Source organism: Burkholderia sp. MSMB1072 (assembly GCF_001524725.1).
In the GTDB taxonomy this organism is placed as follows: Bacteria; Pseudomonadota; Gammaproteobacteria; order Burkholderiales; family Burkholderiaceae; genus Burkholderia.
This window is the reverse complement of record NZ_LOYC01000066.1, coordinates 1-56753: the sequence shown is the minus strand read 5'-3', so window position 1 is coordinate 56753 and position 56753 is coordinate 1. Positions and strand designations below refer to the sequence as shown.

The window sequence follows — 56753 nt, the reverse complement described above, 5'->3', positions numbered from 1 at the left end:
ATCGATACGGTCGCACCCCTCCTCCACGGCAACGATGGAGTTTGCTACGCCCAGACTGAGATTGTGGTGCGCATGTATGCCGGTTTGCGTTTCCGGCTTCAGCACATCCTTGAACGCGCGGAAACGATCGCGGACATCGTTCATGCTCAGCGCTCCGCCTGAATCGACCACATACACGCACGAAGCGCCATAGCTCTCCATGAGCTTCGCCTGCTCTGCGAGCTTTTGCGGTGTGTTCATGTGACTCATCATCAGGAACCCGACCGCGTCCATCCCCAGATTGCGGGCAAATTCGATGTGCTGCTTCGACACGTCGGCTTCGGTACAGTGCGTGGCGACGCGTACCACCCGAGCGCCGGCGTCATAGGCATTGCGCAAGTCGTGCACGGTGCCGACACCGGGAATCAGCAACGTCGCGACCTTCGCGTGCTTGACCGTATCGGCCACGGCTTCGATCCACTCGACGTCGGTGTGCGCACCAAACCCATAGTTGAAACTGGAACCGGACAAGCCGTCGCCGTGGGCAACTTCGAGACTATCGACGCGGGCCTCGTCCAACGCCTGCGCAATTTCTCGAACATTCTTGATGCTGTACTGATGACGAATGGCATGGCTGCCATCGCGCAGCGTGACGTCGGAAATGTAAAGCTTCTTGCTCATGATGCGGTCCTCAGGTGGCTTCTACCAGGCGCGTCTGCGCGAAACGCTCGGCACACGCAAGCGCGGCGGAGGTCATGATGTCGAGATTGCCCGCATAAGCAGGAAGGTAGTGCGCAGCCCCTTCGACTTCCAGAAAGACAGTGGTCTTCAAGCCCGACAGCTTTCCGAGGCCCGGCACGTTCAACGGGTTCGCCGCGGAGATTTCCTCGAACTGGACACGTTGCTTCAGCCGGTATCCGGGCACATAGCCCTGGACGGACTCCACCATCTCGGCGATGCTTTTCTCGATGGCCTTCGTATCCGCCATTTCCGATAGCGTGAACACGGTGTCGCGCATGATGAGCGGCGGCTCGGCCGGGTTGAGGATGATGATGGCCTTGCCGCGCGCGGCGCCGCCGATCACCTCGATCGCCTTCGACGTGGTCTCGGTGAACTCGTCGATGTTCGCCCGCGTACCGGGGCCGGCCGACTTGCTCGAGATCGAGGCAATGATTTCGCCGTAATGCACCTTCGCCACGCGCGAGACAGCCTTGACCATCGGAATGGTGGCCTGCCCGCCACACGTCACCATGTTGATGTTCGGCGAATCGAGATGCTCGTCGATATTGATCGCCGGAATCACGTACGGGCCGATCGCGGCCGGCGTGAGGTCGATCACTTGAACGCCCTTTGCCTGGAGCAGTTCGTTGTGGCGTTTGTGCGCGCCTGCCGACGTCGCGTCGAACACGATGCGGATGTCGCCGAAATTGGGCATTGCGAGGAGGCCGTCGATGCCGCCGGCCGTCACCGGTACATCAAGGCGCGCCGCGCGCGCCAGGCCATCCGATTGTGGATCGATGCCGACCATGGCGCCCATTTTCAGGGACTTGCCATGACGCAGGATCTTGATCATCAAGTCGGTGCCGATGTTGCCCGACCCGATGATCGCCGCTAGAACGCGATTCTCTGACACGATATTCTTCCTTTCGCTTGCGGGACCTACCGCGGACGCGGCGCCATGCCGGCCGCCACGAACGCCGTGGAGGACCCCTTCACTTCAACTGATTGGCTTGTATGCCACGACCTTCATTTCGATGACGAGATGAGGATGCGGCAGCTGATGCACAGCCACGGTCGTGCGCGTCGGCCCTTCCACATCGAAGAATTCCGAGTAGACCTGGTTGTACAGCGGGAAGTCGTTCATGTTGACCAGATAGCTGCACGCCTCGACCACATCCTTCAGGTCGGCGCCGGCGCTGCGGAGGATGTCGCGAATGTTCTGGATGACCTCTCGCGTCTGTACCTCGATATCCGGCCGTGCTCTGCCCGACGAATCGAGTTCCGCGCCGGCAATGGTGTTGTCCGCGCGCCGGGAACTCGTGCCCGATACGAACAGGAAATCCCCTGCACGCTTGATGTGCGGATACGCGCCGAGCGGCCGGGCTTTGCCCTCCACGACCGCCGCGTGATTTTGGACTGCATCTGTCATACCGTTCACTCCTCACGCCGGACGTTGAACGCCACCTTGCCCAGGTTCTGAAACTCGCAGCTCACCGCCACGCCGGGGCGCAACGCGACCGCCGCGGTTGCCGCTCCTGCCAGAATGAGACTGCCTGCTTCGAGCGCCTCGCCTTGCTGCGCCGCCAGGCGCGCGGCAGCGACCAACCCGCGAATCGGCGCGCCGAGGATGGCAGCGGTAGTCCCCATTTCCACGGGGCGACCATCGAAGGACATCACCAGCCCCAGGTTGCCCACATCGGTGTCCCGTGCGTGCCACTGACCCACCACGAAGCCAGACGACGACGCGTTGTCGGCCACGACATCGGGCAGCGAGAACTTGAAGTCGCGGTAGCGCGAATCGATCACTTCGAGCGCGGGCGCCACCGCCTCGACTGCGGCGAGAGCCTGCAGCGGCGTAACCTTGCCTTCGAGCCGCTTGCCCAGCAGAAAGCACACTTCCGGCTCGACTCGCGGATGAACGTAGTCCGACAGTGCGATGCTGCCGCCTTCCTCGACCCACATGTCGGATGTGAGCCGGCCCCAAATCAGATCGGAGACGCCCATCTGCGCCATCTTGGCCCGGCTCGTGAAACCCATCTTCATGCCGATCTGGTTCGCCCCACGCGCCAGACGATGACCTGTCAGTGCCCGCTGCACGGCATAGGCTTCTTCAAGCGTCACGGCATCGTCACCGGTCAATTGCGGCGTGGCCTGTCCGCTCACTGCAGCATCGTCGAGACGCTTGGCAATACGTTGAATTTTCATGAAATCTCCTCAACCGGCGTCGGCAAAGCGCGCACGTACGCTACCGAGACCCTGGATGCGCGCCTCGATGACGTCACCGGGGGAAACCGTGACAAGCGGCCCGAGGGCGCCGGTCAGCACCACGTCGCCAGCGCGCAGCGGCGTCCCCATGTCGACGAGGGTCCGCGCAAGCCAGAGCGCTGCGTTCAGCGGATGACCGAGACACGCGGCACCCACGCCGAGCGACACGGCGTCCCCCTTGCGCTCCATGATCATGCCGGCCAGCCGCAGGTCCAGATCGGCAAGCTTGACCGGACGCTGTCCCAGCACGTAGAGGCCCGCGGATGCATTGTCCGCAATGGTATCGAGAATATTGATGTCCCAGTTCGCGATGCGGCTTCCAACCACTTCGATGGCCGGCAGCACGTAAGCGGTCGCCGCCAGCAGATCGGTCATGACGATGTGTTCGCCGTCGAGGTCGCGCTCGAGCACCAGCGCCACCTCGGCCTCGCACTTCGGCTGCATCAACCGGGACCAGGCCATCTCCTCGTTGTCGTTGACCGCCATCGAGTCGAACAGCGTTCCGAAGTCGGGCTGATCGACGCCCAGTTGCTTCTGCACGGCGAGCGAAGTCAGTCCGATCTTGCGGCCGGTCACCCGGCGCCCTTCGCGTACCTGACGCTGCGTATTCAGGTCTTGTGCCGCGTACGCCTCCGCGACGCCGCCGGTGAAGTGCTCACGCACCGGCGCAATCGGCTGCCCCGCTCTCGCCGCCCGGTCGAGCAGGTCGGCCACGTGTTGGACTCGTTCAGACATGCTCGATCTCCTCGTCAACGCGCACGCAAACGTTGGTCAACTCCGAATAGAAATTGAGCGAATGCATCCCGCCCTCGCGTCCGATACCGGACAGGCCCGCCCCGCCAAACGGCGTGCGCAGGTCGCGCAGGAACCAGGTATTGACCCAGCTGATACCCACGCGCATCGACTCGCTCACACGATGCGCACGGCTCAGGTTCGACGTCCAGATCGTCGCGGCCAGGCCGTACCGCGTATCGTTAGCGCGGGCGATCACTTCGCGCTCGCTGTCGAACGGTGCAACATGGCAGATCGGCCCGAAGATTTCCTCGCGCACCGATCGCGCATCGTCCGGCAGGCCGGTGATCACCGTCGGCTCCACCCACGCGCCATCGTCACGCTCATCGCCGAAACGTAGCGCTTTGCCGCCGGTCAGGAAGGTTGCCCCTTCGTCGCGCGCCAGGCCGAAGTAGCTCATCACCTTGTCGCGATGCTTGGCCGAAATGAGCGGCCCCATGTGCGTATTCGGGTCGTTGGGCCAGTCGATCTTCATCGCTTTGATCCGCTCGACCAACGCCGCGCAGAATCGATCGAAGAGCGGCCGCTCGACATACACGCGTTCCGAACACAGGCACACTTGGCCGCTATTGAGGAATAGCGCACGCATCATGCCGTCGAGCATCTTGTCGAAATCGCAGTCCGCGAAAATGATCGCGGCATTCTTGCCGCCCAGCTCGAACGAAACCGGCTTAACCCCCTCCGCCGCTGCGCGCATGATCGTCGTACCCGTGCGCGACTCCCCGGTAAACGTGATGGCGCTGATGTCCGCATGACGCGAGATGAACTCGCCGGCGGAGTCCGGCCCAAAACCGTGGACCAGGTTGAACACACCGGGCGGTACACCGGCCGCTTCCATGACCTCGGCGAGCAACGTCGCGCTGCCCGGCGTTTCCTCGGAAGGCTTCACCACCACCGCGTTACCGCATGCCAGCGCCGGCGCGACCTTCCAGGTCAGCAACAGCAGCGGCAAGTTCCATGGGGAAATCACGCCCACGACGCCCAATGGTTTACGTGCAGCGTAGTTGAGCGCGTAGCCGCCATCGGCGAGATCCAGCCGATGACTGTCGAGCGGCGCGGTGGCGAGCATGTCGGCGAACGCGCGAAAGTTTGCGATGCCCCGCGGGATATCGATGCTGGACGCCATCGCAAGGGGCTTGCCGGTATCCGCCATCTCGGCGGCAAGGAAATCGTCCTGGCGGCGCTCCATCTCATCGGCAATACGGCGCAGCATGGCGACCCGCTCCACCGTTCCGGTGCGCCCCCACTCGCCCGCGACTGCCCGGTGCCCGGCCTTGACCGCCTGATCCACCAGATCCCGGCTTGCCTCATGGACTATCGCAACCAGAGAACCGTCGACAGGGCTGATATCTTCGAACGTCCGCGTGCTTTCGACCCATCGGCCATCTACGAAATTTCGATAGTGCTTCATCCGTTTTACCTTGATTACGCCGACTCGCGACTTTCGCCGCGCATGTCGAACTGTTTAGCTTCCGGTTCGAACTGTGACCGAACGGGCAGCCCCGTTCGGCCCCGGCATCAAATCCGGAATTCAATGACCGCGGCGCCGCTCCCATACAGCGGGCCGTAGTGGTGAACCTTGGCGCCTGCGAAACTGCCGCCGAGCGCACCGAGCACCCAACTGAAGTGCTTGCCGCCCATGTCGACACGCGCACCCTTTGCGTAGGCGGGGAACAGCTCCCGAATCGAGTCGGAATCGCCTGCTTCAAACAGTGCCAGCATCCGCCGGTTCCACTCGTCTTCCTCCGGCTTGACGATGTGATCGGTACCGGGATCGATATCCTTCGTGAAAACACTCCCGGACAGTCCTCCCACACCCACGACGGCGACCTTCTTCCCCTGCTGCTGCGCACTGGAGACCGCGATAGACGCCAGCTTTGCCGTCGCCTCGCCGTTGTCGTAGAGATTGTTGGACGCCACCACCAGCGGCAGATCCTCCCCTCCGATCCCCAAGCCGCTGCTGGCGACGATCGTGCCGGTGTCGATCGGGAAGTTCTGATAATCCGCGCCGCGCGCGTTGATACCCTGGTTCTGGCAAGACTGAATGCACAGCGTCGCGAGATCCACGTCGCTATAGAGGTCGTACTGCAACTCGCCGAACTCGTGCCAGTTCTCGTCGACGTGTACGTCCTGGCTGCGCCGTCGGGTCAGCCAGATTTCGTCGAGCACGGCAAACCATTGTGTCGAGTACACCAGCACGACATCGGGTTTGGACGCTTTCAATGCCGTGCCGGCCTGTTGCATGGCCAGCTTGAATTGATGCCATCCCGGCACGTCGGAACGAAGCTCGGGCAGCGGACTACCGGGAACAATGAACGCGGAAACAATAGACATGATGTTCACACTCTAGAAAGGGACCAGGGAAGCTCGTTTGCGCGCCTGCTATCAGGACACCGTAGCTTCGTGCGCAAGACCGGCTTTGACGAGGTTCCACTCCATCACGGCATTGCCCGTGCCGATGACGGTGCCGTAACCATGCAACTCCGCAGCCAGTTCCGGGTATTGCATCGCCGCATGCATCCAGGTAAACGCCCCGGACTTGACTTCGGCGAACGCCTCGTCGATAAATTGCGGCAGCAGGCGGAACACCTCCTTCATTTCCCCGCGACGCATCAGGTCGATCATGCGCATGTCCCATTGATAGCCGGCGTGGCTGAACGGGTGCTCTTGGCTCATGTCTTCCGGCGGAACCGGCTCTTGGTGAAAATGCCAGTGCGACAGCGTATTCGACGCCAGCAGGACCGCGCGCTTGCCCGACTTGATGATCGCTTCACGCGTCGCCTGCCCCAGCAAATCCATCTCGGCCAAACCTTCCTTCATGCTCAGGTAGTACGGCGTGTTGTTTGCCGAGATACCGACCACCGGAATGTCCCATTGGGGGCGGATCATGTGGAGCGTGGTGATGGTTCCATAGTCCACACGGAAGCGCGGATTGCGCATCATCTTCGTTTCGAGGCCGAGCTTGCGACCTTCTTCGCAACACGCCTCGGCCAGCTCGACGTCGACGTCCAGCGAATATTCGAAGCGGAACAGATTCGGAAAGATCGGATCGACCGATCGTCCCGACAGGTGCTCGACGCCGAGAAAATGGTGCCCCACCGATGTGATCCAGTGCGGCGAGTGAACCAGCAATACGTCAGGCTTCAGCTCGTCCAGACTCTTGCGCGCCCGCTCGTATGCCCAGCGCAGTTGCTCCCAGCCGCCCGACGATTTGGGTTCGTTCTGGGGAGGGTTCTCCGCATAGAGCATGTGCGGAGGATGGGGGGCCAGCAAACCGCTAACGATTTCTCCGGTGGCCATACTTTCTCTCCTACCTTTCTGGAAGTGGAACGTTCACGTTGATCACGGCCGCCGCCCTTCGGCTTCTTTCGTTGACGTCATCCTTCGAATCGGACGCTCGTCCATGACCGGTTTATGGTTTGAAAACCGCTTACCCGTCTTGCACCTTCTCCGCTACCGCCTTTCTCTCGAATCAACAATGTACGTATACGTACTTTGTTGATTCGATGATAGGAGCCGTGTCGCCATGGTGTCAAGGGTTCAAATTTGCATACACTATAGGTACAAACCCTGCCGACGGATCATCAGTTCAGTCGGGGATTACTGCACTTTTAAAGGGCATTTCTCGCACCGTGTGGGCCTGCCCAGGGTCCACGATGAAGCAATGGCCATGATCGCCGTTTTTGCCGCACCACGATGAACCACCGCAACATGCCATTGATTCAATATAATACGTGTACGTAAGTTATGGGCGTGTTCTTGAGCGTCGAAGAACCGCTGACGTGTCGATGAGCGGCGCCGCCGCCATCGAACCGCGCGCAGTCGAACTGGCTCCTGCTGTGCACGGCGGCCAGTCGTGCGCCGGCTCCCGATCGCGGTCCCATGCCAGTTGAACCGCGCAGCCGAACCATCGATAATGGCAACTGTTTCCTTTCACCGTATTCGTGTTCCTTTCACTTCGTCTCACGTCTGGAGCCCGATTACCCGAACGACCTCTTTCTCATTCGACTGTCTTCTTTCCTATGCCTTCACCCAAGAAGAACGACAAACCCGCAAAGAACAAGTCGGCGGACTCCAGCTCGATCGGCCTGTCAAAGGAAGCACAACATGCTCTGGATCACTTCCGCCTGGAAGAGGTCGCCTCTCACCTGCTGAGGCGAGCACACTTCATTGCCGAAGACATATTCAGCCGGGAATTCGCATCCGAATCGCTGACGCCGCGGCAAAAGGCCGCCCTCGTGGTGGTCGCTCAACACCCCGGCCTGAAGCAAAGCGAGTTGGCCGACCAGCTGCACATGGACAGAAACACGATCGCTGAGATGGTGAAAAGGCTCTGCGCGAATGAGATGCTCGTCCGGAGTCCTTCGGAAGACGACCAGCGAGCGTATCGCCTGTACATCGCCAAAAACGGCATCGAGACGCTGAACCGTGTGTTGCCACGAGACGCCGGAGTCGAGAAAAAGCTGCTTGATAAACTACCGGAAGAATACCGACCGCTTTTTGTGAAGTGCCTGAAACTGATCGTCGAATCGGAGCACGAAGCCGGTTTGTAGCCCTCATTCCTTGCACGCATCGGAAATCGGGGCACGCCGGGCGTGCACCCGATGCATCTGCCACACCGCCGGCGTTCAGCTCCGCCGCTCCTCCGACACGAGCTGAAATTCGATCTCCACGGCAGCCCCAAGCGGCAATCCGCTGACGGTCACAAACGTTCTGGCGGGCGGCTCGATATGTTCGAACGCTTCCTCCCACGCCTCATTTACCGCTGCGGCCTCTGCCGTGTTTGCACAGAACACCCGCGCCACGGCGAGGTCCGAAAGAGCCCAGCTCTGTTCATCGCATAGCCGCTTCAGGTTTCGGAGGATTTGTACCGTCTGCCCATATGCCCCGCCGTCAGCGAGGCGACCGGTCGATGGGTCCAGCCCAACGAGACCCGAAACAAAAACGAAGGGGCCGAGCCGCACGACCGGGCTATAGCGAAAGCGTGGCGTTGGCAGAACGTTCGACGAAACAATTTCACGATGCATGGTCACCCCGAGAGTTTGCATGTTGGGATTCGATCATTTATCGAGGCAGCGAGGTAGCACTGCGGGCAGACGGGTTCCGAGTGTCGCCCGGCTGTCCGCGAAACGCACCGCGTTCAAATAGTGATGATCTTCGCCGCGGTTACATCGGGACGCCGTGACGTATCACCTTCTTTCAGATTGACCTCGGCAATCTGATTCCCGTTCGGCGGTGCTTCCCAGGACGAGTGACGATTCCAGACCTCCGGATCGTGACCGGGGATGACTCGCTCCGTCTTCTGCTTGAGTAATTCGCGCATCTGGCGGTACACGAGAATCTGATTGAATGCGTTGCCCTGGTGATAGCCAGGCGGCCACATGCGATCAATATTCGAGTACCAGTAGACAATGTCACCGGCAGCGACGAACGGGCCGTTGCGTGTATTCACTTCGAACCACTGCGAACCGAACGTATGACTGTCCTTGGCGAGGCGAGCCGTGATGCCCGGCAAGACCTCTTCGTCGCCGCGGATAAACTTGATTCGACCTTCCGAAACGCCCTGCGCCGCACGGATCAGATCCATCGGATCGAACGAGGAGAACACCCACGCCTTCTCTTCTTCGGTTTCGTGCTGATGGACCGCACAGACCGCCTGCGACCAGCCCAGATACTCGTCGAGCTGCACATACAGCTTTGCGTTCGGGAAAGCTTCGAAATTGCCCATGTGGTCGAAGTGCATGTGCGTCACCAGGATCGTATCGACGTCCTCCGGCGCAAAACCGATGCGTCCCAATACGTCTCGCGGCTCTTCCCAGCTGGAGAACGGGTAGCGCGTCAGCCAATGATCGTTGCGAAATCCGCAATCGACGAGCGCAACATGCTGCTTTCCGCCGACCTCGCCCCCAACCAGTAATGTGTAGATCATGGGGATTCGGATGGTGCCGGCGTTGCTGTAGATGCCAGCGCCGCCGAAAAAGTCCTGCGGCATATCAGCCTGGCAATATGCGAGCGCCCAGATCGAGTAATCCGTGTCTCGCATAGGTTGGGAGCCGATGATGGATGGGGCGCTCACGTGAGTCTCCTGACATGAATGATGCATGTGAAACTTCGTATACCGAATTAAACCGGCTATTGGACAACGCCCCGCACGAAACCGTATCAACTGACAAGAACCGCTCGCAGAGCAGACGTAGCGCCCCGAAACCTTATGGATACGTATGGGGTCACGGGGACGTCAAGACACTCGGTTCCGTCCATCAGCGGCCGGCAGCTGCGTCGGCATAAAATACGTACACGTACTTTATGTGAACCGATCTTAGTTGCGCCGCCGAACAGCTGTCAAGGAATACAAAAATGCCCGCGTGTAGGTGAAAACCCGCTCGTTCGTTGAACGTAGGGCAAGGATCACTACGGAGCTTCAGGGTCGCGGTTGCGCAGACTGGAGAAATACTGGGTTGGCGACTTGCCCAGCGCCTTTTTGAACATGGTGATAAATGCGGTGACCGAGTCATAGCCGAGAAGGCCTGCAACCCGCTGGACTGACGTCCCGTCGGCCAGTTGTCGAAGGGCGACGATGAGATGCAACTGCTGGCGCCAGCGTCCAAACGTCAAGCCCGTCTCGCGAACCACGAGTCGGGCCAGGGTTCTGTCGCTCATCGCAAGGTGCGCAGCCCACTGGGAAAGCGTTGTGCGGTCAGACGGGTCCGCGGAGAGGGTTTCCAGCATACGCCTGATCGCTGGCGCTTGCGAAATCGGCAGATGCAGTTGCTGGACAGGTGCCTCTGCCAGTTGGTCCAGCAACACGGCCACCACTTTTTCAGTTTTGCTTCCACGCGGGTAAGCCGGTTCCCCGCGGGCCAGGTGGCGAATCAGCTCACGCAACAGCGGCGTGATCGCCAGCGTACAGCAGTAATCCGGCATCCGGACAGCGCCCGGCTCGATGAAGAGGAAATAGAGTTGAGCGTCGGGCGATGCGCGACTGCTATGGGGTATTCCCCCAGGGATCCAGACCGCGTGCTGAGGCGGCACGAACCACAGAGCCTGCGGGACTTCGCAAGTCGCCGAGCCCTGGATCATCAGGATCAACTGTCCCTTGCGATGGCTGTGTTGAGGATGCTCGGATTGTTCCCCTTCCAAGTGCACCCGTATCGCGACTGCGGGCTGCTTGAAATCGTCTGAGTTGAAATGCTTGGGAGAGGTGACTCGCATCCTGGACGACATTGTCATATTTTAGAGATCATTGGTCACTTCTTCTATATTAGTTCGTTCGCAGAATCCGTAAAGTCGGAGGCTCCCTATCAAAGAATCGTTTTCTTCGTGACTTTTTCAACAACCCGCCGGGCACCTTCGGACCTCGCTCTGATTGCCGGTATCCTGCTTCTCGCGTTGAATCTCCAGGCTCCATTTACCGGACTGGCCCCCGTGCTTGCCTTTATTCAGAGAGACTTCAACCTGAGCACGGCGGCAGTGGGTGCCCTCTCGTCGCTGCCATTGCTCGCGTTCGCTGCCTTTTCGCCGGTCAGTTCAGCAATAGCCCGTAAGGTGGGGCTCGAGCGGACCATCGTCGGAGCATTGGCACTCGTCGCGCTGGGTATTGCGCTGCGCTCCTCCGGCGCTATATGGCTGCTGTATTTCGGCACCGCGGTGATTGGTGTCGGCATTGCATTCGGTAACGTGCTACTGCCCAGCCTGATCAAGCGCGACTTCGCGGGCAGCGTTGCCTCGCTCACAGGCGCTTATGCGCTGACAATGGGCGCCAGCGGCGCGCTCGGCTCAGCGCTGGTCACCCCGCTGGCGCAGGCCTACGGCTGGCAAGCCGCTCTTGCCGCATTCATTCTGCTGCCCGGCATCGCGTTGGCCGTGTGGGCGCCTCGGCGTCATGCGCATCGGAACGAGGCCTTGGCCCGAAGCGCTCGGTCGGCGCAACCAACGAACGTCTGGCGGTCCGCCCTGGCATGGCAGGTGACCCTGTTCATGGGCTTCAACGCCATGATCTTCTACATAGCCGTCAGTTGGCTTCCCACCATCCTGATCGACCAGGGCCTGCCGCCTGCGCAAGCCGGCTCCATGCACGGCGTGCTGCAACTCGCGACAGCCATCCCCGGACTGATTCTCGCGCCCGTCATTCGACGCATGCCGGATCAGCGGCCGGCGGCTGTATCGGTCAGCTTAATATCCACAGCGTCGCTGCTCGGGCTGATCTACCTGCCGGGCCTGGCTATGGTTTGGGCTGCGCTGCTGGGCTTCGGAAGTGGGGCAAGCATGATTCTCGGCCTGTCCTTCATCGGCCTGCGCACCCGCTCCGCCGAGGCCGCGGGGGCGCTTTCCGGCATGGCGCAATGCATCGGTTATCTGATGGCGGCGGCTGGTCCGATGGTCGTGGGTGCACTCCACGACTGGCAACGAGGCTGGTCGGTTGCGCTGCTCATGGCAGCAGGTATCGCGCTCCTCGGGGCATGGGCCGGACTACTCGCGGGCAGGAAAATCCACGTCGAGGCCTGACCTCCAGCAAACAAGCCGGTAACGACAAGCGACATATCACACCAATCTCAAAGGAACATCGTGAGCAAAATACTGATCATCAATGGCGCCAAGCGCTTCCCGCCCTCCAAGGGCTCGCTCAACCACAAGTTCGCGCAGGTCGCCGCCGAGCATCTCGTCGGACTCGGCCACTCCGTGAGCACTATCGTTGTCGATGACGGATACGACATCGAACAGGAAGTTCAAAAGATAGCCCAGAGCGACGTAATCATCTACCAGATGCCTGCGTGGTGGATGGGGGCACCCTGGACTATCAAGAAATATTTGGACGAAGTGTTTACCACTGGTTATGGCGTGCTGTACGCGAGCGATGGCAGAACCCGCAGCGACCCTGCAAAGAAGTACGGCTCGGGCGGCTTGCTGCATGGCAAAAGATACATGCTCTCCCTTACGTGGAACGCGCCTCTCGAAGCGTTCAACGATCCCGACCAGTTTTTTGAAGGTGTCGGCGTGGAAGCTGTCTATTTGCCGTTCCACAAGGCAAATCAGTTTTTGGGACTTGAGCCCATTCCGTCATTCATTGCCAACGACGTAGAAAAGAATCCTCAGATCGAAGCCGATCTGGATCGGTTCGCCGCGCACCTGGACGAACATTTCCGCTCCTGAGTTTGAATGGAAGACCTGAGAGCCTGTTTAAGAAATCTCCGCGTGCGTGGGTCCGTCGCCGAGCGGCTGATCGAGCCGCGCTTGGGACTCTATCGGCCTCAGAATCTATCTGATGAGGGTAGCGAGGACAAGGAGATGGCACCTGACTGAGTCCGCTTGAAAAGCGCGCGCTCATGACGGCTGGAGCCGTCGCACTGGTTTGCTCTATCCTGCTTGTCGCGGCGATTGCGTGGTCGGGTAGCCTGATCGCCACGGCACGCCTAGACAGCCTCGATCCCGAAGCGTATCTCGCCCACATGCTCGACGCGCGATCTCGAACATCCGGAAGCGCCGCACACCACCTGCGCGGCCTATCCGACTGCGTCGCGATCCTATCGCCCGACTTCCCGGCCAATGCCCCGGCCAATGAGCAGCGCCTCGACGCGCAGGTCGAATGGTTCGCGCGCGTGTTCGGCGATCGCGCTTGGGTCGCACTCACGCTGGACGCTCGCGCGATGGACGACATCCAATATTCCGCTCATTCGATTTCAAGGGTATCGCGTCAGTGCGAGGCTCTCCGGCAACCATCGAATGATCGCCGGCTGTAACGCTAGACGAACTGCCGGAATTCGACCGGCACGTACTGGAAATGCTGCGCGAGCCGCTCGAAGCCGGCCGCATCACGATCTCGCGCGCGGCGCAGCAGGCCGACTTCCCCGCCGCGTGCCAGCTGATCGCCGCGATGAACCCGTGCCCGTGCGGCTGGCACGGCGATCCGTCCGGGCGCTGCCGCTGCTCGCCGGACGTGGCCGCCCGCTATCTGCGCAAGCTGTCGGGGCCGCTGCTCGACCGCATCGACATCCAGATCGACCTGCCCGCGCTGTCGCCGGCCGAACTCGCGACCCGAGCGACGGCGCCCGGCGAACCGAGCGCGGCGGTGGCGGCCCGGGTCGCGCAGGCGCGTGCGCTGCAGCTCGATCGGCAGGGCAAGACGAATCACATGCTGAGCGGCCGCGAAACCGACGACCTGTGCCGGCCGACCGACGAAGGCGAGCGGCTGCTGCGCGAGGCCGGCGAGCGCTTCGGCTGGTCGGCGCGTGCGTATTTCCGCGTGCTGAAAGTCGCGCGGACGATCGCCGATCTGGCCGGCGACCCGCTGCCGACGGCCGCGCAGATCGCCGAGGCGATCCGCTACCGGCGCGCGTTGACCGGGCTGTGAGCGGCCCAGGAGGACAAAATCATGCTGTCAAGACTTGACTTATGCACAATTCCGCGAATCCGGCCCCGGATCGCGGCTCGCCGCGGCCTTTGCCGGACGGAATTCGTATCCCTTTGTTTCGATTGATTTTTCTCAAAAGGAGAACGGGCGGCCAAACGGGCCGGAAGGCCGTCCCGCGCGGCTTCGCGAGAAATACCGGCCACTTTTCAACAAAGTTATCCACATGCGCTGTGGATAGCCGAAAAACCCTCGCAAAATCTGGCGATTAGCGTCGAAAGCTGCGAATGAACTTTCAATTGTCACGGCGTGTCCGAGCGCCCTCGCCGGCCGTCGTCAATCCAGCTTGAACGAACCGAAAAACTGGTCGAGTTGCTCCTGCGCGAGCGGCCCATCGGCGATCACGACAGCCTGGTACGCGTGCCGGCCGCGCGCGGCGAGCCGCGCGACGATCGTCTTGCGCGCGCGATCGCCGCCGGCGGCGGCACCCGCGATGCGCAGCTCGAGCCCGTTCACGGCGCCGCCGGCTGCGAGGGGCACGGGCACCGTCGCCGTCTGCGGCGCGCCTTCGAGGTTACGCGACAGCCCTGCGCGCAGGAATTCGAGCGCCGCGCGGCGTGTGTCGTCGCGGTCGTCGGGCAACGTCAGCGTGCCGACCGCGAATACCGCGCCGTCGACGTGCGCGGCCTGCATCCGCATCGGCATCGACGTACCGCCGAGCGCCACCGGCTGCTCCTCGACGGTCGGCTTCGCCGGCAGGTCGATCGTGTAGCCGGCGTCGTTGTGCAACGTGCGCCAGTCGTACGACGGCGAGCACGCGGCCAGCGCGGCGCTCAGGCAGGCCAGCGCGGCGAAGTGTCGCAGCGGGCGAAAAAGGGGACGCAACGAATCGGTGACTTCCTTCGGCATGGCGTGGATCGCGGCAGGCAAAACCACCATTATCCGTCGAACCGGAAAACCGGAATGCGCGGCCGCCGCCGGTGCGCGCACCGCATTCGCGCTAAAATGAGCGCCGAATTTCGACGTCCTTTGCGTCGATCAGCGTCATCGACTCCGAGAGCACCAGATGAACACCACGCCTTCCGCCCGCCGCAGTGCCGGCCCCGTCCGCTACCTCGCCGCGGCCGCCGTCGTCGCGGCGATCGCCGTCGCCGGCTTCTTCGCGTTCAACGGCAAGTCCAGCGTGCCGGACGCGACCTTCACGCTGCTGTCGGGCCAGAAAGTCTCGACCGCCGGCGACCTGAAGGGCAAGGTCTATCTCGTGAACTTCTGGGCGACGAGCTGCGCGACCTGCATGCAGGAAATGCCGCAGATGGTCGACACCTACAATCGCTTCAAGGGTCAGGGGCTGGAGTTCGTCGCGGTCGCGATGAACTACGATCCGCCGATGTACGTCGCGAATTACGCGCAGACGCGCCAGTTGCCGTTCAAGGTCGCGCTCGACGACGGCAGCGTCGCGAAGCAGTTCGGCAACGTGCAACTCACGCCGACGACCTTCGTCGTCGACAAGGACGGCAAGATCCTGAAGCGCTACGTCGGCGCGCCGCAATTCGCGGAACTCGACGCGCTGCTCAAGAAGGCGCTCGACGGCAACGCGGCCTGAGCACCGCCGGATCCGGCCGGAAAGCGCGCGCGCCGCGCCCCGCCGGCAAGAAATGGACCGCATGACCGGGCAACCCGGTTTCGCGGTCCGTTTGCTTTTCAGCGCTCGGTTTCGCCTTTCGCCGACAGCCCGTAGCGCTTCATCTTCTCGTACAGCGTCGCCTTGCCGACATGCAGCCGGTCGGCCGTTGCCGCGACCGCGCCGCCCGTCTGGTTCAGCGCCTGGGCGATCACTGCGCGCTCGAATTGCTCGACGCGCTCCTTCAGCGTCTGGTCGTTGTCGGCGTCGTCGCCCGCACCTGTTTGCTGCGGCACGTCGGCCACGCCGAGCACGAAGCGGTCGGCGGCGTTGCGCAGCTCGCGCACGTTGCCCGGCCAGTCGCGCTGCATCAGGCTCGCGCGCTGCCGGTCGGTCAGCACCGGCGCGGGCCGGCCGTAGCGCACGGCCGCATCGAGCATGAAGTGCTCGAACAGCGGCACGATGTCCTCGCGGCGCTCGGCGAGCGGCGGCAACGCGATCGTCACGACGTTGAGCCGGTACAGCAGGTCGCGCCGGAACGTGCCGGCCGCGACGAGCTCGCTCATGTCGCCCTTCGCGGCCGCGACCACGCGGCAGTTTACGCGGATCGGCTGGTTCGAGCCGAGCCGCTCCAGCACGCCGTCCTGCAGCACGCGCAGCAGCTTCACCTGCAACGCGAGCGGCATGCTTTCGATTTCGTCGAGGAACAGCGTGCCGCCGGACGCGTATTCGAGCTTGCCGACGCGCCGCTTCGCGGCGCCGGTGAACGCACCGGGCTCGTAGCCGAACATCTCCGACTCGAACATCGGCTCGGGCAGCGCGCCGCAGTTCACGGCGATGAACGGCTTGTCGCGGCGCGGCGACAACTCGTGCAGGCTGCGTGCGATCAGCTCCTTGCCGGCGCCCGTGTCGCCGTTGATCAGTACCGACGCGTCGGTCGGCGCGACGTTCGCGATCAGCTTGCGCACCTGCTCGATCGCGGGGCTGCGGCCGATGATGCGCGGCGCGACGACGTTCTGCCCGGCCAGCTCGCGCCGCAGCGCGTGATTCTCGAGCACGAGCTCGCGGCGCTCGAGCGCGCGGCGCACCGTCTCGATCAGGCGCTCGGCCGCGAACGGCTTTTCGATGAAGTCGTAGGCGCCGTCGCGCATCGCCTGCACGGCCATCGAGATGTCGCCGTGCCCGGTGACGAGGATCACCGGCACGTCGGGCACGCGCTCGCGGCACTGCGCGAGCACGTCGAGCCCGCTCGCGCCGGGCAGCCGGATGTCGCTGACGATCACGCCGGCGGTATCCGCGACGATCGCCTTCTCGGCCGCTTCGGCCGACTCGAAGCCGGCGACGTCGAAGCCCGCCAGTTGAAGGCTCTGCACGCTCGCCCGGCGCACGAGCGCATCGTCTTCGATATAGATCACTTGCAGCCGGTTGGCCATCGTACTCACTTGCTCCTGACGAGCCGCGCGCGGCTCTCGTTGATGCCGGTCGTTCGCCGACCGGGCCTGCTCACGCTAATGCGAGCCCGCCGGCTCGGACACGGAGTCCGGATGATGCGTGCGGGCGCGCCGCAGCGTCAAGACGAACAGCGCGCCGCCCGACGGTGCGTTGCGTGCGGTCAGCGCGCCGCCCGCGTCGCTCGCGATCGACGACGAGATCGCGAGGCCGAGCCCGAGCCCACGCCCCATTTCCTTGGTCGTGAAGAACGGCTCGAACAGGCGCGGCAGCAAATCGGGCGCAATGCCGGAGCCGTTGTCGCGCACCTCGACCGCGAGCGTCGCGGCCGACACCGCGATCGTCACCTCGATGGCCGGCGCCGCGACGCCGGCCACCGCGTCGAGCGCGTTGCCGAGCAGGTTGATCAGCACCTGTTCGAGGCGCAGGTCCTCGCAGCGCGCGACGAGTTCGGGATAGTCGCGCGCCAGATCGAGCGGCGCGTCGCGCGCGGGCGAGACGGTCGCATCCTGCAGCGTCAGCGTGAGCGCGACGCCGCGCAGGCGCTCGTCGAGCAGCGACAGCACGCTGCGCAGCGCGCGCACGACGAGCGCCTGCTCGTTGCGCGGCTTCGCGCGGCCGACGAACAGCTTCAGCTGGTTGGTGATCTTGCCCATCCGCTCGGTGAGCGCGGCGATCGCCTCGAGATTCTCGCGCGCGGCGGCCTGCTCGCCGCGATCGAGCAGCACGCGCGTGTTGTCCGAGAAGCTGCGCAGCGCCGCGAGCGGCTGGTTCAGTTCATGCGTGATGCCGGCCGCCATCTGGCCGAGCGCGGCGAGCTTGCTCGCCTGGATCAGTTCGTCGTGCGCGGCGCGCAGCTCCTGCTCCGCGCGGATCCGGTCGCCGACTTCCTTCTGCAATTGCTCGTTCGCCTCCGACAGGTCGGCCGTCCGCTCCTCGACGCGCCGGTTCAGCTCCGCGTACGCCTGCTGCAGCAGCGCGCGGCCGCGGATCATCTCGCGCACGCGGGCGCGGCGCATCCGCCAGTAGAACGCGAGCAGCGCAACCGACACGAAGCCGAAGCCGGTGACGATCGTGGCGTTGCGCGCATCGGCATCGATCGGCGCGATCGGCGCGAGCGTGACGAGCAGCCAGTCGGGCTCGCCGATCCGGCGCTTGCTGGCGAGGAAGCGCGGCGCGCGCCGGCCGGCACCGAGGCGCACGATCTCCGCATCGGCGCCGAGCGTCTGCTCGACACGCAGCGGCAGCGGCGTGACCGGCTGCTGCGCGTACTGGCGCGTTTCGTAGATCGACGCGGCGACGGGCCCCGTGAGCGGGCGCAGCGTGTGGTACTTCCAGGCGGGCACGGACGACAGGAACACGACGCCGTGATCGTCCACGACGACGAGCGGCTCGGACGCGTCGGCGCCCTGGAACCATTCGAGATTGAGCTTCACGACGACGACGCCCGCGATCTTGCCGTCGCGCCACACGGGCTGCGAGATGTAGTAGCCGGGATCGCGCGAGATCGTGCCGATCCCGAAGAAGCGGCCGACCCGGCCGTTCATCGCATCGAGGAAATACGGGCGGAAACGGTATTCGATCCCGACGAAGCTGTCGGGTGCGCGCCAGTTGCTGGCGGCGACGCACAGGCCGTCCGCGCCGATCACGTAGGTGACGGTCGCGTGCGCGTGTTCGTTGAGATCTTCGAGATAACGATTGACGCGGGCGGTGTAATCGCCGCGCTTGGGCTCGGCCAGGAGGTCCTGCACGTACGGATGGCTGCCGAGCAGATAAGGCAACGATTCGTAGCGGTCGAGCGTGCTCTTGAGCGCGTTGGTGGTGCGCTCGACGCGCACCGCGGCATTGCGCTGCAGCTCGGCGACGCCCCGCTGCCACGTGATCGTCCACGTGAGCGCGCACGCCGCGACGAGCGCGGCGGCGAGCACGACGAGGATGAGCAGGCGGCGCGTCACGGTCGAGGCTTCCTGGCGATGCGGATCGCCTATTGTGTCATAGGCCTCCGCCTCGATACCCCGACCGCCGCGGGCCGCACGGCCGGCGGGCCGTGCCGCCGCCTGCTCGTTCATCGCGTCAGACGCCGGCCGTCTCGGTCGGCGCGACTTCGGCGCCGCCCTTCAGCGCCTGGCGCAGCTTGTTGCGGTCGAGCTCCTTCTCCCACGCCGACACGACGACGGTCGCGACACCGTTGCCGACGATGTTGGTCAGCGCGCGGCATTCGCTCATGAAGCGGTCGATGCCGAGGATCAGCACCATGCCCGACAGCGGGATCGTCGGCACGACGGCCAGCGTCGCGGCGAGCGTGATGAAGCCCGCCCCCGTCACGCCGCTCGCGCCCTTGGACGTCAGCATCGCGACGGCCAGCAGCGTGAGTTGCTGCATCCACGTCAGCTCGATGTTGGTCGCCTGCGCGATGAACAGCACGGCCATCGTCATGTAGATGTTGGTGCCGTCGAGGTTGAACGAATAGCCGGTCGGCACGACGAGGCCGACGACCGAACGCGAGCAGCCCGCCTTCTCGAGCTTTTCCATCAGCTGCGGCAGCGCGGCTTCCGACGAGCTCGTGCCGAGCACGATCAGCAGCTCTTCCTTGATGTACGACACGAAGCGGATGATCGAGAAGCCGGTGAAGCGCGCGATCGCGCCGAGCACGACGAGCACGAACACGACCGACGTCAGGTAGAACGTGCCGATCAGCTTGAGCAGCGGCACCAGCGAGCCGACGCCGTACTTGCCGATCGTGAACGCCATCGCGCCGAACGCGCCGATCGGGGCCAGCTTCGTGACGATGTGCACGATGCCGAACAGCACGCGCGTCAGGCCGTCGATGAAATCGGTGACCACGCGGCCGCGCTCGCCGAGGTGCGCGAGCACACTGCCGAACAGCAGCGCGATCAGCAGGATCTGCAGGATTTCACCCTGCGCGAACGCGTCGACCATCGTGTTCGGGATGATGTGCATCAGGAAATCGACCGTCGATTGCCCGTGCGCCTTCGCCGCGTACGACGCGACGGCCTTGCCGTCGAGCGTCGCCGGATCGATGTTGAAGCCGACGCCCGGTCGCAGCAGGTGAGTGGCCGCGAGGCCGAGCACCAGCGCGAAGGTCGACACGATCTCGAAGTACAGCAGCGCCTTGCCGCCGACGCGGCCGACCTTCTTCATGTCCTCCATGCCGGCGATGCCGGTGACGACCGTACAGAAGATGATCGGGCCGATCACCATCTTGATCAGCTTGATGAACCCGTCGCCGAGCGGCTTCATGTCGGTGGCGAGCGCCGGGTAGTAGTGGCCGAGGATCACGCCGACGATGATGGCGAAGATCACCTGCACATAGAGCACTTTGTAGAAGGGTTTCTTCTTCACGATGGTTCCTGCTGAAGTAGATGATGAGCCGGTGGAAACGGCGTCACGCGCGCGGGCGAATGTCTCGGGAGAAAGCCAATCGCCCGCGCGGCTGCCGTGCCGCAACAAGCGATGCCTCAGAACATCCGACAGGGGAGGAAGGCGCTGGTCATCGATTGTCTCCTTGATGTAATAGTCAGGCCGAGGGGCGGCCATGCGCTTTATATTGCAAGGTCGATGCCAGGCTTCCGGAACCCCTCAAGCCGTTGTTTTCATTGTATTTCCCACAATGCGGCAGGCAAGGAAATCCGGGATTCCGGATTTCCGGAAAAGATCCGTCCGGCGATCCGGACGGATGGGCACATTGATCCGACGAATCAGTGCTGCACGGCCCGGCTCGCGAGCACGCCGGTCTGCGCGTAGAACTCCTGCCGCGCGAACGCGTCGCGCTCGCGGCGCGCGCGCTCGCCGCGATCCGCGAGCGAGCCGACGACGATCCCGACGAACGCGAGCGGCACCGACACGAGCGCCGGGTTGTCGAGGAACACCGGCGCGTGCGCATGATGCAGCACGTCGACCCACACCGACTTCGACAGCACCGTGAGCGCGACCGCCGACACGAGGCCGAGGCCGCCGCCGAGCACTGCGCCGCGCGTCGTCATCCCGCGCCAGAAGATCGACATCGCGAGCACGGGGAAATTCGCGCTCGCGGCCACCGCCGCGACGAGCCCGACCATGAACGCGACGTTCACGTGCTCGAACAGGATCGACAGCGCGATCGCGACGGCCGACAGCACGATCGTCGCCGCGCGCGAGATGCGCATTTCCAGCCGCTCGTCGGGCTTGCCGCGCGCCCACATCTGCGCGTACAGGTCGTGCGAGATCGTCGTCGCGCCCGCGAGCGTCAGGCCGGCGACCACCGCGAGGATCGTCGCGAACGTGACGGCCGCGATGAACCCGTAGAACCAGTTGCCGCCGACCGCCTGCGCGAGCTTCACCGCGACCATGTTGGAGCCGCCGAGCAGGTCGTGCGTCAGGTTGAACGTGCCGTTCGCGCCGAGCCGGAAGAATTCCGGATGCTGCGCGAGCAGCACGATCGCCGAGAAGCCGATCACGAAGGTCAGCAGGTAGAAATAGCCGATGAAGCCCGTCGCGTAGAGCACCGACTTGCGCGCCTCCTTCGCGTTCGGCACCGTGAAGAAGCGCATCAGGATGTGCGGGAAGCCGGCCGTGCCGAACATCAGCGCGATGCCGAGCGACAGCGCATTGGCCGGATCGCGGATCAGCTTGCCGGGCCCCATGATCGACAGCGCGCCCGGATGCACGGCCACCGCGCGGCGGAACATCGCGTCGATGTCGAAGCCGAATTCGCCAAGCGCCAGCAACGCGAGCAGCGTCGCGCCGAGCAGCAGCAACACGGCCTTGATCACCTGCACCCAGGTGGTCGCGGTCATCCCGCCGAAGAACACGTAGACCACCATCAGCACGCCGACGATCAGCTCGGCCGTGCCGTACGACAGCCCGAACAGCAACTGGATCAGCTTGCCCGCACCGACCATCTGCACGACGAGGTACAGCACGACGATCGTCAGCGCGTTCGCGGACGTCAGCAGCCGGATCGGCCGCTGCGCGAAGCGGTACGCGACGACGTCGACGAACGTGAACTTGCCGAGGTTGCGCAACGGTTCGGCGATCAGGAACATCACGAACGGCCAGCCCACCAGGAAGCCGATCGAATAGATCAACCCGTCGAAGCCGAACATGAACACCATGCCGGACAGCCCGAGGAACGACGCGGCCGACATGTAGTCGCCGGCGATCGCGAGCCCGTTCTGCAGGCCGGTGATGCCGCCGCCGGCCGTGTAGAAGTCGCGTGTCGAACGCGTGCGGCGCGCGGCCCAGCGCGTGAGCGCGAGCGTCGCGAACACGAACGCGAAGAACATCCCGATCGCGACCGGGTTCAGCTCGACCTTGTCTGGCATCGGGCCGGCGACGCCGGTCGCATGGGCGGCGGCGGAAACGAGAACGGCCAGCGCGCCGAGCGCGCTCGAAAGGAATCGCATGTCGGCCTCCGTTACGAACGCTGCAGGATCGCGTCGACGCGGCGATCGAACGCGCGGTTCGCGCGCAGCACGTAGCACGCGGTCAGGCCGATCGCGACGAGGATGATCGCGACGCCCGCGGCGATCCCGACCGTCGTCGTCGCGCCGCGGTACAGCGGCGCGGCGAGCACGTGCGGCGCGAGCGCGACGAGCAGGATGAAGCCGTAGTACGTGGCGATCATCAGCGCCGTCAGCATGAAGCTGAAGCGGCGCCGTGCCCGCACGAGCTGCTGGTAGTCAGGGCGCGCCGTGACCGATTCGATGACGGAAAGCTCCATGTTGTCTCCAATATCGTCTCGTCGTATCGCGAGAGCTGTCTCGTGGATGGTCGGCGCGTGTCGACTGCTCCGCCCGCGCCGCGGCGGCAATCCCTGCAACGCGTTACACGACGCGATCCGCACGCAGCCGCGCAATCGCGTCGGCCGACATCCCGAGCCAGTCGCCGAGCACCGCGTCGGTATCCGCGCCAAGCACCGGCGGCGCACCGCGCACCGGCAGCCGCGCGCCGTCGAAGCGGTACGGCGGCGCGAGCACGTCGACACCGCCCGCGACCGGATGCGGCTGCCGCGTGACGAGCCCGGCGCGGGTGGCGCGTTCCGACGTCAACGCTTCGTGCAGCCCGAGCACTTCGCCGCACGGAATGCCCGCGGCGGCGAGCGCCGCCAGCAGCGTCGCACGCGAGCGGCGCGCGAGTTCGCGGCGGATCTCGGGCAGCAGGTCGGCGCGATTCTCCGAACGGCCGAGGTTGGTCCTGTAGCGTTCGTCGGCCGCGAGATCGGGCCGCTCGATCGCGTCGCAGAAGCGCGCGAACTGCGTGTTGTTGCCGACCGTGATCACGAGCGGGCCGTCGGCCGCATCGAATACGCCGTACGGCACGATCGACGGATGCGCGTTGCCGTAGCGCGGCGGGTCCTCGCCCATCAACAGCGCATCGAGCCCGTAGTACGCGGTGATCATCAGCCCGCAGTCGAACAGCGCCATCTCGATGCGGCGACCGCGCCCCGTCGCATGGCGTTCGTACAGCGCGGCGAGGATCGCCTGCGCCGAATACATGCCGGTGAACAGGTCGACCGCCGCGACGCCGAACTTCAGCGGCGGCTGGCCGGCCTCGCCGTTCAGCGCCATCAGTCCGGCCTCGCCCTGGACGACGAGGTCGTAGCCGGGCCGCGCGGCCTCGGCGCCCGATCGGTCGTAGCCCGAGATCGCGCAGTGCACGAGCCGCGGATTCAGCTCGGCCAGCGCGTCGTAGCCGAGCCCGAGCTTCTCCGCGCCGCCGAACTTGAAGTTGTGGAGCACCACGTCGGCCCGCGCGGCCAGCTCGCGCGCGATGCGCTGGCCGGCTTCCGTCTGCAGGTCGACGCAGATCGAGCGCTTGCTGCGGTTCACGCTGTTGAAATAGGTGGTTTCGGTGTCGCCGATCCGCAGCCCCCAGTCGCGCGTATCGTCGCCGCGCGCCGGATGCTCGACCTTGATCACTTCCGCGCCGAAATCGGCAAGCACCATCGCGCACCACGGGCCCGCGAGCACGCGCGAGAAATCGAGCACCTTCACGCCGGCCAGCGGCAGCGCGCGCGCTTCGTTCGTCATCGTCGTCTCCTCCATTCGCGTTTGCGCCGTTATCGTTTGGACAGCGCGATGTAGCGCGCGAGATGGTGATCCTCGTCGCCGAGCTGGTGATCGATCATCACGAGCCGCTTCGCGTAGTGCGCCAGCGGCAACTCCCACGTCATCCCGATTCCGCCGTGCAGCTGGATGCTTTCCTCGGCGACGAGCGTGCCGATCCGGCCGATGCTGTATTTCGCCGCCGCGAGCGCGCGCTCGCGCACCGCGCGCGGCGCATCGAGCTGCGCGGCCGCGTTGATCACGGCCGAGCGCGCCTGCTCGACTTCGAGCAGCAGATCGGCCATCCGGTGCTGCAGCGCCTGGAAGCTGCCGATCGGCAACCCGAACTGCTTGCGCGTGCGCAGATACTCGAGCGTCGCTTCCTTCGCGACGTCCATCGCGCCGAGCGCTTCCGCCGACAGCGCGAGCAGCCCGTAGCCGAGCACGCGTTCGAGCAGCTCGGCGCCCGCTTCGCCGTCGTGCGCGCCGAGCGCCGCATCGGCCGGCAGCGCGACGCGCTCGAAGCGCACTTCGGCCGCGCGGCCGCCGTCGATCTTCCGGTAGTCGCGCAGCGACACGCCCGGCGCCTCGGCCGGCACGACGAACAGGCCGATGCCGGCCGCGTCGTCGTCGCGCCCCGACACGCGCGCGCTGACGACGAAGAACGCCGCCTGCGCGGCCTGGTCGACGACGCCCTTCGCGCCCGTCAGCACCCAGCCGTCGCCCGCACGTTCGGCGCGCGTGCGCACGGTCGTCAGCTCGTAGTGCGAACCCGGCTCGTCGTGCGCGAACGCGGCGCTCGCGCTGCCGTCGATCAACGCGGCGAGCTTGTCGCGATGCGCATCGCCGCCCGCGAGCGACAGCGCACGGCCGGCCAGCAGCGCGCCGAGGAACGGCTCGACGACGAGCCCGCGCCCGAGGCATTCGAACACCACGGCGATGTCGAAGCCGGCGCCGCCGAAGCCGCCGTCGGCTTCCGGAAACAGCGCGCCGACCGTGCCGAGTTCGGCGAAGCGCCGCCACATCGCGCGGTCGAAGCCTTCGGCCGACTGCGCGATGCGGTCGCGCACCGGGAACGCGTACTGTTCGGCGATGAAGCGGTTCAACGTGTCCGCCAGCATCCGGCGATCTTCTGTGTGCTGAAAATCCATCGTCGCGTCCCTCGTTACAGCCCGAGCATCATCTTCGCGATGATGTTCTTCTGGATCTCGTTCGAGCCGCCGAAGATCGACAGCTTCCGGTTGTTGAAATACTGCTGCGCGGCGCTCGCGGCTTCGTCGGGGCCGACCGGTTCGCCAGCGTAGTCGGCGTCGAGCGCGTCTTCGACGAACGGCTGCGCATACGGCCCCATCGCGCGCCGCATCAGCGCGGTGATCTCCTGGCGAATCTGCGTGCCGCGAATCTTCAGCATCGAGCTTTCCGCGCCCGGCGCGCCGCCGCCCGCGACCGCGGCCAGCACGCGCAGGTTGGTCGTGCGCATGTTTTCCAGTTCGATCTCGACGCGCGCGACGCGTGCCGCGAAGAACGGATCGTCCGCGAGCGGCCGGCCGTTCTTCGTGACCTTCGCGGCCACCGCGCGCAGCCGGTCGAGGGCAGCGGTCGAGAAGCCGATGCCAGCGATGTTGGTGCGCTCGTACGTGAGCAGGTATTTCGCGCAGGTCCAGCCGCGGTTCTCTTCGCCGACCAGGTTTTCCACGGGCACGCGCACGTCGGTGAAGAACACCTCGTTCACCTCGTGCTCGCCGTCGAGCGTGATGATCGGGCGCACCTCGACGCCCGGCGTGTTCATGTCGATCAGCAGGAAGCTGATGCCTTCCTGCTTGCGCACGTCGGTCGCGGTGCGCACGAGGCAGAAGATCATGTTCGCGTAGTGGCCGAGCGTGGTCCACGTCTTCTGGCCGTTCACGACGTAGTGATCGCCATCGCGCACCGCGCTCGTCTTCACCGCCGCGAGATCGGAGCCGGCGCCCGGTTCCGAATAGCCCTGGCACCACCAGTCGGTGCCGTCGAGAATGCGCGGCAGCCAATGCCGCTTCTGTGCGTCGCTGCCGTACTTGATCAGCACGGGGCCGAGCATGTTCACGCCGAACGGCACGATGCGCGGCGCGCCGGCGAGCGCGCATTCGTTGTCGAACAGGAACTTCTGCGCGACGCTCCAGCCAGGGCCGCCGTATTCGCGCGGCCAGTGGCTCGCGAGCCAGCCGCGCGCGTTCAGGATCGCGTGCCATTCGCGCATGTCGTCGCGCGTCAGATGCAGCCCGCCCTTCACCTTGCGCGCGATGCGCTCGGGCAGTTCGGCTTGCAGGAAGCGCTGCACTTCCGCGCGGAAGGCTTCTTCTTCGGGCGTGAAATCGAGGTCCATCTTCGTTCCGTTGCAAATGCGGTTGGCGTTCAGTCGATGCGGTTCAGGCTCGCGAAATCCGCGCCGCGCGCGACGAGATCGACGAGCAGCGGCGACGGCTTCCAGAACAGCGGATCTTCCTTCGCGAACGCGCGGATATCGGCGAGCACGTTCGCGAGGCCGACCGTGTCCGCGTAGTGCATCGGGCCGCCGCGATAGCGCGGGAAGCCGTAGCCGTACAGGAACACCGCGTCGACGTCGAGCGGGCGCAGCGCGATCTTTTCGTGCACGACGTTCGCGCCTTCGTTGATCATCGCGGCGAGGTAGCGGCGCAGGATCTCGCCGTCGGTGAACGTGCGCGGCGTGACGCCCTTCTTCGCGCGTTCCTGCGCGACGATCGCTTCCACTTCCGGGTCGGGCGTGCCGACGCGCGCGCCGTCCGGATACAGGTAGTAGCCGCGGCCGGTCTTCTGCCCGAACCAGCCGCGCTCGCACAGCCGGTCGGAAATCTCCACGTAGCGCGCGTTCGGGTCGCGCGTCGCCGCGCGGCGCTTGCGGGTCGCCCAGCCGATGTCGCCGCCCGCGAGGTCGACCACCTGGAACGGGCCCATCGGGAAGCCGAACTCGCGCACCGCGCGATCGATCTGGTACGGCGACGCGCCGTCTTCCATCAGGTAGTCGGCCGCCGTCCGGTAGACGGCGAGGATCCGGTTGCCGATGAAGCCATCGCATACGCCCGCGCGCACCGGCGTCTTCTTCAATTGCTTCGCGAGCGCGAACGCGGTCGCGACGACGTCCGGGCTCACGCGCGCCGGCACGACGATCTCGAGCAGCTTCATCACGTTGGCCGGCGAGAAGAAATGCAGGCCGATCACGTCGGCCGGCCGGTCGATGCTTGCGGCGAGCGCGTCGATGTCGAGATACGACGTGTTGGTCGCGAGCACCGCGCCCGGCTTGCACACGCGGGCGAGCTCGGCGAACACGGCCTGCTTCACGGCCATGTCCTCGAATACGGCCTCGATCACGACGTCGGCCTGCGCAACCGCGTCGTACGACGTGCTGCCCTTGAAGCGCGCGAGCCGCGCCGCGTGCGCGGCCGGCGTCATCCGCCCTTTCGCGACGAGGCCGTCGTACACCTTCTCGACGTGCGCGCGGCCGCGCGCGAGCGACGCTTCGTCGCGCTCGATCATCGTCACCGGCAGCCCGGCGTCGAGCGCCGCGACCGCGATGCCCGCACCCATCGTGCCGCCGCCGACCACGCCGATCCGCTCGACCGGCCGTGCGCTCGCGCGCCGCGCCTCGGGCGCCTTCGCCGCCTCGCGCTCCGCGAAGAACGCATGCACGAGGCCCGCACGCTGCGGGCTGTCGAGGCACTGCAGGAACAGGCTCCGTTCGAGCTTCATCCCCGCATCGAACGACTGCGTGAGCGCGGCCTCGACCGCGTCGACGATCTTCGCCGGCGAGAAAAGGCCGCGCGACTTCTTCGGCAGTTCCGCGCGCGCCGCGTCGAGCGCGGCCTGCGCGGCCGCGCGGTCTGCCAGGCCCTGCGCGTCGCGCGTGCGGCGCACGGGCGCGCCGAGCGACACGAGCTCCTGCGCGTACGCGAGCCCTTCGGCGAGCGTATCGTCGCTGTGCGCGATGCGATCGACGAGGCCGAGCGTGAGCGCCTCCTCGGCGCTCGCATGGCGGCCCGTCAGCATCAGGTCGAGCGCGGCCTTCGCGCCGATCAGGCGCGGCGTGCGCTGCGTGCCGCCCGCGCCGGGCAGCAGGCCGAGCGTCACTTCGGGCAGCCCGAGCTTCGCGCCCGGCACCGCGAGCCGGTAGTGCGCGGCCAGCGCGACCTCCAGGCCGCCGCCGAGCGTCGCGCCGTGCAGCGCGACCACGACCGGCTTCGTGCTCGACTCGATGCGTTCGCACACGTCGGGCAGCGACGGCGGCACGGGCGGCTTGCCGAATTCGCGGATGTCGGCGCCCGCGATGAAGTTGCGGCCGGCGCCGACGATCAGCACCGCGTGGATCGTGTCGTCGGCCTGCGCGGCGTCGATCGCGTCGGCGAGGCCGCGCCGTACGTCGGCGGACAGCGCGTTGACGGGCGGATGGTCGATCGTGACGACGAGGATCTTGTCGCGCCGCTCGCGCGTGACGGTGCCCGTCTGGGCGGGTTCGTGGGAAGCGGGTGAATTCATCGTGTCTCCAAGTGCGGTGCGCCTGGCGGACGGGACCGCCCGCCAAGCCGGCGGGCGGTGCCGGTTCGCGAGCTGTCCCATGCGGCGGGAAACGATCCGGCGTGGTTGCCGGGCATGACCCGATTCTCGATTGATCGAGATTCGTTGACAATTCCCGCACGCTTTTACAAGCTGTCAAGTCCGACTTGACACCGAATCTTTCCGACCGTTAAACGGGCCGGATCAGGAGACACCCCGCATGGACCTGAACGCGCTGACGCTGCTCGTCGAGATCCTCGACGCCGGCAATCTCAGCAAGGCCGCGCAGCGGCTCAAGATGAGCCGGGCGAACGTCAGCTACCGGCTGAACCAGCTTGAGCGCTCGATCGGCCAGCAGCTCGTGCGGCGCACGACGCGGCGCATGGAGCCGACCGAGATCGGACTGAAGCTGTACGAGCACGGCCGGCGCATCCGCAACGAACTGCTCGCCGCGCAGGAATCGGTGACCACGCTCGGGCAGGACCTGCAGGGCCGCGTGCGGCTGTCGGTGCCGAGCGGCTACGGGCAGATGGTGATGTCCGACTGGCTGCTCGCGTTCAAGCGGCGGCATCCGGGCATCGTGCTCGACGTGGTGTTCGAGAATCGCGTGGAAGACCTGATGCGCGACGAAGTCGACATCGCGATCCGCGTGATGTCCGAGCCGCCGCAGAACCTCGTCGCGCGCGACATGGGCGCGGTGCGCTACGTCGCGTGCGCGTCGCCCGCGTTCGCGGCCGCGCACGGGATGCCGGCGAGCCTCGGCGCGCTGGCCGCCGCGCCGGTCGTCACCGCGACGGTGATGGGCCGGCAACTCCGGATCGCCGCGTATCTCGGCGACGAACGCCACGAGGTGCTGCTCGAACCCACGCTGATTTCGGAGAACTTCCTGTTCCTGCGCCAGGCGATCCTCGCGGGGATCGGCGTCGGCATCGTGCCCGACTACGTGATGCAGGACGACCTGCGCCGCGGCGCCGTCGTCACGTCGCTCGACGCGTACCGGCTCAGCATCTTCGGCACCCACATGTACATGCTCTACATGCCGAACCGCCACCATACGCGCGCGACGTCGACGTTCATAGAGTTCATCCTCGAACGGGCCGGAAAGACCGGCCGCGGCGGGCCCGGCGGGATGCGTCAGGGTTTCCTGTCGGATGACAAGCCGCCGGCCACGCGGCGACAATAGCGCGCCGGGGCGGGCAGCGCCGTTGCGTCAGCGCCAACGTCGACGCCGCCGTCTCCTTCGAATTCACTGCTGCCGAGGGTTCAATGTTCGACCGGATTCGTCCGCATTCGCGTCCCTGGACGCTGCTCGCCGCCGTCGCGCTCGTCGCGCTCGACGCCGGCTGCACGTCCCCGTCCGCGCCGTCGGGCGCCGTCGTCCCGGTTGCCGCCGCGTCGGGCACGGCCGTCCCGCTGCCCGGCGTTCACGCGCCCGAACTGTCGTCCGGCTGGACCGACAAGTCGGGCTGGACCTCGCAGCACTTCATGATCGCGGCCGCGAACCCGCTCGCCACGCAGGCCGGCTACGACATGCTGAAGGCCGGCGGCACCGCGATCGACGCGGCCATCGCGACGCAGATGGTGCTCGCGCTGGTCGAGCCGCAATCGTCGGGCATCGGCGGCGGCGCGTTCATGCTGTACTTCGACGGCAAGACGACGCAGGCGTACGACGGCCGCGAAACCGCGCCGGCCGCCGCGACCGAGCGCCTCTTCTACGGGCCGACCGGCCAGCCGATGGGCTTCTACGAAGGTGTCGTCGGCGGGCGCTCGGTCGGCACGCCGGGCGTGCTGCGCATGCTCGACGCCGCGCACCGCGCGCACGGCAAGCTGCCGTGGCGTCGGCTGTTCCAGCCGGCCATCCGGCTCGCCGAGCGCGGCTTCACGATCAGCCCGCGGCTCGCGATGCTGATCGCGAACGACAAGTACCTGCACGACGACCCGGCCGCCCGCGCGTACTTCTACAATGCGGACGGCACGCCGAAGGCTGCCGGCACGGTACTGAAGAATCCCGCCCTCGCGACCGTGCTGCGCCAGGTCGCCGACCGCGGCGCGAACGCGTTCTACAGCGGCGCGATCGCGCGCGACATCGTCACGAAGGTGCGCAAGCACCCGACCAACCCGGGGCTGCTGTCGCTGCAGGATCTCGCGCGCTACAAGGCGAAGGTGCGTGCGCCGCTGTGCGCCGACTATCGGCGCTCGGTGGTCTGCGGGATGCCGCCGCCATCGTCGGGCGGCCTCGCGATCGCGCAGATGCTCGGCATTCTCGAGGCGATGCCCGACTGGCAGCAGATCGGCGCGCAGAAGCCGGTGCGCACCGAGCTCGGCTACGAGCCGACGCCGTTCGCCGCCCATCTGTTCAGCGAAGCCGGGCGTCTCGCGTACGCGGACCGCGCGCGCTACGTGGCCGATCCCGATTTCGTGCCGCTGCCGGGCGGCAACTGGGCGAGCCTCACCGACAAGACCTATCTCGCGCAGCGCGCGCGGCTGATCGGCGACAACAGCATGGGGGTCGCACAGGCCGGCACGCCCCAGGGCGCGACGCTCGCGACGGCCGACGACCGCAGCGCCGAATTGCCGTCGACGTCCGACATCGCGATCGTCGACCGCTACGGCCAGGCGCTGTCGATGACGACCAGCATCGAGGACGCGTTCGGCTCGCGGCTGATGGTGCGCGGCTTCATGCTGAACAACCAGCTCACCGACTTCTCGTTCGCGTCGACCGACAACGGCCGGCCGATCGCGAACCGCGTGCAGCCCGGCAAGCGGCCGCGCTCGGCGATGTCGCCGGAACTCGTGTTCGACAAGAAGACGAAGCAGGTGACGATGATCGTCGGCTCGGCCGGCGGCCCCGCGATCATCAATCACGTCGCGAAGACGCTGGTCGGCGTGCTCGACTGGGGGATGACGATGCAGCAGGCGATCGCGCTGCCGAACTTCGGGTCGATGAACGGGCCGACGCAACTCGAACGTGGGCGTGTATCGGACGCGCTCGTCGACGGGCTGAAGGGCCGCGGGCACGACGTGCAGATCGTCGAGATGAACTCGGGGCTGCAGGGAATCCAGCGGCTGAACGTGCAGGGGCAGACGGTGTGGTTCGGCGGGGCGGATCCGCGCAGGGAAGGAGTGGCGATGGGGGAATGAGGCCGGTAACGCATGCGCGATCGTTGCGCATCGAACTGACGGCCCTCCCCTCCTCCACCGACGCATTGCGCCATGAATGCGACGACGCGCCTTCCGGACGTCGTCGCCGTTTCCCGGCTATGTGGCCCCCCACCCGTCGCTCCCCTCATCGCATCGCGACATCGAACCGCCGCGCGATCGCGCACCCATAGCGTGTCCTATCCGCGCTAAATCACTTTCGTAACTGTCTGATCGACGACGCCTGCGTCCGTCCGTATAGTCGCTCGCTCAGTCCGGGCCCACGCGATAGCGGTCCGCCACCCGCGGCAACGACGCTGCGCCCCGCGCCTTTCGACGAAGCCGCACATGGATCCCGGGCTGCATCGAACATCTCATCGATCAGGATTACGAATAATATGTCACGCACATCCGCTGCAGATTCCCGTACCGCTCGGATCCGCTCGCATGCTTGCCCCGAACGGCAACGCGCGCCCTCCGCCCGCCTGCCGGCACTCGCCGTCGCCGTCGCCATCGCCGCGCTCGCACCGTACTACGTCCATGCGACCGAAAACGATCTGGTTCAGCACTACCTGACGATCAAGGACGGCGCCGGCGGCGAGCCGACCGCGTCCGGAGCCGGGTCGATCGCGATCGGACCTGGCGCAAAGGCGAATGGCGAGACGGGCGAGGACTACTCGGCGCTCGCGATCGGCGCACATGCCACCGCCGATGGGCGCGCCACCGTGGCCGTCGGCGAAGCCGCCCATATCCAGGGCGACCGCTCGAGCGCGGTCGGCGTGTCGTCGTACGTCACGGGCGATCGTTCGAGCGCGTTCGGTTCGTCATCGCGAGTCGAAGCCGTGCGCGGCGTGGCGCTCGGCGCGGACTCCAAGGTCACCGCCAACGGTGCGGTCGCGCTCGGCCAAGGTAGTGTCGCCGACCGCACGAATACCGTGTCGATCGGCACGGCGGGCACCCAGCGCCAGCTCGTCAACCTCGGCGCCGGCACCCGCGACACCGACGCTACCAACCTGTCGCAGCTGAAACCCGTCGTCGCCGCGCTCGGCGGCGATGCGACCGTCGACGCGAACGGAACCGTGCGCGGCCCGACCTACACGGTCGACGGACAATCGTTCGACAACGTCGGCGGTGCACTGACCCAGCTCGACGGACGCGTCACGACGATCGACGGACGTGTCGCCACCGTCGAAAACAACGTGACGTCGATCCGCAACGACGTCACCGATCTCGGCACGCGGCTCGACAACGGCACGGCCGGCCTCGTCCGGCAGGATCCGGCGAGTCTCGCGATCTCGATCGGCGCCGGCAAGGGCGGCACGTCGGTGAGCGTCGCCGGCACGGACGGCACGCGCACGCTGACCGGCCTGTCGAACGGCATCGGCGACACCGATGCCGTGACGGTCGCGCAGCTCAAGGCGACCGGGCTGATCGATCCGAACGGCAAGGCGCTCGGCGCGATCGTGTACGACGACCTGAAGCTGGATCGCGCTACGCTCGGCGGCGTCGGCGGCACCTTGCTCGACAACGTCAAGGCAGGCGCCATCGCGGCGAACAGCATGCAGGCCGTGAACGGCGGGCAGCTCTTCTCGATGCAGCAGCAATTCGAAACTCGCCTGGAATCGCTCGACACGCGCATCAACAACATCGAGCAGGTCGGCCCCGGCACCAGGCCGCCGATCGGCGAGCAGGGCGGCCAGTTGGCGCAGCTGGGCGACGGCTCCGGCGCGACCGGCTCGAACTCGATGGCGCTCGGCCAGAATTCGAGCGCATCCGGCAACGGCAGTCTCGCGCTCGGCAACAACGCGACCGCATCGGGCCAGAATTCGGTTGCACTCGGCAACGGCTCCGTCGCCGATCGCGACAACACGGTGTCCGTCGGCGCGCCGGGGCAGGAGCGGCAGATCACCCACGTGGCGCCCGGCACTGCCCCGACCGATGCCGTGAACGTCCAGCAACTGAACGACCACATCGGCAGCGTTCGATCCGACATGGATCACTATCGACGTGACGCAAGCGGCGGCATCGCATCCGCCGTCGCGATCGCGAACCTGCCGCAGGCGTCGCTGGCGGGCGAAAGCATGGTCTCGGTCGCTGGCGGCACCTACAGCGGGCAATCGGCCGTCGCGTTCGGCGTGTCGACCGCCACCCGCAACGGGCGCTGGGTGGTCAAGGCGTCCGGGTCGACCAATACCCGCGGCACGGTCGCGGTCGGCGCCGGCGCCGGCTATCGCTGGTAAGGCGCGCCACGGCGGCACCCTCCGCTTCAAACGGCAGGGGGCCGGGTTCGATCGACACGCACCCCGGCCCCTCGTCTTCTCGACGCGGGCGCCAACCGGCGTCCGTGCAGCCTGTACGGCCTACCCTCGCCCCTTCCACGGCACCACCCGCCGCTCGACCCACCGCATCGCCAGATCGAACAGCCACGCGATGGCGCCGATGATCAGGATCCCCATCACGACGATGTCGGTGCGCAGGAAGCTCGATGCGTTGAGCACCATCTGCCCGAGCCCGGCCGTCGCGGCGACCATCTCGGCCGCGACGAGCGTCGTCCACCCGAACCCGATCGCGATCCGCAGCCCGGTGAGAATTTCCGGCAGCGCAGCCGGCAACACGACGTGCCGCACGATCTGCGCGAAGCTGCCGCCGAGCGAGTACGCGGCGTTGATCTGCTCGACCGTCGCCGCGCGCACGCCGGCGCGTGCGGCCATCGCGATCGGCGCGAAGCATGCGAGGAAGATCACGACGAGCTTCGCCGTCTCGTCGATGCCGAACCAGATCACGACGAGCGGCAGATACGCAAGCGGCGGCAGCGGCCGGTAGAACTCCAGCAGCGGATCCAGCACGCCGCGTGCGATGCGGCTCACGCCCATCAGGATGCCGGCCGGCACACCGATCGCGGTGGCAAGCGCGAACGCACCGAACACGCGGGCAGCGCTCCACAACAGATGGTCGGACAACGGCAGGCCGCCCTGGATACGGCCGTGCCACGCGTCGACGAACGCCGCCCACACCGCTTCCGGCGCGGGCAGGAACAGCGGCGGCAGCCACTGCAGATGCGTCGCGACCCACCACAGCACGGCCAGCGCCGCGATCGTCGCCGCGCTCAGCGCGGCCGTCTTCCCCTGCCCGGGCAAGCGATAGCGGCCCGACGAACGACGCGCACGCACAGCACGCGCCGCAGCCTCGGCCCGCGTCGTGCGACCGTCGTCCGGCTCGAAATCCGCGGCCGTTCGGTCGGCCACCCACGAATCCTGCGTGCTCATGGTGTCCTGCCTGTGCAATGTACTGATCCGGCCACGCCCGACGGACGCACCCTGCCTCGCGAACTCGTGCATCACGCGATCTCGGCGACTACCGGCTCGTCGCGATGCAGATACGCGATCAGCCGCTCGCGCCATCCGATGAATTCCGGCGACGACTTCACCGCACGTGCATCGCGCGTTTCGACGTAGCGGCGCGCGAACGGCAATTCGAAGGTTTCCGCGATCCGGCCGGGGCCGGGCGTCATCACGACGAGACGCGTCGCGAGAAAGAGCGCCTCCTCGACGTCGTGCGTGATGAAGAACACCGTCTTGCCGGTCCGCGCCCACACGTCGAGCACGAGCGCCTGCATCGTGCCGCGCGTCATCGCGTCGAGCGCGCCCATCGGCTCGTCCATCAGCAGCACGCGCGGATCGCTCGCGAGCGCGCGCGCGATGCCGACGCGCTGTTGCATCCCGCCCGACAGTTCGTACACGCGCGCGTGCGCATGGCGCTCGAGGCCGACGAGCGCGAGCATCTCCGCCGCGCGCGCTTCGCGTTCGGCCTTCGACACGCGTGCGAAGCGCAACCCGAGCGCGACGTTGTCGAGCACGTCGAGCCATGGCAACAACGCGTATTTCTGGAACACGACGCCGCGATCGGCGCCGGGGCCCGTGATCGGCACGCCGTCGACGGATACGTCGCCCGTCGTCGGTGCGACGAAGCCGGCCATGCAGTTCAGCAGCGTCGTCTTTCCACAGCCGGACGCACCGAGCGCGACGACGAATTCACCGGCATCGATGCGCAGGTCGACGCGCGCGAGCGCCTGCGTCGTCGGCCTGCCGCGCTCGCCCGGATAGGCGACCGATACCTGGCGGACTTCCAGCGTACTCATGATCGAAGGGCTCCGCGATGAATGGGCCGAATGACCGCGCTCAGCGCGCGGCCTTCTGCACGAACTGCGGATCGACGCCCGCCGAATAGTCGGCGAGCACCGTCTGGATCGTGCCTTGCGATTTGAGGAACGCGGCCGTGGCCGCGAGCGACTTCGCGGCGCCCGACTGCGCGCCGCCGCCGAGCCACGTCGGCGAAGCCTGCTCGGCCGCCGTCGGGAATGCGTAGAGCGCGAGGCTCGCGGGCACATCTGCCGCGTTCGCGCCCGACACCTTCGCCACCGCCGCGACCTGCGGCGAGCCGACCTTCCACGCCGCGGCATGCGCGCGGTAGTCGGCGTCGGCGGCCGCGAGCACCTTCACGAAGCGCGTGACGAATTCGGGATTCTCGCGCGCGAACTTGCGGCTCACGACGAAGCCGTCGAAGGTCGACTTGCCGCTTTCCTTCGCAACTTGGCCCGACGTCGTCAGCACCGTGCCCGACTGCTTGACCTTCGCGAGCACCGGATCCCAGATATAGGTCGCGTCGATGTCGCCGCGCGTCCACGCGGCCGCGACTTCGGGCGGACGCAGGTTGACGATCTTCACGTCGTTCGGATTCACGCCCGCGGCCTGTAGCGCGACGAGCGTATGGAAGTGCGACGTCGACACGAACGGCACGCCGATCTTCTTGCCCTTGAGTGCGGCGACGCTGGTCACGCCCGAGCCGTTGCGCGCGACGAGCGCCTCGGCGTCGTTGATGTTGTCGAGCACCCAGAACAGCGAGATGTCGAGCCCCTGCGACAGGCCGGCCGCGATCGGGCTCGAACCGGCTTCGCCGAGCTGCACGGAGCCCGACGCGAGCGCGCGGATCACGTCGGCGCCACTGTCGAGCTTGCGGAACGTGACCTTGTAGCCGGTCGCCTTTTCGACTTCACCGCTCGCCTGCGCGTAGCGCCACGGCACGACCATGTCCTGGTACGCGATCACGACTTCGCGCGATTCGGCATGCGCCGCGCCGAGCGCGGCAAAGGCGGTCAGCGCGACGGCGGCGCGGCGGATGAAGCTGAAACGGGACATGCGGCTCTCCTTCGGAATGCGGGTGTTGCAAGCGGAGAGCCGACTTTACGAGCTTTGCGCGCGGCGGGAGCGAACTTATCGTGCGAAGCTATCGATGCCGTTTCAGCTTTGCTTTTCATGCTTTATTGCATGTGATCGTCGATTGAGCGGCGATCGGTGCGTGGGATGCGCGGTCGCAGTATCGCCAGCGTTCGCGCTCGACAACTTTCATACGGATCCCATATCGGGCCGCCGACGTAAACGCTAGTGTCTCGGATCGAGCGAAGAGTCGTGCGGCATGCGCACCATGAAACCCAGTCGGAAAAAGGATGGCGAGCCTATGGAACCTCGATACACTCTTTGCCAGATGCGAGCGGTATGGATCGACGCCTATCTCAATGGCGACGTCGATCAATTGGCCTTCGTCGAGTCGCCCCACTTTTTCGTGAAGCGGGGAACCGGGATACTGACCAAATCCCAGCAATTAGCGCATCTACGACGACACTCGCCGGAACACACCGGGCGCCGCTTCAGTTGGCAAGCGCACGGCGAAATGACGGAATTCGCCGAAAGCCGGCAGTGGGCATCGATCCGCGGATCCGGTTCGATGCGGTGTGACGGGACAATCGTGAGCGCTATTGACTTTGTGGAGCTATGGCTCGTGCAAGACGAGCGATGGCAGATCGCAGCACTTTGCTACGACGAACGCGAAAACGGCGGCGGAGTCGTGGCAGGCCGACCGGATCGGTAATCGCGATCCGATCGAAGCAACAACAAGAGAGCGCAAAAAAACCCGCAGAGCGGGTTCTTTTGCGGGATCAGGCGTCGGGAACGCTCAGACCACCCCCGCCCCATGCGCCTGCAGATCGGCGTGATAGCTCGACCGCACCATCGCGCCGACGGCCGCGTGCGTGAAGCCCATCTTGTACGCCTCTTCCTCGTACATCTTGAACGTGTCCGGATGCACGTACGCGCGCACCGGCAGGTGGTGCTCGGACGGCTGCAGGTACTGGCCGATCGTCAGCATGTCGACGTCGTGCGCGCGCAGGTCGCGCATCACCTGCAGGATTTCCTCTTCCGTTTCGCCGAGGCCGACCATCAGCCCCGACTTCGTCGCGACGTCCGGATGCAGCGCCTTGAAGTCCTTCAGCAGCTTCAGCGAGTGCGCGTAGTCCGAGCCCGGGCGCGCTTCCTTGTACAGGCGCGGCACCGTTTCGAGGTTGTGGTTCATCACGTCGGGCGGCGCCGCGTTCAGGATCGAAATCGCACGGTCGAGACGGCCGCGGAAGTCCGGCGTCAGGATCTCGATGCGCGTGTCGGGCGACTGCTCGCGCACCTCGCGGATGCACTCGACGAAGTGGGCGGCGCCGCCGTCGCGCAGGTCGTCGCGGTCGACGCTCGTGATCACCACGTACTTGAGCTTGAGCGCGGCGATCGTGCGTGCGAGGTTCTTCGGCTCATCCGCGTCGAGCGGATCGGGGCGGCCGTGGCCGACGTCGCAGAACGGGCAGCGGCGCGTGCACTTGTCGCCCATGATCATGAACGTCGCGGTGCCCTTGCCGAAGCATTCGCCGATGTTCGGGCAGCTCGCTTCCTCGCACACGGTGTGCAGGTTGTGCTCGCGCAGGATCGTCTTGATCTCGTTGAAACGCGAGCTGCCGGTGGCCGCCTTCACGCGGATCCATTCGGGCTTCTTCAGCTTTTCGATCGGAATGACCTTGATCGGGATGCGCGCCGTCTTCGCCTGCGCCTTCTGCTTGGCGGTCGGATCGTAGGCCGGGGTCGCGGCCGTATCGGCCGGTGCGGGAGAAGCGGTAACGTCAGTCATTCGATTGTTCCAGTGCGTGCGGCTTGTCGGCGGCCGCGGATGCGCCGTCGAGGTTGGCGATCAGACGGCCCACCAGCGTGTGGGCGACGTCGTTCCAGTCGGCGGCAACCTCGAGGCTCGCCATGTCGACGGTTTCCAGTCCGGCATAGCCGCACGGATTGATCGCAAGAAACGGGCGCAGATCCATCTTCACGTTCAGGCTCAGCCCGTGATAGCTGCAGCCGTTGCGGATCTTCAGGCCGAGGGCCGCGATCTTCGCGCCTTCGTGCACGCCGGATGCCACGTAGATGCCCGGCGCGCCCGCCTTGCGGACCGAAGCGAGATTATACGCCGCGAGGGTGTCGATCACGGCCTGCTCGATCTTCGTCACGAGCGTGCGCACCATCAGCTTGCGCCGGCGCAGATCCAGCAGCAGGTAGACGACGATCTGGCCGGGGCCGTGGTAGGTGATTTGCCCGCCGCGGTCGACCTTCACGAGCGGCACGCCGCTGTCGGCCACCAGCAGGTGCGCCGGGTCGCCGGCCTGGCCGAGCGTGTAGACGGGCGGATGCTCGACCACCCAGATCTCGTCGCCGGTGTCGGCCGTGCGCGTGTCGGTGAACGCGCGCATCGCGTCGAAGCTCGTCTCGTAGGCCTCGCGGCCCCGCCACCGCACGGTGACCGGCTGAGCCGGGGCGCCGGCGGGCGATGCGGAAACGGCGACAGGCGTGGACACGATGGAAACCGGCGAAACGGACATGGGCGGTAGTTTACCGAAAACCCGTGGGTCTCGCCGGCCTTGGGTGGGGGACGGATCGCCGGTATCCGTCGGACGAAACGACGGTCAGACGGTGCGCCAGCCGTCGTGGACCAATGCAGCGACGCGCTCGCGCAACCGGGCCAGCCCGCCGAGCGCGACTTCCCGCGGCGGCCGCGACACCGAGAACGCGACGCGCGCGCCTTCCCGGCTTTCCGCGCTGAGCCACAGCCGCTCGCCGCGGCGCAGCTTGAGCGTCTCGCCATCGACCAGGAAGTAATCGTCGACGTCGTTGCTGCGCGTCGCCCAGACCGGCCCGCACTGGACGATCAGTCGCGTGCTGCGTTGCACCTTCATCGGCACGGTCTCGCCCACGGGAATTTCAAACGTGATGCTTGAAGAGATTTCTTGCATGATCGACTCCGCCAATAAGTGCTTCGATGGCTACAATCGTAGTCACTCGAAGGCGCCCGACCAAACGACCAATTTTCACGTCGATGTGAGGAAAATTAGCAAATGGACCTCCGCCAGCTCCCGGCGCTGAACGCGATTCGCGCGTTCGAAGCCGCCGCCCGCCACGAGAACTTCTCGCGCGCCGCCGACGAGCTGTTCGTCACGCACGGCGCGGTCAGCCATCAGGTGCGCGCGCTCGAGGAAGAGCTCGGCGTGCAGCTGTTCACGCGCAACGGCAAGCGGCTGTGCCTGACCGACGCCGGCATGCGCTACGCGCAGCAGATCCGCACCGCGCTGATGGTGATCGCCGATGCGACGCGCGACGTGCGCGCGAGCGACCGCGACCGGCGGCTGGTGGTGTCGATGCTGTCGTCGTTCGCCGCGCGCTTCATCACGCCGCGCATCGGCACGTTCATCGAGCGGCATCCGGAAATCGACGTCGAGCTGCAGTCGACCAACTCGCTCACCGATTTCGCGCGCGACGACGTCGATCTCGCGATCCGCTTCGGCTTCGGCAGCTATCCGGGGCTTCACGTGGAGCCGCTGTTCGAGGAGGTGTTCTTTCCCGCGTGCGCGCCGACACTGAACGGCGGCAAGCTGCCGCAGACGCCCGCCGATCTCGTGAACTACCCGCTGCTGCGCTCGGACGACGAGCTGTGGCGGCCATGGTTCGACGCGGCCGGGCTCGACACGCTGACCGAACCGAAACGGGGCATTCTGTACCAGGATTCGTCGAACCTGCTGCTCGCGGCGATCGAGGGCCAGGGGATCGCGCTGGTGCGCCGCTCGCTCGCGGTGCACGACCTGCTCGACGGGCGCATCGTGCGCCTGTTCGACATCGACGGGCCGAGCCCGTGGCACTATTTTTTCGTGTGTCCGCCGCCGCTCTTGAACACGCCGCGCGTGCAGGCGTTCCGGACCTGGCTGTTCGAGGAAGTCGCCGAATACAAGCGGCTGTGCGACGAGCTGGACGCGCGGCGCGCGGCGGGGAAATGCCCTGCCGAGTGCGCGCTGGAGGGCGGATGGAAAGGGATCAGCGGCCGTTTGCGCTGATCCCCGGCCGCAGAACGGGCCTTAAAGTACGACCTTGACCATCGGATGGCCGGTCAGCGCGCGGTAGATGTTGTCGAGCTGCTCCTGGCTCGTCGCGCGCACGGTGATCGTGAGGCCCGTGTAATTGCCGCCGCTCGACGCGCGCTCCTCGATCTTCTCGACGTCGATCTCGTTGTCGTGAACGGCCACGACCTTGAAGATCGTGTCCTTGAATTCGGGGTGCGCCTTGCCCATGATCTTGATCGGGAAATCGCACGGAAACTCCAGCAGCGACTCCTTCCGGGTTTCGATCGCGCCGGTGACCTCGACGGTTTTGGTCGGTTCGCTCATCATTTTCTCCGGGTTAGGTCAAACTGTTCAAACTCGCGCGCCTTCGCACGCTGGTACGCGTCATACAGCGCCGCGAACACGGGGCCCGGCTTGCCGCCCTGCACGGGCAGATCGTCGAGCGACGTGACGGGCAGGATTTCCTTGGTGGCCGACGTGATCATGATTTCGTCGGCCGAACGCAGCTCGACCTCGCTGATCTCGCGCGCGACGAACCGGATCCCGCATTCGTCGGCCAGTTGCTCGACCAGCGCGTAGCGGATCCCTTCGAGGATCTTGTTGCTGCGCGGCGGCGCGAACAGCTCGCCGTTCTTCACGATCCACACGTTCGACGACGAGCCTTCGGTCACGTTTTCGTCGCGCAGCTGGATCGTCTCGAACGCGTCGCGTTCGGCCGCATGCTGCGCCATCAATACGTTGCCGAGCAGCGAGATCGACTTGATGTCGCAATGCAGCCAGCGGCGATCCTCGGCCGTCACGCAGCGCACACCCTTCGCACGCTCTTCTTCCGACGGCAGGCGCAGCGGGCTCGTCATCGCGAACACCGTCGGCACCGCGTTCGCCGGGAATGCGTGACCGCGCTTCGCGACGCCGCGCGTCACCTGCAGGTAGACGAGCGCGTTGCCGTCGCCGAGGCCTTCGGCGTTCGCCGCGACCACCCGCTCGATCAGCGCGCGCCAACCGGCCGCATCGTGCGGGTTGTCGATGCCGATCTTCTTCAGGCTGCGCGCGAGCCGGTCCAGATGCTGTTCGATCCGGAACGGCACGTGCGCGCCGTCGTGCGCATACACGGGGACGACTTCATACACGCCGTCGCCGAAGATGAACCCGCGGTCGAGCACCGGCACACGGGCTTCGGACAGCGGCACCAGTTCCTCCTGCGACGAGACGCTGAGGTAGACGATCGGTTCGAATTCGGCTTGGCTCATGGCTATGACAGATGGGGATGAAGTCGTGAAAACAAAGGCCCGTCGCGCTTACTTCTTCTTGCTGAACATCAGCAGGATCGAGTCCCAGATACGTCCGAAGATACCCGCTTCCGGCACGGCCTGCAGCGCGACGACCGGGAATTCGGACAGCGTCTTGCCGTCGGCGACGATCTTCACGGTGCCGACCTGCTGGCCTTGCGCGAGCGGCGCGATCAGCGGCGCGTTGACGTCGACTTCGGTCTTGACCTTGTCGCCGAGGCCGCGCGGCACGGTCGCCCACTGGTCGGCGCTCACGCCGACCTGCACGGTGTTCTCCTTGCCCTTGTAGAGGCGCGGCGTCGCGATCGCCTGGCCGCCCTTGAACAGGCGCACCGAATCGAACGCGCTGTAGCCGTAGTTCAGCATCTTCATGCTGTCCTGCGTACGGTCGCTTTCCTTCTGCTCGCCCATCATCACCGACACGAGGCGGCGCTGGCCGTCGACACCCGGGATCGCGCGCTTGGCCGACGCGATCAGGCAAAAGCCGGCCGCCTGCGTATGGCCCGTCTTCAGGCCGTCGACCGTCGGGTCGAGCCACAGCAGCCTGTTGCGGTTGCCCTGGCGGATGTTGTTGTACTTGAATTCCTTCTCCGAGAAGATGCCGTAGTACTGCGGAAAATCGCGGATCAGGTGCGCGGACAGCTTCGCGAGGTCGCCGGCCGTCGTGTAGTGGTTCGGGTCGGGCATGCCGTTCACGTCGGCGAAGTGCGTGCCCTTCATGCCGAGGCGCGCGGCCTCGTCGTTCATCATCGTGACGAACTGGCCTTCGCTGCCGCCGACGAGTTCGGCCAGCGCGATCGCGGCATCGTTGCCCGACTGGATGATCATCCCGTACACGAGGTCATGCACGGACACCGGCTTGTTCGCCTCGATGAACATGCGCGACTCGTCGCGGCCGACGCGGCGCACCGCGTCGCTCGGCGTGACGATCTGCTCCATCGAGATCTTCTTCTTGTCGAGCGCCTCGAACACGAGGTACGCCGTCATCAGCTTCGTCAGCGACGCCGGCTCGACGCGTTCGTCCGCATTGCCCGATGCGAGCACCGTGTTGCTCGTCGCGTCGACGAGCACCCACGAGCGCGCGTTCACGCCCGGCGGCGGCACCGCGCCCGGCATGTAGGTCGCGGGCGCGCCGGTGGACTGCTCGGCGGCCGGCGCCGCATGCGCGGCCTTGGCCTTGGCGGCCGGCTTCGCCTCGGCGACGACGATGGTCGATGCGAGCGCGACGGGCAGCATCACGCCGAGCGCAACGTTGCGCGCGGCGGTGGCGAAGGCGATGGAGGAAGCGAGGGACTTGAGGCCTTGGGAAGACAGACGCATGATCGATTCAGGCTGATGGCAGAAAGTGCGGTGCGAAACGCGCAGGGTTGAACGGCAAGGCGGCGGGCGTTTCGGGCACTCGCCCGACACCGTCGGGCGACGCGAAACGCGCCGGTTGGACTCATGCGGACGCGTTCGGTTCGCGGCCGTCGCGAGCGGGCGGACAGGCGGCGAAACGAGCGCCGCATGGGCCCAGCCGGGCCGCGGGCAACGCGGAATGCGGCCATTATACGTGGCCGCGAACGGCGTTTTCGCGAACCTGCCGCCGAACGCCCGCATACCGGCTGCGCGCGCATCGCGCGGCGACGCATCGGGCACGCTTGCTCGACGCCGCACGAGAGACGGGCGCGGGCGGCGTGCAACGCGCGTTGCGCCGGCGTGCGGCAGCCGGGTTGCGGCGCGGCGTCGCGTGAAGTGTCGGGAAGGGTCGCGCATCATCCGGCCGGGCGCCGGTGCGCGGCACGGGCCCCGGCGCTTACGCCGGCGCCCGCATGCAGGCTGGCGCCTGTTCACGCTGATAACGGGCTAGCGCTGGCCCTAGCGCCACGCGTCGACGATGATGCGCTTCAGCACGTGCAGCTTGCGATGGAGGAAATGCTCGGCGCCGGGGATCACGACGACCGGCAGCTCCTGCGGCCGCGCCCAGTCGTACACCGACGCGATCGGCACCGTGTCGTCGGTTTCGCCATGGATCACGAGCGTGTTCTCGGGCACGTCGGCCACCTGCCAGCGGCTCGCGGCCGTGCCGACGAACACCATCCGCTCGATCGTCTCGCCCGCGTCGCGCAGCCGCTTCGCGACGTGCGACAGCACGAAGGTGCCGAACGAGAAGCCCGCGAGCACGAGCGGCAGGTCCGCATACGCGGGCTGCGCGCGCATGTGCGCGAGCACCGCGAGCAGGTCGTCGGCCTCGCCGGCGCCGTTGTCGTGCACGCCTTCGGTCGCGCCGACGCCACGGAAGTTCGACCGGTAGACGACGTAGTTCAGTTGCACGAGCGTGCGCGCGAGCGTCTGCGCGACCTTGTTGTCCATCGTGCCGCCGAACAACGGATGCGGATGCGCGACGAGCGCGATGCCGCGCGGCGCGGCGCCGCCTTCGCGCACGGCGTCGGGCAGGTCGACCGCGATTTCGATCTGGCCGATCGGGCCCGCGATCAGCGATTTCTGCGTATGAACGTTCATTCGGCCGGCCCGCTCAGATCTTCAGGCGCTCGACGACCTTGCCGTCGCGCAGGTGCGACTCGACGATCTCGTCGATGTCGGCCCGATCGACGTACGTGTACCACGTGCCTTCCGGATACACGACCATCACCGGCCCTTCCTCGCAGCGGTCGAGGCAGCCGGCCTTGTTGATGCGGACCTTGCCGGGCCCCGCGAGACCGAGTTCCTTCACGCGCTTTTTCGCGTATTCCTGCATGGTCTGCGCGTCGCATTGCGCGCAGCTCGGGCGTTCGGCGCCCGGTTCGCGCTGGTTCAGGCAGAAGAAGACGTGGTGCTGATAGTAGGAATCCATGATGGTGACGAGCGGCCCGGCGCAAGGCCGTGCGGAAAGAAGGGCGATGAATTGCCGTTACGCGAAGCGGCAACGGAGGATGCGGACGATTATAGCGACCGGCGCACGCGGCTGCCCGCGGCGCGACCGCCGCCGCACGGGCCCGGGCTGCCGCGTCAGCGGCGCAGCGCGGCCGGCAGCCACGCGTGCTCGACGCGCTGGCCGAGCCAGATCAGCGCCGCGTAGGGCCAGATCCATGCGAGCCAACGCGCGATGCTGTTGAAGTGCACGTAGCGGCCCTGCCGCCACCCCGACAGCGTGAAGTCGAAGAACGGATTGACCGGCAGCAGGTTCACGAGCGCGACGCCGGCCAGCAGCGCGAGCGCCGCGAGCATCGCGCGCCACGTCGCCGGCACGCGCAATGCGACGAGCGCCGCCGCGAAACCCAGCTCGATGCCGAGCCGCGCGCCGGGCGTCGCCCACACGACGACGAGGCCGGTGGCCGACTGCATGAACGTCGCGGCCGCCTTCAGCACGAGCGTGGCGACCACCAGCGCGACCAGCAGCCGGATGCGCGGCGCGCGCGGGCGCATCGCGAGCGACGCGATCGCCAGCGCGGGGAACAGCATCAGCCCGCCGAGCACGGCTTCCCACGCGGAATCCGACAACCAGCCGTCGACCCGCTCGGGCCATTCGCTGACGTGCCACGCGGCCGGCAGCCATGCGAGCAGCGCGTCCTGCATCGACGCGTCGGCGCGCTCCCACAGCGCGGCCGGCCAGTCGCCGATGCCGAACAGGAACGGCGACGGAAACACGATCGCGAACGGCCACAGCGCGGCGAGCAGCAGCGGCGTCGACCCGTCGGCCTCCAGCCATGCGAGGCGCAGCCGGCGCAGCACGCCGCGGTCGAGCAGCGCGCCGGCGACCGGCGCAGCAAGCGCCGCGCCCAGCAGCGCGCCGAGCGCGTTGGCGCCGAGATCGAGATTCGACGCGACGCGCGTCGGCAAGTAGGTCTGCAGTGCTTCCATCGTCCCCGACAGCAGCACGCCGAGCACGCTCGCGATCAGCGTCGCGGCCACGCCGCGCCAGCGCGGGTGCAGCGCGAGCACGCCGAGTGCGCCGAACGGCAGATAACCGAGCACGTTCGTGACCACGTCGAACGCCGTCACGTAGCGCTGCATCGGCGCGAACAGGTAATCGAACGGGCCGATGCCGAGCGACGCCCAGCCTTCGAACGGATACAGCGACGCATAGACGATCAGCGCCGCGTAGGCGGCAAACGCCTGCCGCGCGAGCGGCGACGCGCGATGCGTGCCGGGCGCGCTCATCGCGGCTGCCCGCCGGGCGTCACGGCGTGCCCGCGTACGCCTGCACGCCGACCCACGCGGCGATCTGCGACACGAGTTCGTCGCTGGCCGCCGCGAGCGCGCGCGCGCCGCCGGCCGCGTCGGGCGTGCTCGACGGCGCGCGCGCGACGAACGTGCGCTGGCCGAGCACCTTGCCGTCGAGCATCAGCGTCGCGCGCGCGGTCACCGCACCGTGGCTTTGCGACTGCCCGTCGAAGACCTGTTCGAATTCGCTCAGGTCGACCTTGAGGGTCGGCGCGCGCACGCCGTCGGCCCCTTCGAGCACCGTGCCGCGCGACGACAGCGCGCCGCGCAGCCGTTGCGTGAGCAACTGCGCGGGCGGCGCGGTCCAGCGGCTGTCGCGATAGACGGCCACGTGCTGCGCATCGGCGTACGCGAGGCGGTACGCGAACTTGTCCGTATCGAGTGCGTCGGGCGCAGCGACGTCGAGCACCTTCAGCGCGGGGCCCGCCCCGGCGGTCGCCACCGACGACACGGGCCCGAGGTCGTAGCGGATGTTCGACAGCACCGCGTCGTTGCCGGCGCAGCCGGCCGCCAGCGCGAGCGTCAGCACGGCAAGCGCGGCCGCGGCCGGACGCAGCGCGCGGTCAAGGATTCGTGGCATGGCGTATTCCTGCATGATGTTTCCGGTTTCGATGAACGTCATTGCCCGGCCGTCGCGCCAGGCCAGACGAAGCCCGCTTCGCCGGGCCCCGGCGCCGCGCCGGGCGACCCGAACAACAGACTGCGCGGGTTGCGGCCGAGTTCGCCGGCGACGTCCTTCAATTGCCGCGACGCGTCGCCGACGCTGTCGGCCAGCGCATTGAAGCGCGGCAGCGTGTCGTACTGCACGCGCGCGTTGAGCCCGTTCAGCGCGACGCCGACCTGCTCGGCGGCCGTGCCGGCCTTGTTCAGGTTCGACACGAGCGGCCCGTTCGGCTGCAGCAGCGTGTTCGCCGACGCCATCGCGCGATTCACCTCGTGCATCGTCTCCGGCAGCGCGGTGACCGCCGGGCCGAGCTGCTTCGTCAGCGTCGCGGCGCCGTCGGCCGCGTGCTGCAGGCTTTCGGCGGTCGCGCGCAACTGCTCGCGCATCTCGGGCGACATCAGCGCGTTCGCGCTCTTCGCGGCCAGTTCGAGTTGCCTCAGCAGCACGTCGCCGCGCTCCTGGATCTGGTCGAACAGGCTCGGCCGCATCGGGATCTGCGCGATCGACTTCGGCGACGACGGCAGCGGCGACAGATCGCGCCCCGTATCCTCGAGCTGCACGAACGCGATGCCCGTCACGCCCTGGAAGCCGAGGCTGCCGTAGGTCGACTGCGTGATCGGCGCGTCGTGATCGACGAGGATGCGGATCCGGATCTGACCCGGATGCGTGCGATCGAAGCCGATCGACTGCACCTTGCCGACGTCGAGGCCGCGAAAGCGCACGGCCGCGTCCGGGAACAGCCCCGTCACGTTGGTGCGCGCGAGCAGGTCGTACGGCACGCGCACGGTGCGGTCGACGTTGAACCAGAACACGGTGCCCGCGATCGCGAGCGTCAGCGCGATCGTGAACAGGCCGGCCCAGAACGCATGTGATTTGTTTTCCATTCGCGGGTTCCTTGCTTCTACAGCTCGACGCTCGACAGCGCCGGTTCGAGGGCCGCCTTCGGCAGCTTCGCGCGCCGCTCGGGCGGCAGCGCCTGCAACGCGCGGCGCCCGCGCAGCCCCAGGAAATATTCGTGGATGAACGGATGGTCGACGTTCGCGGCCTCCTCGACGGGCGCGGCGACCAGCACCTTGCGGTCGGCCAGCACCGCGACGCGCGTCGACAGCGCGACCATCGTATCGAGGTCGTGCGTCACCATCACGACGGTCAGCCCGAGCGTGCGGTGCAGCGTCGCGATCAGCTCGACGAATTCGTCGGAGGCCTGCGGATCGAGGCCGGCCGTCGGCTCGTCGAGGAACAGCAGCTCGGGCTCCAGCGCGATCGCGCGCGCGATGCCGACCCGCTTCACCATCCCGCCCGACAGCGCGGCCGGCATCTTCGACGCGTGCTTGCACGGCAGCCCGACCATCTCGAGCTTCAGCATCACGATGTCGTGCAGCAGGTCCGGCGGCACGCGGCCGAGCTCGCGCAGCGGCTGCGCGACGTTGTCGAACACCGTCATCGACGAGAACAGCGCGCCCTGCTGGAACAGCATCCCCGAACGCGTGCGCATCATCCGCGCGCTCGCGTCGTCGATCGTCGCCGTATCCTCGCCGAACACCTTGATCGTGCCCGACGTCGGCCGTTCGAGGCCGAGGATCTGGCGCACGAGAGTCGTCTTGCCGGAGCCCGAGCCGCCGACGATCGACACGATCTCGCCGCGCCGCACGTCGAAGTCGAGCTTCTGGTGAACGATGTTGCGCCCGTAGCGCTTGGTCAAGTTGCGCACCTCGATCACGAGATCGCCGGCATCGGCGGTCGCGTCCGGCCGGGGGCCGACCGCCCCGGCGCCGATCGCCGCGGCATGCGCGGTCGTTTCGTTCGATGCGTTCATCCGAGCCCCACGTTCTGGAACAGGATCGCGAACACCGCGTCGGCGAGGATCACGACCGTGATCGACGACACCACCGACGTGGTCGTGCCTTCGCCGAGGCTCTGCGAGTTCGCCTTGATCCGGAAGCCGAAATGGCACGCGACCAGCGCGATCAGCATGCCGAACACGACGCCCTTGCCGACGCCGATGTACAGGTTCGCGATCGGCACGACGCCCGGCAGCGAGCGCACGAAATAGTTGATGTCGATGCCGAGCACCAGCTTCGCGGCGAGCGCGCCGCCCGTCAGCGCGATGATGTTGGTCCACATCACGAGCAGCGGCATCGCGACGCCGAGCGCGAGCACGCGCGGCAGGATCAGCCGCAGCCCGTGCGGGATGCCCATCACGCGCATCGCGTCGAGCTCCTCGGTCACGCGCATCACGCCGATCTGCGCGGTGATCGCCGAGCCCGAGCGGCCCGCGACGAGAATCGCCGACAGCACGGGGCCGAGCTCGCGGATCACCGACAGCCCGAGAATGTTCACGATGTAGCGGTTCGCCCCGAACATCTGCAACTGCTGCGCGGACAGGTAGCTGAGCACGATGCCGATCAGGAAAGCGACGAGCGCGGTGATCGGCAGCGCCTGTGCGCCGGCGCTGTAGATGTTCGCGGAGGTTTCCCGCCACGGCATCGTCCGCGGGCGGCGCAGCACCGACAGCGCATCGAGGATCACGAGGCCGAACATCGCGATGCCGCCCTGCAGGTGTTCGCCGAACGAGAAGATCGCCTGGCCGAGCCGCGTGACGGGATCGAACCGCACGATGCGCTCGGGCGCCTCGCGCTGGCTGTCGAGCCGCTCGATGCGCTCGAAGATCGTGCGCTGCGTGGCACTCAGCGCGACGCCGGCCGGCAGCTTGCGGCCCCACACGCGCCACAGCGCCTGGCCGCCGACGTGATCGAGCCGCTCGATGCCGGACAGATCCCATTCGCTCACGCGCCCGGCGGCGATGCTCGCGATGCGGCGCGCCACGGCGCCGCGGTTGCGCGCGAGCGACAGCGCAGTCCACTGGCCGGTCAGGCGCACCGTCTGGCCCTGGCCGCCGGCGTCGACCGACAGGCCGGGAGGAGTCTCGAAGTCCAAGGGCAGGTTGTTTGCAAAAGGATGACAGCGGCCATTGTAGCGAACCGTCCGACGCCGCGACGTGAGGATTTCCGGCGCGGCGTCGGCGGCGCGGTGCGCAGCCGGGAGCATGGCGCCGGCCGGGACCGGCCCGAAGCCGCCGCCGGCCGCGGCCCGCTGCCGGCATCGCAACCTTTCATTGTTCCGTCACGTTTCCTTTCGATACTCTCACGCGCCGCACCTCAGGCCGTCGGCGCACCGCGCCGCCATTCGTGCGTACCTCGCGCTTCATAAAACAGAACACCGAACAGGACAACCGATGCGTCTCCCCCCGCTTTCCCGCCGCCACGTACCGGCCGCCGCCGCGCTCGCCAGCCTCGCCTTCGCCCTCACCGGCTGCGGCGGCGACGACGTCACCGCCACGCCGCCGTCGCAGCCCGAGGCCCAGGCGCCCGTCGGCACGACGGCCACGCTCGCGCTGCTCGAGACGACCGACCTGCACACCAACGTGCTGTCGTACGACTATTTCAAGCTCGCCGCCGACAATTCGCTCGGCTTCGAGCGCGTGTCGACGCTGATCGCGCAGGCGCGCAAGCAGTACCCGAACACGCTGCTGCTCGACAACGGCGACACGATCCAGGGCACCGCGCTGTCGGACTACCAGGCGCTCGTGAAGCCGGTGGGCTGCGACCAGACGCTCGCGATCTACAAGGTGATGAACGCCGCGAAATTCGACGGCGGCGGGATCGGCAACCACGAGTTCAACTACGGGCTGCCGTACCTGTCGCAGGTGACCGGCAACACGTTCGAGGTCGACGGCCTGCCGGCGCCGGCCCAGCAGAAGAAGTGCGCGGGCCCGAACTTCCCGCAGGTGCTCGCGAACGTGATCAGCGCGAAGACCAACGCGCCGCTGTTCACGCCGTACACGATCCTCACGCGCACGGTGACGGCCACGACGCCGGACGGCAAGACGGTCAGCGCGCCCGTGAAGATCGGCATCATCGGCTTCACGCCGCCCGCGATCATGAACTGGGACAAGCGCTGGCTCGACGGCAAGGTCTATACGACCGGGCTGAAGGAGGCGGCCGAGAAGTACATTCCGGAAATGCGCGCGAAGGGCGCCGATCTCGTCGTCGCGATCTCGCACGGCGGTCTCGACAATGCCGCGTACTCGCCGACGATGGAAAACGGCAGCTGGTGGCTGTCGAAGGTGCCCGGCATCGACGCGATGCTGATCGGCCACTCGCACCAGGTGTTCCCGGACGCGAACAGCACGGTGTCGCAGTTCAACCTGCCGGGCGTCGACAAGGTCAAGGGCACCGTCAACGGCGTGCCGACCGTGATGGCCAACTACTGGGGCAAGCATCTCGGCGTGATCAAGCTCGGCCTGAAGTTCGACGGCAAGACGTGGGCCGTCGACAAGTCGCAGACGACCGTCGAGGCGCGGCCGATCCAGAACGCCGACAAGAGCTACGTCGCCGCCGACCCGTCGGTCTCCGCCGCGATCGCGGCCGAGCACCAGGCGACGATCGACTACGTGAAGACGCCGATCGGCTCGACCGACTACCGGATGAACTCGTACTTCGCGGACGTCGGCGATCCGGGCGCGATCCAGATCGTCAACGAGGCGCAGGCCGACTACGTGAAGACCTACGTGCAGGCGAACCTGCCGCAATACGCGTCGCTGCCGGTGCTGTCGGTCAGCGCGCCGTTCAAGAGCGGCTTCGGCGGCGGCACCGACTACACCGACGTCGCGCCGGGCGCGCTCGCGATCAACAACGCCGCCGACCTGTACCTGTATCCGAACACCGTGTACGCGGTGAAGGTGAGCGGCGCCGACGTGAAGAACTGGCTCGAGACCGCCGCGAAGCGCTTCAATACGATCGACCCGACGAAGGCGACCGTGCAGCCGCTCGTCAGCACCTTCCCCGGCTACAACTTCGACATGTTCACGTCGGCCGATCTCGCCTATGAAATCGACGTCACGCAGCCGGTCGGCAGCCGCATCCGGAACCTGACGTACAAGGGGGCGCCGATCGACCCGAATGCGCAGTTCATCGTCGCGACCAACAACTACCGTGCGAGCGGCGGCGGCAACTTCCCGGGCCTCGACGGCAGCAAGACGATCTTCGCGTCGCCCGACGCGAACCGCGACGTGCTGATCGCGTTCATCAAGAAGCGCGGCGCGATCACGCGTGCGGCCGACGGCGCGCAGCGCAGCTGGCGCTTCACGAAGCTCGCGAGCTCGGTCGCGCACGTGCGGTTCGCGTCCGCGCCGAACCGCCTCGGCGACGCGACGGCGGCCGGCCTGACCGGCATCACGCAGGTCGCGGCCGACGACGGCTCGGGCAAGAACCTCGCGACCTACGAGATCGACCTCACGCAATGAGACACGCGATGCAACCGATCCGGACGATGCGGCCTGCCGAAACCGGCTTCGCCGCTGCCGCGCGGCGCATGCTGCGCGCGAAGCTCCCGCCCGCCGCGCTGCTCGCGGCGGCGGCCGTGACCGTCGCGGCCGTCGTCGCGGCGACCGGCCTGCGCGGCGCCGGCCCCGCGCCGAGCGCCGCGCAACTCGACGAATGGCAGGCGATGGTCGCGCAGGCGACCGAGCCGCATGCGCTGGCCCAGTTGCGCACGCTCGCACGGCGCGGCTCGGCCGACGCGCAGACGGCGCTCGGCATCGCGCTCGTCGATGCGCACGAACCGGGGCTGCGCGACGAGGGGCGCGGCTGGCTGGAAACGGCCGCGGCGGCGCACGACACGGCTGACGCGCCGGCTGCACGGCGCGCGCAGCTCGCGCTCGGCAAGGCGTTGCTGCTCGGCAGCGGCGACCTGCCGAAAGACTATGTACGCGCACGCGCGCTGCTCGGCGCCGCGGCCGAACAGGGCGACCCGGCCGCCGCGTATTACCTCGGGCTGATCTACCGCAGCGGCTACGGCATCGCCGCCGACCCGGTGCAGGCCGCGCACTGGTTCGACATCGCATCGCGCGCGGACATCCCGGCCGCCGACTTCATGCTCGCGAACGCGTACCGCGACGGCAGCGGCGTGCCGCGCGACGATGCGCGCGCGCTCGCGCTGTATCGCCGGGCCGCCGAACACGAGCTGCCGGAAGCCGTGCAGACGCTCGCGATGGCCTATCGCAACGGCGAACTCGGGCTTCGGCCCGACGCGGACGAATTCCACGCGCAGTGGATCGAGACCGCGCATGCGCTGAAACACCCGGTCGTCGCGCCGTGACGGCCGTTCGGCCAGGGGGCGTGCGAGCGCGACCCGGCCGAACGGTAGTGACGTCGCATGCTTGACGCGCGCGCCGCGTATCGATATCGGTCCCGCAACCGAGTCGGCCGCGCGGCGCCGGTGGCGCACCGGCTCTCATGTCGACCGGCCAGGGCCCGGCGCCGACGGGCAAGACGCCGCTCGCCCGCGAGATGACGCCCGAATACGACATCGAGATACCGGTGCGGGCGAAGCAGCCGCACGGAGCCGTGCCATGTCGCCCCGCGGGTTGCGCTCGCGCTCCGGCGCGCGCCAACGTCCCCTGTCGCTACAATAGGCGCCATGAACGCCCCCACCTCCTCCGACACGCCCGAATCCGGCGACGCGCACATCGCGCGCAACCGGCTCGAGGCGCACCTGGACGCCGCGCCGCGCGCGTGGCCGCTCGACATCGTCGCCGCCACCGGCTCGACCAACGCCGACGTCGCAACGCGGCTCAAGGCGCTGCCGCGCAGCGCGAACGCGCTGCCCGCGCCGCTCGTGCGCGTCGCGTTCGAGCAGACGGCCGGGCGCGGCCGGCAAGGCCGCCCGTGGTTCGCGCAGCCCGGCAATGCGCTGCTGTGCTCGGTCGGCTGCATCGTGCCGCGCGCCGTCGATGCGCTCGGCGGCCTCAGCATCGCGATCGGCGTCGCGCTCGCGGAAGGGCTGGCCACGCTGCCACTCGACGCCCGCATGCGCGTTGCGCTCAAATGGCCGAACGACCTGCTGCTGACGACCGACGACAACGGCACGCCGCACATCGTCGGCAAGCTCGCCGGGATCCTGATCGAAACCGTCTGGACCACCGCCGACGCCACCGCCGTCGTGATCGGCTTCGGCATCAACGTGCGCGGCGCGGAAGCCGTCGCCGCACAGGTCGACGCGCTGCGCGCGCGCGAAGCGACGCTCGCGAGCGGGCTGCCGCCTGCCGCGCTGTCGATCGCGTGCCCATCGGCGAACCTCACCGATACGCTCGCCGCGTCGCTGAACGCGCTCACGCCCGCGCTCGCACAATTCGGCGCCGACGGCCTCGCGCCGTTCCTGCCGCGCTGGCACGCGCTGCACGCGTACGCGGGCCGCGAAGTCGTGCTGCTCGAGCAAGGCGTAGAACGCGTGCGCGGCATCGCGACGGGCATCGATGCGACCGGCCAGTTGCTGCTCGACACGCCGAGCGGCGTGCAGACGATCGCGGCCGGCGACGTGTCGCTGCGCGAAGCGCAATGAGCGAACCGCATCTGCTGATCGACGCCGGCAACAGCCGGATCAAGTGGGCGCTCGCCGACGCGCGGCGCACGCTCGTCGACACGGGCGCGTTCGGCCACACGCGCGACGGCGGCGCCGATCCCGACTGGTCGCGCCTGCCGCGTCCGCGCGGCGCATGGATCTCGAACGTCGCGGGCGCCGACGTGGCCGCGCGGATCGACGCGCTGCTCGACGCACGCTGGCCGGGCCTGCCGCGCACGACGATCCGCTCGCGGCCCGCGCAATGCGGCGTGACGAACGGCTATACGACGCCCGAACAGCTCGGCAGCGACCGGTGGGCCGGCCTGATCGGCGCGCACGCGGCGTTTCCGGGCGAGCATCTGCTGATCGCGACGTTCGGCACGGCGACGACGCTGGAAGCCCTGCGCGCGGACGGCCGCTTCACGGGCGGCCTGATCGCGCCGGGCTGGGCGCTGATGATGCGCGCGCTCGGCACGCACACCGCGCAGTTGCCGACGCTGACCACCGATATCGCCAGCGGCCTGCTCGCGTTCGCGCAGGCCGAACCGTTCCAGATCGATACGCCGCGCTCGCTGTCGGCCGGCTGCCTGTACGCGCAGGCCGGCCTGATCGAACGCGCGTGGCGCGATCTCGTCGACGCGTGGCAGGCGCCGGTACGGCTCGTGCTGGCAGGCGGCGCGGCGGACGACGTCGCGCGTGCGCTGACGGTTCCGCATACGCGGCACGACGCGCTGATCCTGTCCGGGCTCGCACTGATCGCCGCGGACACGGCCGGCCGGGCAACGGCGCGGGATTGACGCAACGGCGCCGGCATCGCAGCGGGCGCGTGGCGACGCCGGCCGAACCGAAGCGGGCCTGCGCCCCGCCGACGACGCAGTACGCGCGGCGCCGCGCCAGCGGCCCGCACGAACGGTCGACGGTAGCTACGAAAAAGCCGGCCATGCGGCCGGCTCGACTGAACGACGTGAATCACGTCGATGACGACAAGGAGTTTCGACGATGCTGCGCTGGCTGATCGCTGTTCTCTTTCTCGCCAACATGCTCGCGTTCGTGGCGGCGCGCGGCGTGTTCGGGCCGCTGCCGGCGGCCGGCCCGCGCGAACCCGGCGTGCTGGCGCGGCAGGTGCGGCCGAACGCGCTGCGCGTGACGCCGCTCATGCGGGCGACCGACCAGCCCGTCGTCGGCGACCCGATCGCGGCGCCGGCCGTCACGACCGCACCGCTCCCGGCGTCCGCCCCGTGACGACGCCGCGTCGCGCTCAGGGCCGTTGCGCGCGCACCTTTTTCAGCAACGCAGTGGTCGAGCGATCGTGCTCGAACGGAATCGCCAGCGCCCGGCCGCCCCAGCCGCGCACGAGCGCGGATTCCGGCAGCGCGTCCATGTCGTAATCGCCGCCCTTCACGAGGATGTCCGGACGGACGGCCTCGATCAGCGATACGGGCGTCTTTTCCCCGAACGTCACGACCCAGTCGACGCTTTCCAGCGCCGCCAGCAGTGCCGCGCGATCCTCTTCGCGGTTGATCGGCCGGTCGTCGCCCTTGCCGAGCATGCGCACCGACGCATCGCTGTTCACGCCGACGATCAGGCAGGCGCCAAGCGCTTTCGCATCGGCGAGATACGTGACGTGACCGCGATGCAGGATGTCGAACACGCCGTTGGTGAACACGACGGGCGACGGCAGCGACGCGCGCAGCGCGACGAGGGCATCACGGGTGATCAGCTTGCGTTCGAAGGTGGCGGACATGATGGAGATCGGACGGAATGAACGACGGCGCGCGCGACGGCGGCGCCAGATAAAAAGCCCGCCGGACCGGCCGGGCGGGCTTCATGCAACGAACGCGAAACGGTGCCGCGAGCCGGGCGCGAGCTAGACGCGACTCGCGCCGCCGCCGGCCCCCGCCGGCCTCAGGCCGGCTGCGCGGCCGACGACGGGCCGCTTTCTGCCTGCAGACGGCTGGTGACTTCCTTGCGGTAGCGGTTCAGCTCCTGCGCGGTCGCGAACGTGCGCTCGAACAGGATCGACAGGTTGTGCAGGATCCGCTCGAC

Annotated in this window: 52 protein-coding genes and 3 pseudogenes (1 of these 55 running past the window's edge); 16 read left to right on the top strand and 39 right to left on the bottom strand. The window is 67.1% G+C overall.

Annotated features, from left to right (window positions below; all coding sequences use genetic code 11):
• The 8 genes from dmpG to cnbCb form a co-directional block, all read right to left on the bottom strand.
• On the bottom strand, positions 1-660 hold the 5' portion of the coding sequence (gene dmpG / locus WS89_RS28565) for a 4-hydroxy-2-oxovalerate aldolase (RefSeq protein WP_059795443.1). It extends 378 nt beyond the left edge of the window; 660 of the gene's 1038 nt are visible here — the first part of the coding sequence; the start codon lies at positions 658-660; its stop codon lies beyond the left edge, outside the window.
• 10 nt (positions 661-670) lie between these two features.
• Entirely contained in the window at positions 671-1612 is a 942-nt protein-coding gene (locus WS89_RS28560; RefSeq protein ID WP_179949896.1) for an acetaldehyde dehydrogenase (acetylating), read from the bottom strand.
• Positions 1613-1696: 84 nt separating this feature from the next.
• Positions 1697-2128: a RidA family protein gene (locus tag WS89_RS28555; RefSeq protein ID WP_059795436.1), complete on the bottom strand. Its 432-nt coding sequence runs from the start codon at positions 2126-2128 to the stop codon at positions 1697-1699.
• A 5-nt stretch (positions 2129-2133) separates the two neighbouring features.
• On the bottom strand, positions 2134-2904 hold the full coding sequence (locus WS89_RS28550; protein ID WP_059795434.1) for a 2-keto-4-pentenoate hydratase: 771 nt from the start codon (positions 2902-2904) through the stop codon (positions 2134-2136).
• Between the two features lie 9 nt (positions 2905-2913).
• Positions 2914-3699, bottom strand: coding sequence for a 2-keto-4-pentenoate hydratase (locus tag WS89_RS28545; protein ID WP_059795432.1), 786 nt, complete (start codon positions 3697-3699; stop codon positions 2914-2916).
• Positions 3692-5167 (bottom strand): 2-hydroxymuconic semialdehyde dehydrogenase, encoded by a 1476-nt coding sequence (locus WS89_RS28540; protein WP_059795430.1) that lies wholly within the window; start codon positions 5165-5167, stop codon positions 3692-3694. Before WS89_RS28540 ends, WS89_RS28545 begins: the two co-directional genes overlap by 8 nt.
• A 107-nt stretch (positions 5168-5274) precedes the next feature.
• A complete protein-coding gene (locus tag WS89_RS28535) occupies positions 5275-6090 on the bottom strand; it encodes a tRNA U-34 5-methylaminomethyl-2-thiouridine biosynthesis protein (protein WP_059795428.1) in 816 nt (271 codons plus the stop codon).
• A 51-nt stretch (positions 6091-6141) separates the two neighbouring features.
• On the bottom strand, positions 6142-7056 hold the full coding sequence (cnbCb, locus tag WS89_RS28530; protein WP_059795426.1) for a 2-aminophenol 1,6-dioxygenase subunit beta: 915 nt from the start codon (positions 7054-7056) through the stop codon (positions 6142-6144).
• A gap of 722 nt (positions 7057-7778) precedes the next feature.
• Here cnbCb and WS89_RS28525 point away from each other — a divergent pair.
• The gene (locus tag WS89_RS28525) at positions 7779-8309 is read left to right on the top strand and encodes a MarR family winged helix-turn-helix transcriptional regulator (RefSeq protein WP_059795425.1); all 531 of its coding nucleotides are present in this window, start codon (positions 7779-7781) and stop codon (positions 8307-8309) included.
• A 75-nt stretch (positions 8310-8384) separates the two neighbouring features.
• Here WS89_RS28525 and WS89_RS28520 read toward each other — a convergent pair whose 3' ends face one another.
• The 3 genes from WS89_RS28520 to WS89_RS28510 form a co-directional block, all read right to left on the bottom strand.
• Positions 8385-8804: a RidA family protein gene (locus WS89_RS28520; protein ID WP_257128256.1), complete on the bottom strand. Its 420-nt coding sequence runs from the start codon at positions 8802-8804 to the stop codon at positions 8385-8387.
• Between the two features lie 92 nt (positions 8805-8896).
• Entirely contained in the window at positions 8897-9832 is a 936-nt protein-coding gene (locus WS89_RS28515) for an N-acyl homoserine lactonase family protein (protein WP_179949895.1), read from the bottom strand.
• A gap of 335 nt (positions 9833-10167) precedes the next feature.
• Positions 10168-10986 (bottom strand): AraC family transcriptional regulator, encoded by an 819-nt coding sequence (locus WS89_RS28510; RefSeq protein ID WP_082741998.1) that lies wholly within the window; start codon positions 10984-10986, stop codon positions 10168-10170.
• Positions 10987-11076: 90 nt separating this feature from the next.
• On the opposite strand from WS89_RS28510, the gene WS89_RS28505 reads away from it, so the two are divergent.
• The 4 genes and pseudogenes from WS89_RS28505 to WS89_RS28490 form a co-directional block, all read left to right on the top strand.
• Positions 11077-12261: an MFS transporter gene (locus tag WS89_RS28505; protein WP_059795420.1), complete on the top strand. Its 1185-nt coding sequence runs from the start codon at positions 11077-11079 to the stop codon at positions 12259-12261.
• A 60-nt stretch (positions 12262-12321) separates the two neighbouring features.
• Positions 12322-12906 carry an NAD(P)H-dependent oxidoreductase gene (locus WS89_RS28500; RefSeq protein WP_059795418.1) on the top strand — a complete coding sequence of 195 codons (585 nt, stop codon included), beginning with the start codon at positions 12322-12324 and terminating at the stop codon, positions 12904-12906.
• 309 nt (positions 12907-13215) lie between these two features.
• Positions 13216-13412 (top strand): annotated as a pseudogene (locus WS89_RS34885) (hypothetical protein); the annotation flags it as partial.
• Between the two features lie 83 nt (positions 13413-13495).
• Positions 13496-14104: pseudogene (locus WS89_RS28490) on the top strand (ATP-binding protein); the annotation flags it as partial.
• A gap of 333 nt (positions 14105-14437) precedes the next feature.
• On the opposite strand, the gene WS89_RS28485 reads toward WS89_RS28490, so the two are convergent.
• Positions 14438-15010 carry a hypothetical protein gene (locus tag WS89_RS28485; RefSeq protein WP_059795411.1) on the bottom strand — a complete coding sequence of 191 codons (573 nt, stop codon included), beginning with the start codon at positions 15008-15010 and terminating at the stop codon, positions 14438-14440.
• 157 nt (positions 15011-15167) lie between these two features.
• On the opposite strand from WS89_RS28485, the gene WS89_RS28480 reads away from it, so the two are divergent.
• A complete protein-coding gene (locus WS89_RS28480; RefSeq protein ID WP_034208469.1) occupies positions 15168-15704 on the top strand; it encodes a peroxiredoxin family protein in 537 nt (178 codons plus the stop codon).
• A 98-nt stretch (positions 15705-15802) separates the two neighbouring features.
• Here WS89_RS28480 and WS89_RS28475 read toward each other — a convergent pair whose 3' ends face one another.
• The 9 genes from WS89_RS28475 to WS89_RS28435 all read right to left on the bottom strand — a co-directional run bounded on the left by WS89_RS28475 (position 15803) and on the right by WS89_RS28435 (position 28744).
• Complete coding sequence (locus WS89_RS28475) at positions 15803-17155, bottom strand: sigma-54-dependent transcriptional regulator (protein ID WP_059506693.1); 1353 nt, start codon at positions 17153-17155, stop codon at positions 15803-15805.
• A gap of 75 nt (positions 17156-17230) precedes the next feature.
• On the bottom strand, positions 17231-19240 hold the full coding sequence (locus WS89_RS28470) for a sensor histidine kinase (protein WP_059795408.1): 2010 nt from the start codon (positions 19238-19240) through the stop codon (positions 17231-17233).
• Positions 19241-19244: 4 nt separating this feature from the next.
• Entirely contained in the window at positions 19245-20534 is a 1290-nt protein-coding gene (locus tag WS89_RS28465; RefSeq protein ID WP_059506547.1) for a dicarboxylate/amino acid:cation symporter, read from the bottom strand.
• Positions 20535-20890: 356 nt separating this feature from the next.
• Positions 20891-22576: a cation acetate symporter gene (locus tag WS89_RS28460; RefSeq protein WP_059795405.1), complete on the bottom strand. Its 1686-nt coding sequence runs from the start codon at positions 22574-22576 to the stop codon at positions 20891-20893.
• An 11-nt stretch (positions 22577-22587) separates the two neighbouring features.
• The gene (locus WS89_RS28455; RefSeq protein WP_034208474.1) at positions 22588-22893 is read right to left on the bottom strand and encodes a DUF485 domain-containing protein; all 306 of its coding nucleotides are present in this window, start codon (positions 22891-22893) and stop codon (positions 22588-22590) included.
• Positions 22894-22996: 103 nt separating this feature from the next.
• Positions 22997-24202 (bottom strand): CaiB/BaiF CoA transferase family protein, encoded by a 1206-nt coding sequence (locus tag WS89_RS28450; RefSeq protein ID WP_059795537.1) that lies wholly within the window; start codon positions 24200-24202, stop codon positions 22997-22999.
• A 29-nt stretch (positions 24203-24231) separates the two neighbouring features.
• Positions 24232-25368, bottom strand: coding sequence for an acyl-CoA dehydrogenase family protein (locus WS89_RS28445; protein WP_059795402.1), 1137 nt, complete (start codon positions 25366-25368; stop codon positions 24232-24234).
• 14 nt (positions 25369-25382) lie between these two features.
• Positions 25383-26579, bottom strand: coding sequence for an acyl-CoA dehydrogenase family protein (locus WS89_RS28440; RefSeq protein ID WP_059795400.1), 1197 nt, complete (start codon positions 26577-26579; stop codon positions 25383-25385).
• Between the two features lie 29 nt (positions 26580-26608).
• Positions 26609-28744, bottom strand: a complete 2136-nt coding sequence (locus WS89_RS28435; RefSeq protein ID WP_059795398.1) for a 3-hydroxyacyl-CoA dehydrogenase NAD-binding domain-containing protein — start codon at positions 28742-28744, stop codon at positions 26609-26611.
• A gap of 238 nt (positions 28745-28982) precedes the next feature.
• Between WS89_RS28435 and WS89_RS28430 the strand changes: the two genes are divergently transcribed.
• The 3 genes from WS89_RS28430 to WS89_RS28420 all read left to right on the top strand — a co-directional run bounded on the left by WS89_RS28430 (position 28983) and on the right by WS89_RS28420 (position 34140).
• Positions 28983-29945: a LysR family transcriptional regulator gene (locus tag WS89_RS28430; RefSeq protein ID WP_059795392.1), complete on the top strand. Its 963-nt coding sequence runs from the start codon at positions 28983-28985 to the stop codon at positions 29943-29945.
• 83 nt (positions 29946-30028) lie between these two features.
• Positions 30029-31903 carry a gamma-glutamyltransferase gene (gene ggt / locus WS89_RS28425; RefSeq protein WP_059795388.1) on the top strand — a complete coding sequence of 625 codons (1875 nt, stop codon included), beginning with the start codon at positions 30029-30031 and terminating at the stop codon, positions 31901-31903.
• A 395-nt stretch (positions 31904-32298) separates the two neighbouring features.
• Complete coding sequence (locus WS89_RS28420; RefSeq protein ID WP_059795385.1) at positions 32299-34140, top strand: YadA family autotransporter adhesin; 1842 nt, start codon at positions 32299-32301, stop codon at positions 34138-34140.
• A 120-nt stretch (positions 34141-34260) separates the two neighbouring features.
• Here the strand turns inward: WS89_RS28420 and WS89_RS28415 are convergent, their stop codons facing one another.
• Genes WS89_RS28415 through tauA form a run of 3 tightly spaced genes read right to left on the bottom strand, consistent with a single transcriptional unit; the run spans position 34261 to position 37095 of the window.
• On the bottom strand, positions 34261-35238 hold the full coding sequence (locus tag WS89_RS28415; RefSeq protein WP_059795382.1) for an ABC transporter permease subunit: 978 nt from the start codon (positions 35236-35238) through the stop codon (positions 34261-34263).
• Positions 35238-36038 (bottom strand): taurine ABC transporter ATP-binding protein, encoded by an 801-nt coding sequence (locus WS89_RS28410; protein ID WP_059795380.1) that lies wholly within the window; start codon positions 36036-36038, stop codon positions 35238-35240. Before WS89_RS28410 ends, WS89_RS28415 begins: the two co-directional genes overlap by 1 nt.
• A gap of 40 nt (positions 36039-36078) precedes the next feature.
• The gene (gene tauA, locus WS89_RS28405; RefSeq protein WP_059506527.1) at positions 36079-37095 is read right to left on the bottom strand and encodes a taurine ABC transporter substrate-binding protein; all 1017 of its coding nucleotides are present in this window, start codon (positions 37093-37095) and stop codon (positions 36079-36081) included.
• 277 nt (positions 37096-37372) lie between these two features.
• Between tauA and WS89_RS28400 the strand changes: the two genes are divergently transcribed.
• Entirely contained in the window at positions 37373-37825 is a 453-nt protein-coding gene (locus tag WS89_RS28400) for a hypothetical protein (RefSeq protein ID WP_257128255.1), read from the top strand.
• Between the two features lie 84 nt (positions 37826-37909).
• Here WS89_RS28400 and lipA read toward each other — a convergent pair whose 3' ends face one another.
• The 3 genes from lipA to WS89_RS28385 all read right to left on the bottom strand — a co-directional run bounded on the left by lipA (position 37910) and on the right by WS89_RS28385 (position 40052).
• On the bottom strand, positions 37910-38902 hold the full coding sequence (gene lipA, locus WS89_RS28395; protein WP_006499067.1) for a lipoyl synthase: 993 nt from the start codon (positions 38900-38902) through the stop codon (positions 37910-37912).
• On the bottom strand, positions 38895-39641 hold the full coding sequence (gene lipB / locus WS89_RS28390; protein ID WP_059795377.1) for a lipoyl(octanoyl) transferase LipB: 747 nt from the start codon (positions 39639-39641) through the stop codon (positions 38895-38897). Before lipB ends, lipA begins: the two co-directional genes overlap by 8 nt.
• An 84-nt stretch (positions 39642-39725) precedes the next feature.
• Positions 39726-40052: a DUF2917 domain-containing protein gene (locus tag WS89_RS28385; protein WP_059795533.1), complete on the bottom strand. Its 327-nt coding sequence runs from the start codon at positions 40050-40052 to the stop codon at positions 39726-39728.
• A 102-nt stretch (positions 40053-40154) separates the two neighbouring features.
• Here WS89_RS28385 and WS89_RS28380 point away from each other — a divergent pair, with 102 nt between their 5' ends.
• Entirely contained in the window at positions 40155-41144 is a 990-nt protein-coding gene (locus WS89_RS28380) for a transcriptional regulator GcvA (protein WP_059506522.1), read from the top strand.
• A gap of 21 nt (positions 41145-41165) precedes the next feature.
• Here the strand turns inward: WS89_RS28380 and WS89_RS28375 are convergent, their stop codons facing one another.
• From WS89_RS28375 to WS89_RS28330, 10 genes are all read right to left on the bottom strand, one after another.
• A complete protein-coding gene (locus WS89_RS28375) occupies positions 41166-41474 on the bottom strand; it encodes an HP0495 family protein (RefSeq protein ID WP_011546305.1) in 309 nt (102 codons plus the stop codon).
• Complete coding sequence (locus WS89_RS28370; RefSeq protein ID WP_059506520.1) at positions 41474-42400, bottom strand: D-amino acid aminotransferase; 927 nt, start codon at positions 42398-42400, stop codon at positions 41474-41476. Before WS89_RS28370 ends, WS89_RS28375 begins: the two co-directional genes overlap by 1 nt.
• Positions 42401-42448: 48 nt before the next feature.
• Complete coding sequence (locus tag WS89_RS28365; protein ID WP_059506518.1) at positions 42449-43759, bottom strand: D-alanyl-D-alanine carboxypeptidase family protein; 1311 nt, start codon at positions 43757-43759, stop codon at positions 42449-42451.
• A gap of 537 nt (positions 43760-44296) precedes the next feature.
• Positions 44297-44941, bottom strand: coding sequence for an alpha/beta hydrolase (locus WS89_RS28360; RefSeq protein WP_059506516.1), 645 nt, complete (start codon positions 44939-44941; stop codon positions 44297-44299).
• A 13-nt stretch (positions 44942-44954) separates the two neighbouring features.
• Positions 44955-45272, bottom strand: a complete 318-nt coding sequence (locus tag WS89_RS28355; protein WP_034208488.1) for a (2Fe-2S) ferredoxin domain-containing protein — start codon at positions 45270-45272, stop codon at positions 44955-44957.
• A 155-nt stretch (positions 45273-45427) separates the two neighbouring features.
• Positions 45428-46579, bottom strand: a complete 1152-nt coding sequence (locus WS89_RS28350; protein ID WP_059506513.1) for a VanZ family protein — start codon at positions 46577-46579, stop codon at positions 45428-45430.
• 19 nt (positions 46580-46598) lie between these two features.
• Positions 46599-47222 (bottom strand): ABC-type transport auxiliary lipoprotein family protein, encoded by a 624-nt coding sequence (locus WS89_RS28345; protein WP_059795532.1) that lies wholly within the window; start codon positions 47220-47222, stop codon positions 46599-46601.
• 38 nt (positions 47223-47260) lie between these two features.
• Positions 47261-48190, bottom strand: coding sequence for an MlaD family protein (locus WS89_RS28340; protein WP_059506512.1), 930 nt, complete (start codon positions 48188-48190; stop codon positions 47261-47263).
• Between the two features lie 17 nt (positions 48191-48207).
• Entirely contained in the window at positions 48208-49122 is a 915-nt protein-coding gene (locus WS89_RS28335; RefSeq protein ID WP_059795374.1) for an ABC transporter ATP-binding protein, read from the bottom strand.
• Positions 49119-50243 (bottom strand): MlaE family ABC transporter permease, encoded by a 1125-nt coding sequence (locus tag WS89_RS28330; RefSeq protein WP_059795530.1) that lies wholly within the window; start codon positions 50241-50243, stop codon positions 49119-49121. Before WS89_RS28330 ends, WS89_RS28335 begins: the two co-directional genes overlap by 4 nt.
• A 298-nt stretch (positions 50244-50541) precedes the next feature.
• On the opposite strand from WS89_RS28330, the gene WS89_RS28325 reads away from it, so the two are divergent.
• The 5 genes from WS89_RS28325 to WS89_RS28305 all read left to right on the top strand — a co-directional run bounded on the left by WS89_RS28325 (position 50542) and on the right by WS89_RS28305 (position 55949).
• Positions 50542-52611 (top strand): bifunctional 2',3'-cyclic-nucleotide 2'-phosphodiesterase/3'-nucleotidase, encoded by a 2070-nt coding sequence (locus WS89_RS28325; protein WP_059795371.1) that lies wholly within the window; start codon positions 50542-50544, stop codon positions 52609-52611.
• Positions 52612-52619: 8 nt separating this feature from the next.
• The gene (locus WS89_RS28320; RefSeq protein ID WP_059795368.1) at positions 52620-53465 is read left to right on the top strand and encodes a tetratricopeptide repeat protein; all 846 of its coding nucleotides are present in this window, start codon (positions 52620-52622) and stop codon (positions 53463-53465) included.
• A gap of 321 nt (positions 53466-53786) precedes the next feature.
• The gene (locus WS89_RS28315) at positions 53787-54707 is read left to right on the top strand and encodes a biotin--[acetyl-CoA-carboxylase] ligase (protein WP_059795365.1); all 921 of its coding nucleotides are present in this window, start codon (positions 53787-53789) and stop codon (positions 54705-54707) included.
• On the top strand, positions 54704-55504 hold the full coding sequence (locus tag WS89_RS28310) for a type III pantothenate kinase (protein ID WP_059506499.1): 801 nt from the start codon (positions 54704-54706) through the stop codon (positions 55502-55504). The genes WS89_RS28315 and WS89_RS28310 overlap by 4 nt, the downstream gene beginning before the upstream one ends.
• A gap of 202 nt (positions 55505-55706) precedes the next feature.
• Positions 55707-55949, top strand: a complete 243-nt coding sequence (locus WS89_RS28305; RefSeq protein WP_059795361.1) for a hypothetical protein — start codon at positions 55707-55709, stop codon at positions 55947-55949.
• Positions 55950-55965: 16 nt separating this feature from the next.
• Here WS89_RS28305 and rfaE2 read toward each other — a convergent pair whose 3' ends face one another.
• Both rfaE2 and WS89_RS34035 read right to left on the bottom strand, forming a co-directional pair.
• On the bottom strand, positions 55966-56451 hold the full coding sequence (gene rfaE2, locus WS89_RS28300) for a D-glycero-beta-D-manno-heptose 1-phosphate adenylyltransferase (RefSeq protein WP_059506495.1): 486 nt from the start codon (positions 56449-56451) through the stop codon (positions 55966-55968).
• Positions 56452-56612: 161 nt separating this feature from the next.
• A pseudogene (locus WS89_RS34035) lies at positions 56613-56753 on the bottom strand (ferritin-like domain-containing protein); the annotation flags it as partial.

Coding starts and splice junctions, on each gene's coding strand:
- WS89_RS28325 (WP_059795371.1), top strand. CDS start 50,542: ATGCGTCTCCCCCCGCTTTCCCGCCGCCACGTACCGGCCGCCGCCGCG.
- WS89_RS28345 (WP_059795532.1), bottom strand. CDS start 47,222: ATGCCACGAATCCTTGACCGCGCGCTGCGTCCGGCCGCGGCCGCGCTT.
- WS89_RS28415 (WP_059795382.1), bottom strand. CDS start 35,238: ATGCACGAGTTCGCGAGGCAGGGTGCGTCCGTCGGGCGTGGCCGGATC.
- WS89_RS28480 (WP_034208469.1), top strand. CDS start 15,168: ATGAACACCACGCCTTCCGCCCGCCGCAGTGCCGGCCCCGTCCGCTAC.
- WS89_RS28545 (WP_059795432.1), bottom strand. CDS start 3,699: ATGTCTGAACGAGTCCAACACGTGGCCGACCTGCTCGACCGGGCGGCG.
- WS89_RS28385 (WP_059795533.1), bottom strand. CDS start 40,052: ATGCAAGAAATCTCTTCAAGCATCACGTTTGAAATTCCCGTGGGCGAG.
- WS89_RS28360 (WP_059506516.1), bottom strand. CDS start 44,941: ATGAACGTTCATACGCAGAAATCGCTGATCGCGGGCCCGATCGGCCAG.
- WS89_RS28340 (WP_059506512.1), bottom strand. CDS start 48,190: ATGGAAAACAAATCACATGCGTTCTGGGCCGGCCTGTTCACGATCGCG.
- WS89_RS28370 (WP_059506520.1), bottom strand. CDS start 42,400: ATGAGCCAAGCCGAATTCGAACCGATCGTCTACCTCAGCGTCTCGTCG.
- WS89_RS28435 (WP_059795398.1), bottom strand. CDS start 28,744: ATGAATTCACCCGCTTCCCACGAACCCGCCCAGACGGGCACCGTCACG.
- rfaE2 (WP_059506495.1), bottom strand. CDS start 56,451: ATGTCCGCCACCTTCGAACGCAAGCTGATCACCCGTGATGCCCTCGTC.
- WS89_RS28380 (WP_059506522.1), top strand. CDS start 40,155: ATGGACCTCCGCCAGCTCCCGGCGCTGAACGCGATTCGCGCGTTCGAA.
- lipA (WP_006499067.1), bottom strand. CDS start 38,902: ATGACTGACGTTACCGCTTCTCCCGCACCGGCCGATACGGCCGCGACC.
- WS89_RS28430 (WP_059795392.1), top strand. CDS start 28,983: ATGGACCTGAACGCGCTGACGCTGCTCGTCGAGATCCTCGACGCCGGC.
- WS89_RS28510 (WP_082741998.1), bottom strand. CDS start 10,986: ATGACAATGTCGTCCAGGATGCGAGTCACCTCTCCCAAGCATTTCAAC.
- WS89_RS28365 (WP_059506518.1), bottom strand. CDS start 43,759: ATGCGTCTGTCTTCCCAAGGCCTCAAGTCCCTCGCTTCCTCCATCGCC.
- WS89_RS28555 (WP_059795436.1), bottom strand. CDS start 2,128: ATGACAGATGCAGTCCAAAATCACGCGGCGGTCGTGGAGGGCAAAGCC.
- WS89_RS28455 (WP_034208474.1), bottom strand. CDS start 22,893: ATGGAGCTTTCCGTCATCGAATCGGTCACGGCGCGCCCTGACTACCAG.
- WS89_RS28550 (WP_059795434.1), bottom strand. CDS start 2,904: ATGAAAATTCAACGTATTGCCAAGCGTCTCGACGATGCTGCAGTGAGC.
- lipB (WP_059795377.1), bottom strand. CDS start 39,641: ATGTCCGTTTCGCCGGTTTCCATCGTGTCCACGCCTGTCGCCGTTTCC.
- WS89_RS28540 (WP_059795430.1), bottom strand. CDS start 5,167: ATGAAGCACTATCGAAATTTCGTAGATGGCCGATGGGTCGAAAGCACG.
- WS89_RS28305 (WP_059795361.1), top strand. CDS start 55,707: ATGCTGCGCTGGCTGATCGCTGTTCTCTTTCTCGCCAACATGCTCGCG.
- WS89_RS28400 (WP_257128255.1), top strand. CDS start 37,373: ATGCGCACCATGAAACCCAGTCGGAAAAAGGATGGCGAGCCTATGGAA.
- WS89_RS28535 (WP_059795428.1), bottom strand. CDS start 6,090: ATGTCTATTGTTTCCGCGTTCATTGTTCCCGGTAGTCCGCTGCCCGAG.
- WS89_RS28445 (WP_059795402.1), bottom strand. CDS start 25,368: ATGGATTTTCAGCACACAGAAGATCGCCGGATGCTGGCGGACACGTTG.
- WS89_RS28475 (WP_059506693.1), bottom strand. CDS start 17,155: ATGGCCAACCGGCTGCAAGTGATCTATATCGAAGACGATGCGCTCGTG.
- ggt (WP_059795388.1), top strand. CDS start 30,029: ATGTTCGACCGGATTCGTCCGCATTCGCGTCCCTGGACGCTGCTCGCC.
- WS89_RS28315 (WP_059795365.1), top strand. CDS start 53,787: ATGAACGCCCCCACCTCCTCCGACACGCCCGAATCCGGCGACGCGCAC.
- cnbCb (WP_059795426.1), bottom strand. CDS start 7,056: ATGGCCACCGGAGAAATCGTTAGCGGTTTGCTGGCCCCCCATCCTCCG.
- WS89_RS28450 (WP_059795537.1), bottom strand. CDS start 24,202: ATGACGAACGAAGCGCGCGCGCTGCCGCTGGCCGGCGTGAAGGTGCTC.
- WS89_RS28320 (WP_059795368.1), top strand. CDS start 52,620: ATGCAACCGATCCGGACGATGCGGCCTGCCGAAACCGGCTTCGCCGCT.
- WS89_RS28310 (WP_059506499.1), top strand. CDS start 54,704: ATGAGCGAACCGCATCTGCTGATCGACGCCGGCAACAGCCGGATCAAG.
- tauA (WP_059506527.1), bottom strand. CDS start 37,095: ATGTCCCGTTTCAGCTTCATCCGCCGCGCCGCCGTCGCGCTGACCGCC.
- WS89_RS28350 (WP_059506513.1), bottom strand. CDS start 46,579: ATGAGCGCGCCCGGCACGCATCGCGCGTCGCCGCTCGCGCGGCAGGCG.
- WS89_RS28520 (WP_257128256.1), bottom strand. CDS start 8,804: ATGCAAACTCTCGGGGTGACCATGCATCGTGAAATTGTTTCGTCGAAC.
- WS89_RS28355 (WP_034208488.1), bottom strand. CDS start 45,272: ATGGATTCCTACTATCAGCACCACGTCTTCTTCTGCCTGAACCAGCGC.
- WS89_RS28335 (WP_059795374.1), bottom strand. CDS start 49,122: ATGAACGCATCGAACGAAACGACCGCGCATGCCGCGGCGATCGGCGCC.
- WS89_RS28410 (WP_059795380.1), bottom strand. CDS start 36,038: ATGAGTACGCTGGAAGTCCGCCAGGTATCGGTCGCCTATCCGGGCGAG.
- WS89_RS28525 (WP_059795425.1), top strand. CDS start 7,779: ATGCCTTCACCCAAGAAGAACGACAAACCCGCAAAGAACAAGTCGGCG.
- WS89_RS28460 (WP_059795405.1), bottom strand. CDS start 22,576: ATGCGATTCCTTTCGAGCGCGCTCGGCGCGCTGGCCGTTCTCGTTTCC.
- WS89_RS28375 (WP_011546305.1), bottom strand. CDS start 41,474: ATGAGCGAACCGACCAAAACCGTCGAGGTCACCGGCGCGATCGAAACC.
- WS89_RS28420 (WP_059795385.1), top strand. CDS start 32,299: ATGTCACGCACATCCGCTGCAGATTCCCGTACCGCTCGGATCCGCTCG.
- WS89_RS28470 (WP_059795408.1), bottom strand. CDS start 19,240: ATGAACGAGCAGGCGGCGGCACGGCCCGCCGGCCGTGCGGCCCGCGGC.
- WS89_RS28440 (WP_059795400.1), bottom strand. CDS start 26,579: ATGGACCTCGATTTCACGCCCGAAGAAGAAGCCTTCCGCGCGGAAGTG.
- WS89_RS28485 (WP_059795411.1), bottom strand. CDS start 15,010: ATGCCGAAGGAAGTCACCGATTCGTTGCGTCCCCTTTTTCGCCCGCTG.